General features: G+C 53.8%; 52 protein-coding genes and 7 tRNA genes (1 of these 59 running past the window's edge). 25 read left to right on the top strand and 34 right to left on the bottom strand.

Annotation, left to right across the window (positions count from 1 at the left end; translation table 11 throughout):
* The 4 genes from glcD to ACQKE4_RS10865 form a co-directional block, all read left to right on the top strand.
* On the top strand, window positions 1-1122 hold the 3' portion of the coding sequence (gene glcD / locus ACQKE4_RS10880) for a glycolate oxidase subunit GlcD (protein WP_427388349.1). It extends 378 nt beyond the left edge of the window; only the last 1122 of its 1500 coding nucleotides appear in the window; its start codon lies off the left edge, out of view; its stop codon occupies window positions 1120-1122.
* Between the two features lie 67 nt (window positions 1123-1189).
* A complete protein-coding gene (gene glcE, locus ACQKE4_RS10875; protein WP_427388348.1) occupies window positions 1190-2290 on the top strand; it encodes a glycolate oxidase subunit GlcE in 1101 nt (366 codons plus the stop codon).
* A 14-nt stretch (window positions 2291-2304) separates the two neighbouring features.
* Entirely contained in the window at window positions 2305-3537 is a 1233-nt protein-coding gene (gene glcF / locus ACQKE4_RS10870; protein ID WP_427388347.1) for a glycolate oxidase subunit GlcF, read from the top strand.
* A gap of 89 nt (window positions 3538-3626) precedes the next feature.
* A complete protein-coding gene (locus ACQKE4_RS10865) occupies window positions 3627-4028 on the top strand; it encodes a heme-binding protein (protein ID WP_290836625.1) in 402 nt (133 codons plus the stop codon).
* Between the two features lie 120 nt (window positions 4029-4148).
* Here ACQKE4_RS10865 and ACQKE4_RS10860 read toward each other — a convergent pair.
* The 6 genes from ACQKE4_RS10860 to ACQKE4_RS10835 all read right to left on the bottom strand — a co-directional run bounded on the left by ACQKE4_RS10860 (window position 4149) and on the right by ACQKE4_RS10835 (window position 5673).
* A tRNA-Asp gene (locus ACQKE4_RS10860) sits at window positions 4149-4225 on the bottom strand.
* A 77-nt stretch (window positions 4226-4302) separates the two neighbouring features.
* Window positions 4303-4378 (bottom strand) — tRNA-Val (locus tag ACQKE4_RS10855).
* 53 nt (window positions 4379-4431) lie between these two features.
* Window positions 4432-4508: transfer RNA gene (locus tag ACQKE4_RS10850), tRNA-Asp, on the bottom strand.
* Window positions 4509-4568: 60 nt separating this feature from the next.
* Window positions 4569-4645, bottom strand: a tRNA-Asp gene (locus ACQKE4_RS10845).
* A gap of 95 nt (window positions 4646-4740) precedes the next feature.
* Window positions 4741-4816, bottom strand: a tRNA-Val gene (locus ACQKE4_RS10840).
* Between the two features lie 71 nt (window positions 4817-4887).
* On the bottom strand, window positions 4888-5673 hold the full coding sequence (locus ACQKE4_RS10835; RefSeq protein WP_427388346.1) for an alpha/beta fold hydrolase: 786 nt from the start codon (window positions 5671-5673) through the stop codon (window positions 4888-4890).
* Window positions 5674-5837: 164 nt separating this feature from the next.
* Here ACQKE4_RS10835 and ccoN point away from each other — a divergent pair, with 164 nt between their 5' ends.
* From ccoN to fnr, 11 genes are all read left to right on the top strand, one after another.
* Window positions 5838-7262 carry a cytochrome-c oxidase, cbb3-type subunit I gene (gene ccoN / locus ACQKE4_RS10830; protein ID WP_427388345.1) on the top strand — a complete coding sequence of 475 codons (1425 nt, stop codon included), beginning with the start codon at window positions 5838-5840 and terminating at the stop codon, window positions 7260-7262.
* 18 nt (window positions 7263-7280) lie between these two features.
* Window positions 7281-7889 (top strand): cytochrome-c oxidase, cbb3-type subunit II, encoded by a 609-nt coding sequence (gene ccoO, locus ACQKE4_RS10825; RefSeq protein ID WP_427388344.1) that lies wholly within the window; start codon window positions 7281-7283, stop codon window positions 7887-7889.
* A gap of 3 nt (window positions 7890-7892) precedes the next feature.
* A complete protein-coding gene (locus ACQKE4_RS10820) occupies window positions 7893-8117 on the top strand; it encodes a cbb3-type cytochrome oxidase subunit 3 (protein WP_427388343.1) in 225 nt (74 codons plus the stop codon).
* Window positions 8114-9043 (top strand): cytochrome-c oxidase, cbb3-type subunit III, encoded by a 930-nt coding sequence (ccoP, locus tag ACQKE4_RS10815; protein ID WP_427388341.1) that lies wholly within the window; start codon window positions 8114-8116, stop codon window positions 9041-9043. Before ACQKE4_RS10820 ends, ccoP begins: the two co-directional genes overlap by 4 nt.
* A 209-nt stretch (window positions 9044-9252) precedes the next feature.
* Entirely contained in the window at window positions 9253-10692 is a 1440-nt protein-coding gene (ccoG, locus tag ACQKE4_RS10810) for a cytochrome c oxidase accessory protein CcoG (RefSeq protein WP_427388340.1), read from the top strand.
* A 5-nt stretch (window positions 10693-10697) separates the two neighbouring features.
* Window positions 10698-11237 carry a FixH family protein gene (locus ACQKE4_RS10805; RefSeq protein WP_427388338.1) on the top strand — a complete coding sequence of 180 codons (540 nt, stop codon included), beginning with the start codon at window positions 10698-10700 and terminating at the stop codon, window positions 11235-11237.
* A complete protein-coding gene (locus ACQKE4_RS10800) occupies window positions 11234-13690 on the top strand; it encodes a heavy metal translocating P-type ATPase (protein ID WP_427388337.1) in 2457 nt (818 codons plus the stop codon). Before ACQKE4_RS10805 ends, ACQKE4_RS10800 begins: the two co-directional genes overlap by 4 nt.
* Complete coding sequence (ccoS, locus tag ACQKE4_RS10795; RefSeq protein WP_290836616.1) at window positions 13687-13908, top strand: cbb3-type cytochrome oxidase assembly protein CcoS; 222 nt, start codon at window positions 13687-13689, stop codon at window positions 13906-13908. The genes ACQKE4_RS10800 and ccoS overlap by 4 nt, the downstream gene beginning before the upstream one ends.
* Complete coding sequence (locus tag ACQKE4_RS10790) at window positions 13905-14600, top strand: sulfite exporter TauE/SafE family protein (protein ID WP_427388335.1); 696 nt, start codon at window positions 13905-13907, stop codon at window positions 14598-14600. Before ccoS ends, ACQKE4_RS10790 begins: the two co-directional genes overlap by 4 nt.
* Before the next feature lie 75 nt (window positions 14601-14675).
* Window positions 14676-16109: an oxygen-independent coproporphyrinogen III oxidase gene (gene hemN / locus ACQKE4_RS10785; protein WP_427388334.1), complete on the top strand. Its 1434-nt coding sequence runs from the start codon at window positions 14676-14678 to the stop codon at window positions 16107-16109.
* Between the two features lie 82 nt (window positions 16110-16191).
* Window positions 16192-16938, top strand: a complete 747-nt coding sequence (gene fnr / locus ACQKE4_RS10780; RefSeq protein ID WP_290836613.1) for a fumarate/nitrate reduction transcriptional regulator Fnr — start codon at window positions 16192-16194, stop codon at window positions 16936-16938.
* Here the strand turns inward: fnr and ttcA are convergent.
* From ttcA to ACQKE4_RS10765, 3 genes are all read right to left on the bottom strand, one after another.
* Entirely contained in the window at window positions 16931-17866 is a 936-nt protein-coding gene (gene ttcA, locus ACQKE4_RS10775) for a tRNA 2-thiocytidine(32) synthetase TtcA (RefSeq protein WP_427388333.1), read from the bottom strand. The two genes, fnr and ttcA, sit on opposite strands and share 8 nt — an antisense overlap.
* Before the next feature lie 96 nt (window positions 17867-17962).
* Entirely contained in the window at window positions 17963-18616 is a 654-nt protein-coding gene (locus ACQKE4_RS10770) for a DNA polymerase III subunit epsilon (RefSeq protein ID WP_427388383.1), read from the bottom strand.
* Window positions 18617-18621: 5 nt separating this feature from the next.
* Window positions 18622-20478 carry a DUF294 nucleotidyltransferase-like domain-containing protein gene (locus tag ACQKE4_RS10765; RefSeq protein ID WP_427388332.1) on the bottom strand — a complete coding sequence of 619 codons (1857 nt, stop codon included), beginning with the start codon at window positions 20476-20478 and terminating at the stop codon, window positions 18622-18624.
* Between the two features lie 671 nt (window positions 20479-21149).
* Between ACQKE4_RS10765 and ACQKE4_RS10760 the strand changes: the two genes are divergently transcribed.
* From ACQKE4_RS10760 to ACQKE4_RS10745, 4 genes are all read left to right on the top strand, one after another.
* Window positions 21150-21410 carry a DUF4212 domain-containing protein gene (locus tag ACQKE4_RS10760; RefSeq protein ID WP_427388331.1) on the top strand — a complete coding sequence of 87 codons (261 nt, stop codon included), beginning with the start codon at window positions 21150-21152 and terminating at the stop codon, window positions 21408-21410.
* Window positions 21411-21416: 6 nt separating this feature from the next.
* Window positions 21417-23198: a sodium:solute symporter family protein gene (locus tag ACQKE4_RS10755; protein ID WP_427388330.1), complete on the top strand. Its 1782-nt coding sequence runs from the start codon at window positions 21417-21419 to the stop codon at window positions 23196-23198.
* Window positions 23199-23345: 147 nt separating this feature from the next.
* A complete protein-coding gene (locus ACQKE4_RS10750) occupies window positions 23346-23855 on the top strand; it encodes a hypothetical protein (RefSeq protein ID WP_427388329.1) in 510 nt (169 codons plus the stop codon).
* Between the two features lie 111 nt (window positions 23856-23966).
* On the top strand, window positions 23967-27908 hold the full coding sequence (locus ACQKE4_RS10745; protein WP_427388328.1) for a NahK/ErcS family hybrid sensor histidine kinase/response regulator: 3942 nt from the start codon (window positions 23967-23969) through the stop codon (window positions 27906-27908).
* 41 nt (window positions 27909-27949) lie between these two features.
* Here ACQKE4_RS10745 and ACQKE4_RS10740 read toward each other — a convergent pair whose 3' ends face one another.
* Complete coding sequence (locus ACQKE4_RS10740; RefSeq protein WP_007113812.1) at window positions 27950-28612, bottom strand: response regulator; 663 nt, start codon at window positions 28610-28612, stop codon at window positions 27950-27952.
* Here ACQKE4_RS10740 and ACQKE4_RS10735 point away from each other — a divergent pair.
* Complete coding sequence (locus tag ACQKE4_RS10735; RefSeq protein WP_427388327.1) at window positions 28611-28736, top strand: hypothetical protein; 126 nt, start codon at window positions 28611-28613, stop codon at window positions 28734-28736. The two genes, ACQKE4_RS10740 and ACQKE4_RS10735, sit on opposite strands and share 2 nt — an antisense overlap.
* A gap of 138 nt (window positions 28737-28874) precedes the next feature.
* Here ACQKE4_RS10735 and acs read toward each other — a convergent pair whose 3' ends face one another.
* Window positions 28875-30824, bottom strand: coding sequence for an acetate--CoA ligase (gene acs / locus ACQKE4_RS10730; RefSeq protein WP_427388326.1), 1950 nt, complete (start codon window positions 30822-30824; stop codon window positions 28875-28877).
* Between the two features lie 210 nt (window positions 30825-31034).
* Window positions 31035-31529, bottom strand: coding sequence for a SprT-like domain-containing protein (locus ACQKE4_RS10725; protein ID WP_427388325.1), 495 nt, complete (start codon window positions 31527-31529; stop codon window positions 31035-31037).
* 151 nt (window positions 31530-31680) lie between these two features.
* Here ACQKE4_RS10725 and ACQKE4_RS10720 point away from each other — a divergent pair, with 151 nt between their 5' ends.
* Complete coding sequence (locus ACQKE4_RS10720; protein ID WP_427388324.1) at window positions 31681-32340, top strand: YecA family protein; 660 nt, start codon at window positions 31681-31683, stop codon at window positions 32338-32340.
* A gap of 3 nt (window positions 32341-32343) precedes the next feature.
* On the opposite strand, the gene ACQKE4_RS10715 is transcribed toward ACQKE4_RS10720, so the two are convergent.
* The 7 genes from ACQKE4_RS10715 to ampD all read right to left on the bottom strand — a co-directional run bounded on the left by ACQKE4_RS10715 (window position 32344) and on the right by ampD (window position 41712).
* Window positions 32344-33465 carry a phospholipase D-like domain-containing protein gene (locus ACQKE4_RS10715; RefSeq protein WP_427388323.1) on the bottom strand — a complete coding sequence of 374 codons (1122 nt, stop codon included), beginning with the start codon at window positions 33463-33465 and terminating at the stop codon, window positions 32344-32346.
* A 30-nt stretch (window positions 33466-33495) separates the two neighbouring features.
* Window positions 33496-34203: a class I SAM-dependent methyltransferase gene (locus ACQKE4_RS10710; RefSeq protein WP_427388322.1), complete on the bottom strand. Its 708-nt coding sequence runs from the start codon at window positions 34201-34203 to the stop codon at window positions 33496-33498.
* Window positions 34200-34898: a tRNA (adenosine(37)-N6)-threonylcarbamoyltransferase complex dimerization subunit type 1 TsaB gene (gene tsaB, locus ACQKE4_RS10705; RefSeq protein ID WP_427388320.1), complete on the bottom strand. Its 699-nt coding sequence runs from the start codon at window positions 34896-34898 to the stop codon at window positions 34200-34202. The genes ACQKE4_RS10710 and tsaB overlap by 4 nt, the downstream gene beginning before the upstream one ends.
* A gap of 151 nt (window positions 34899-35049) precedes the next feature.
* Complete coding sequence (gene adk / locus ACQKE4_RS10700; RefSeq protein WP_427388319.1) at window positions 35050-35703, bottom strand: adenylate kinase; 654 nt, start codon at window positions 35701-35703, stop codon at window positions 35050-35052.
* Between the two features lie 256 nt (window positions 35704-35959).
* Window positions 35960-37987: a pyruvate dehydrogenase complex dihydrolipoyllysine-residue acetyltransferase gene (aceF, locus tag ACQKE4_RS10695; RefSeq protein ID WP_427388318.1), complete on the bottom strand. Its 2028-nt coding sequence runs from the start codon at window positions 37985-37987 to the stop codon at window positions 35960-35962.
* A gap of 58 nt (window positions 37988-38045) precedes the next feature.
* Complete coding sequence (gene aceE, locus ACQKE4_RS10690; protein WP_427388317.1) at window positions 38046-40718, bottom strand: pyruvate dehydrogenase (acetyl-transferring), homodimeric type; 2673 nt, start codon at window positions 40716-40718, stop codon at window positions 38046-38048.
* Window positions 40719-41130: 412 nt separating this feature from the next.
* Window positions 41131-41712, bottom strand: a complete 582-nt coding sequence (ampD, locus tag ACQKE4_RS10685) for a 1,6-anhydro-N-acetylmuramyl-L-alanine amidase AmpD (protein WP_427388316.1) — start codon at window positions 41710-41712, stop codon at window positions 41131-41133.
* An 80-nt stretch (window positions 41713-41792) separates the two neighbouring features.
* Here ampD and nadC point away from each other — a divergent pair, with 80 nt between their 5' ends.
* Window positions 41793-42647, top strand: coding sequence for a carboxylating nicotinate-nucleotide diphosphorylase (nadC, locus tag ACQKE4_RS10680; RefSeq protein ID WP_427388315.1), 855 nt, complete (start codon window positions 41793-41795; stop codon window positions 42645-42647).
* Window positions 42648-42689: 42 nt separating this feature from the next.
* Here nadC and ACQKE4_RS10675 read toward each other — a convergent pair whose 3' ends face one another.
* A complete protein-coding gene (locus tag ACQKE4_RS10675) occupies window positions 42690-43217 on the bottom strand; it encodes a GNAT family N-acetyltransferase (RefSeq protein ID WP_427388314.1) in 528 nt (175 codons plus the stop codon).
* Window positions 43218-43356: 139 nt separating this feature from the next.
* On the opposite strand from ACQKE4_RS10675, the gene tsaA reads away from it, so the two are divergent.
* Window positions 43357-44094, top strand: a complete 738-nt coding sequence (tsaA, locus tag ACQKE4_RS10670) for a tRNA (N6-threonylcarbamoyladenosine(37)-N6)-methyltransferase TrmO (RefSeq protein WP_427388313.1) — start codon at window positions 43357-43359, stop codon at window positions 44092-44094.
* A gap of 10 nt (window positions 44095-44104) precedes the next feature.
* Here tsaA and purC read toward each other — a convergent pair whose 3' ends face one another.
* From purC to dapA, 3 genes are all read right to left on the bottom strand, one after another.
* Entirely contained in the window at window positions 44105-44821 is a 717-nt protein-coding gene (gene purC, locus ACQKE4_RS10665; RefSeq protein WP_427388312.1) for a phosphoribosylaminoimidazolesuccinocarboxamide synthase, read from the bottom strand.
* Between the two features lie 32 nt (window positions 44822-44853).
* Window positions 44854-45837 (bottom strand): outer membrane protein assembly factor BamC, encoded by a 984-nt coding sequence (gene bamC, locus ACQKE4_RS10660; protein ID WP_427388311.1) that lies wholly within the window; start codon window positions 45835-45837, stop codon window positions 44854-44856.
* A gap of 78 nt (window positions 45838-45915) precedes the next feature.
* Entirely contained in the window at window positions 45916-46800 is an 885-nt protein-coding gene (gene dapA, locus ACQKE4_RS10655; protein ID WP_427388310.1) for a 4-hydroxy-tetrahydrodipicolinate synthase, read from the bottom strand.
* Window positions 46801-47102: 302 nt separating this feature from the next.
* On the opposite strand from dapA, the gene ACQKE4_RS10650 reads away from it, so the two are divergent.
* On the top strand, window positions 47103-47579 hold the full coding sequence (locus ACQKE4_RS10650) for a peroxiredoxin (RefSeq protein ID WP_427388309.1): 477 nt from the start codon (window positions 47103-47105) through the stop codon (window positions 47577-47579).
* Window positions 47580-47661: 82 nt separating this feature from the next.
* On the opposite strand, the gene ACQKE4_RS10645 is transcribed toward ACQKE4_RS10650, so the two are convergent.
* Window positions 47662-48768 (bottom strand): AI-2E family transporter, encoded by a 1107-nt coding sequence (locus ACQKE4_RS10645; RefSeq protein ID WP_427388308.1) that lies wholly within the window; start codon window positions 48766-48768, stop codon window positions 47662-47664.
* Window positions 48768-49028 (bottom strand): sulfurtransferase TusA family protein, encoded by a 261-nt coding sequence (locus ACQKE4_RS10640; protein WP_427388307.1) that lies wholly within the window; start codon window positions 49026-49028, stop codon window positions 48768-48770. Before ACQKE4_RS10640 ends, ACQKE4_RS10645 begins: the two co-directional genes overlap by 1 nt.
* A 194-nt stretch (window positions 49029-49222) precedes the next feature.
* On the opposite strand from ACQKE4_RS10640, the gene ACQKE4_RS10635 reads away from it, so the two are divergent.
* Window positions 49223-50683 carry a M48 family metalloprotease gene (locus ACQKE4_RS10635; protein ID WP_427388306.1) on the top strand — a complete coding sequence of 487 codons (1461 nt, stop codon included), beginning with the start codon at window positions 49223-49225 and terminating at the stop codon, window positions 50681-50683.
* A 160-nt stretch (window positions 50684-50843) separates the two neighbouring features.
* On the opposite strand, the gene nadA is transcribed toward ACQKE4_RS10635, so the two are convergent.
* From nadA to ACQKE4_RS10590, 9 genes are all read right to left on the bottom strand, one after another.
* Window positions 50844-51872, bottom strand: coding sequence for a quinolinate synthase NadA (gene nadA, locus ACQKE4_RS10630; RefSeq protein ID WP_427388305.1), 1029 nt, complete (start codon window positions 51870-51872; stop codon window positions 50844-50846).
* A 255-nt stretch (window positions 51873-52127) separates the two neighbouring features.
* A tRNA-Lys gene (locus ACQKE4_RS10625) sits at window positions 52128-52203 on the bottom strand.
* Window positions 52204-52296: 93 nt separating this feature from the next.
* Window positions 52297-52372, bottom strand: a tRNA-Lys gene (locus tag ACQKE4_RS10620).
* A 131-nt stretch (window positions 52373-52503) separates the two neighbouring features.
* Window positions 52504-53379: a 23S rRNA pseudouridine(2605) synthase RluB gene (rluB, locus tag ACQKE4_RS10615; RefSeq protein WP_427388304.1), complete on the bottom strand. Its 876-nt coding sequence runs from the start codon at window positions 53377-53379 to the stop codon at window positions 52504-52506.
* A complete protein-coding gene (scpB, locus tag ACQKE4_RS10610) occupies window positions 53372-54223 on the bottom strand; it encodes an SMC-Scp complex subunit ScpB (protein WP_427388303.1) in 852 nt (283 codons plus the stop codon). Before scpB ends, rluB begins: the two co-directional genes overlap by 8 nt.
* Entirely contained in the window at window positions 54220-55164 is a 945-nt protein-coding gene (locus ACQKE4_RS10605; protein ID WP_427388302.1) for a segregation and condensation protein A, read from the bottom strand. The genes scpB and ACQKE4_RS10605 overlap by 4 nt, the downstream gene beginning before the upstream one ends.
* Before the next feature lie 28 nt (window positions 55165-55192).
* Window positions 55193-55441, bottom strand: a complete 249-nt coding sequence (locus ACQKE4_RS10600) for a DUF2442 domain-containing protein (RefSeq protein WP_427388301.1) — start codon at window positions 55439-55441, stop codon at window positions 55193-55195.
* Window positions 55425-55667, bottom strand: coding sequence for a DUF4160 domain-containing protein (locus tag ACQKE4_RS10595; RefSeq protein ID WP_427388300.1), 243 nt, complete (start codon window positions 55665-55667; stop codon window positions 55425-55427). Before ACQKE4_RS10595 ends, ACQKE4_RS10600 begins: the two co-directional genes overlap by 17 nt.
* A gap of 66 nt (window positions 55668-55733) precedes the next feature.
* The gene (locus ACQKE4_RS10590) at window positions 55734-57560 is read right to left on the bottom strand and encodes a DEAD/DEAH box helicase (RefSeq protein ID WP_427388299.1); all 1827 of its coding nucleotides are present in this window, start codon (window positions 57558-57560) and stop codon (window positions 55734-55736) included.
* Between the last annotated feature and the right edge of the window lie 111 nt (window positions 57561-57671).

Below are 57671 nucleotides of genomic sequence, written 5' to 3'. Positions count from 1 at the left end.
GGCGTGCGTAACTTAGCGATTTCTGAAGCGGCAGCGCCTTATGGGCTCTATTACGCGCCGGACCCTTCGTCACAAATCGCCTGCTCTATTGGCGGTAACGTGGCTGAAAACGCTGGCGGCGTGCACTGCTTAAAATACGGTCTAACGGTTCACAATGTGATGCGCGTGGATGTGCTTACCATTGAAGGCGAGCCTATGACGCTCGGCGCTGAGTCCCTCGACGCCCCTGGCTTTGACCTGCTAGCACTAATGAACGGCTCAGAAGGCATGCTGGGCGTGGTCACCGAGATCACCGTTAAACTACTGCCCAAGCCAGAAACCGCCAAGGTACTGATGGCGAGCTTCGATGATATCGAAAAAGCTGGCCGCGCGGTGGGCGACATTATTGCGGCAGGAATTATCCCTGGCGGTCTGGAGATGATGGATAAGCTAGCCATCAAAGCTGCCGAAGACTTTATCAAAGCCGGCTACCCCGTTGAAGCGGAAGCGATTCTACTCTGTGAGTTGGATGGCGTTGAGGCTGATGTAGACGACGACTGTGACACCGTGCGCCGAGTATTAGAAAAAGCCGGCGCCACCAATATTCAACAGGCCCGCGATGAAGCCGAGCGCGCCAAGTTCTGGGCGGGTCGCAAGAACGCCTTCCCTGCAGTGGGCCGGATGTCACCGGATTACTACTGCATGGATGGCACGATTCCCCGCCGTGAACTACCGCGCGTACTTAAAGGTATTGCCGCGCTTTCAGAAGAGAGCGGCCTACTGGTCGCCAATGTGTTTCACGCCGGTGACGGCAATATGCACCCACTGATTCTGTTTGATGCTAACAAAGAGGGTGAGCTTGCGCTTGCTGAAGATGTGGGTGGGAAGATCCTTGAACTCTGCGTGGCAGCGGGCGGCTCCATTACCGGCGAGCACGGCGTTGGTCGGGAAAAAATCAATCAAATGTGCAGCCAGTTCCAGCCCGATGAAATCACTGTTTTCCACGCGTTGAAAGCGGCCTTTGATCCACAGGGACTGCTTAACCCAGGCAAGAATATTCCCACCCTGGCGCGCTGTGCGGAGTTTGGTGCCATGCATGTGCATAACAACGAACTACCGCATCCGGAACTGCCGCGCTTCTAGTGCGGCGCCTGGTTTTGGCCATTACTGCTTGCGCCATTACCAGGAACAATAAATATTAGGAAAGACCATGACCGAACTAGCGATTAACGCAACAGACCGGGATATCGCTGACGAGCTATGCGAGCAGGTGCGTAGCGCCTATGCCGCGCGTACGCCGCTGCGCATTGTAGGGGGCGATTCGCGCGCTTTTTATGGCCGCCCGGTAGAAGGTAAAACGCTCAACATAGCCGCCCATAGCGGAATAGTCTCTTACGACCCCATTGAACTTGTGGTCACTGCGCGCGCAGGTACGCGCTTAAGCGCACTCAACGCGGCCCTAGCTGAGCATCATCAGATGCTAGCGTTTGAACCGCCTATATTTAGCGATGCGAGTACCATCGGCGGCGCTGTGGCGACCGGACTCTCTGGCCCACGCCGCCCCTGGGCAGGCGCCGCTCGTGACTTTGTGCTGGGCACACGGATCATCACCCAAGAGGGCAAGCTGTTACGTTTTGGCGGTGAAGTGATGAAAAATGTCGCCGGATACGACCTCTCGCGTTTAATGGCGGGTGCTCAGGGCACTCTCGGCGTGCTGACCGATATCTCTTTTAAAGTGCTGCCTATTCCCACGGCCACGCACAGCTTACGCCTACCTCTCAGCCTTGGCGATGCGCTGAAAAAGCTTTCTGAACTGGGACGCAAGCCGCTGCCAATCACTGCAGCTGCATGGCATCACGGCGAACTATTTCTGCGTTTAGAGGGCGGCAAAAGTTCTGTCAGCGCCACTCAAGAAGTGTTGGGCGGTGAGCCGCTGGATGCCCATTTCTGGCGCGAGCTACGCGACCATACTCACGGTTTTTTCCAGCTCAACGAAGATCAGTCCCTGTGGCGGCTATCGTTGCCGCCCAATACGGTGCCACTGGCGTTGGATATACCCGAAAGCGATATCTTTTACGATTGGGCAGGCAGTCAACGCTGGGTAAAAACATCGCTGGATGCTGATACGCTGCGCGCCGCCTGCGCTGCGCTAGGGGGCCATGCCACCTGCTACACGCCGCACGCTCAAGGAGGAGCCGTAGAGCCCTTCACACCGCTCAATGCGGTGGTGGAAAAATATCATCGCAATCTAAAGGCGGAGCTAGATGCCCATGACATATTTAATCCCGGTCGTCTTTATGCGGCGTTTTAATCAGGAGAGCTGACATGCAGACGCACTTTACCGACGCCGATCGTCTGAAACCGCATATTCAGGAAGCAGAGCGTATTTTACGCACCTGCGTACACTGCGGTTTTTGCAACGCCACCTGCCCGACTTACCAACTACTTGGCGATGAGCGCGACGGCCCGCGTGGACGTATCTATCTAATGAAGGAGCTGCTTGAGAGTCGCGATGATGACGATCAGGTTACCGATGAGACTCGCCTGCATTTAGATCGCTGCCTAACGTGCCTCAATTGTGAAACCACCTGCCCGTCAGGTGTCGAGTACCACAAGCTGCTTAACATTGGCCGTGCCGAAATTGAGCGCCGCGTCCCCCGCCCTGCTGCAGAGCGTGCACAGCGCTATGCACTACGAAAAATGCTGGTCGATCCCAAGCGTTTTCAGGCACTGTTAAAGCTCGGACAAACCTTTAAACCGCTAGTACCCGGTAAGCTGCGCAGTAAAATGCCCGCCGCCCCGGTAGATGCCGGCGCTCGCCCGGATATACATCGCCATACCCGGAAAGTGTTAATTCTGGAAGGCTGTGTGCAGCCGGGGCTATCGCCCAATACCAATGCCGCCACTGCCCGTATTCTGGATCGGCTCGGCATTAGCGTGACGCCAGTAACAGAAGCTGGCTGCTGCGGCGCGATTGATTTTCACCTGAATGCTCAGGACGAAGGCCGGACCCGTATGCGCGCCAATATTGATGCTTGGTGGCCGCATATTGAACAAGGTGCTGAAGCTATCGTACAAACGGCTAGCGGATGCGGTGCGTTTATTAAAGATTATGGCTACATGCTCAAAGATGACCCCGACTATGCTGTCAAAGCGCAGAAGGTTAGTACCTTAGCCAGAGACATCGTCGAAATTTTGCGCGAGGAGCCCCTAGAGGCAATAAGCGTAAACGCTTCAAAACGATTGGCCTTCCATTGCCCATGTACACTGCAGCACGCTCAAAAACTTAACGGTGCCGTTGAAGGCGTACTAAGCAAACTCGGTTTTGCGCTAACGCCGGTAAAGGATGCGCATCTCTGCTGCGGCTCGGCGGGCACCTACTCTATCACTCAGCCAGAGCTTGCCACCCAACTGCGGGACAACAAGCTAAATGCGCTGGAGGCAGGTAATCCAGAAGTCATCGTAACGGCCAATATCGGCTGCCAGACGCACCTGGCAGGCGCCAATCGCACGCCGGTACGCCACTGGGTGGAAATCGTTGATGCAGCCCTCCCCTAGCCTCTAACGCTAACCCCTTTAACACAAACGCCGCGCTACCCGCTGGCAGTGCGGCAATTTTGCTCTCACCCTAAAAAGGAACCAAGCACATGCAAACAAAAAGTATCCTCGCTCAAGCTGATGTCATTAACGTATTAGATGCAGCGCAAAAAGAAGCCGATAGCAACAGCTGGCCAGTCACTATCGCCGTTACCGACGACGGTGGTCATCTGTTGGCGCTTCGCCGTTTAGATGGAGCAGCCCCTTTCAGTGCTGAAGTCGCCACTCAAAAAGCGCGCAGTGCCGCGCTGGGCCGTAAAGAGACCCAGGTGTTTGAAGAGATGATTAACGGTGGGCGTACGGCGTTTCTGTCTGCGCCGCTGCAAGGCCTGCTGTCAGGCGGTGTACCGATCATTGTCGACGGCCATGTCGTGGGTGCCGTCGGTATTTCCGGTGTAAAACCCGACCAGGACGTGCAGATAGCTAAAGCGGGCGTTAGCGCTATAGCTTAATGTTAGCGTGCAGCTTAGCAGCTGCACGCAATAAAAAAGCCCGGATCAATGATCCGGGCTTTTTTTGGAATTTTTTCGGCTCGCGCCGATGTCCTGCTTGTAACGCATGTGCAACTTAAATGGCGGACCGGACGAGACTCGAACTCGCGACCTCCGGCGTGACAGGCCGGCATTCTAACCGACTGAACTACCGGTCCGCATTAAGGCACTTCATATAACCATCATATGCTTAACATTTTTAAGCGGTTCAGAGGCGCTTATAACTGTTAGGCGATGGTGGGTGGTACTGGGTTCGAACCAGTGACCCCCAGCTTGTAAGGCTGGTGCTCTCCCAACTGAGCTAACCACCCAATCCAATTAGTAAATACTTTTTGTACTTACCAATCCAGCTTAGCAGTTATCGTGGCGGACCGGACGAGACTCGAACTCGCGACCTCCGGCGTGACAGGCCGGCATTCTAACCGACTGAACTACCGGTCCGAATAGCGATAACATACTGTAAAACAAGCACAGGGAACAAAGCTGATACTGATTTGATATTGGCGGACCGGACGAGACTCGAACTCGCGACCTCCGGCGTGACAGGCCGGCATTCTAACCGACTGAACTACCGGTCCGTTATGCACATCAAATGCTTATCCTACTTTTTACTGCCGTGCTTTTACTGCTACTTCTTCACGTTTCCATACCAACTAATTCATACCATCTAAGATGGTGGGTGGTACTGGGTTCGAACCAGTGACCCCCAGCTTGTAAGGCTGGTGCTCTCCCAACTGAGCTAACCACCCGCTGGTCACGTGGCGCTGCATTCTACAGAAGGCTTGTAGGATGTCAACCTAGTTGGTTTAAAAAGTGTGATCTAAACCAGCGTGTTGCCTTCATCCAAGACCTGAGTCTTTTCATCTGCGTCCTGCGTTTGAGCGCGGACGAAGGATGCCGCAATCTGGGTAGCTTCGTCAATCAAAACCGTTTGATTTAGTCCAGAAAGGCGTCGAGGCTTGAAGTCGTGATCGCCATCTTTTAGCCATGCAAGCTGTGCATTCGGGGGTAGTTCATAGCTTTCTACCTCGTCACGGGTACCGAAGGGGTCTCGCTCGCCTTGTAAAACCAGCAGCGGGCATTCAATGCCAGGCCAGTGATCAAGGCGTAGTTTATGAGGTACTTTAGTAGGATGAAACGGATAGCCTGCCACGATAACGCCGGGCACAGTAGCTACATATGACGACTGACTGGCCAACAGCGTTGCTACACGGCCACCCATCGACTTTCCACCCACCCATAACGGCTCAATAAAAAGATCATCAAGTAGCGCGTACCACTCAGTAAACTGCTCAACCGTTTTGGCGATAGGTGGCGGTGGTCGACGCTTGCCGGTTTCTTGTATCTGCTGCATGTAGGGAAAATCTATACACAGTACCTGAATTCCCAGCTCAGCCAGAGTAGTGACAAATTGACGCATAAAAGGCGAGTGATGCCCGGCCCCTGCCCCATGCGCAAATAGCAGTCGACCTAGCGTCGCCTCTCCATGTATCGCCAGCGGCCCCTTGCCCTGCACCAGAAAACACCTACTTACCCGACTGCTGAGGATATTTTTTAAAGCCTCTGGATGCACCTCAACGTAGCCAGATGAAGCGTAATAGGACACACATCACTCCTGTTAATTCAATGTTTAGCCAATTGGCATGTTCAGCTTAAGCCTCGGCTGCGCTAGAATCCTGGTCGGATCTTGACCTGCATCATCAAGCGGGTGGCCGCATCCGTGCAAAATGCCACGGGTTACCCCCTAACCGCGTTCGATGGGAACATGAAATGAGCACAGCACTGGAACACCCGACCTATAACTACAAGGTGGTTCGGCAGTTTGCGATTATGACCGTTGTGTGGGGCATCGTAGGTATGACCGTTGGTGTCATCCTTGCCGCACAGCTGGTTTGGCCGCAACTGAACCTCGGATTACCTTGGACGAGCTTCGGGCGTCTACGCCCGTTACACACTAACGCCGTAATTTTCGCCTTTGGTGGCTCGGCGCTATTTGCGACATCGTACTACGTTGTTCAGCGCACCTGTCAGACACGACTTTTCTCTGACAAGCTAGCGGCTTTTACGTTCTGGGGATGGCAAGCTGTCATTCTTTCAGCGGCAGTGTCACTACCCATGGGCTATACCACGACCAAGGAGTACTCTGAGCTGGAGTGGCCAATCAGTATACTGCTCGCGGTAGTATGGGTTACCTATGCGCTGGTATTCTTGATGACGATCAAGAAACGCACTACCTCACATATTTATGTGGCGAACTGGTTTTTTGCCGCCTTTATTCTGACGGTCGCCGTTCTGCACATCGTGAATAGCGCTGCGATTCCCGTGACGCCTATGTACTCCACCTCGATCTACGCCGGTGCTGTGGATGCGATGGTACAGTGGTGGTACGGTCACAACGCGGTTGGCTTTTTCCTGACAGCAGGCTTTTTGGGGATGATGTACTACTTTGTACCCAAGCAAGCTGAGCGCCCAATCTACTCTTACCGTTTATCGATTGTGCATTTCTGGGCACTCATCATGATTTACATGTGGGCTGGCCCACACCACCTGCACTACACTGCGCTGCCAAACTGGGCACAGTCGCTAGGGATGGTCATGTCCATCATTCTGCTGGCACCCTCCTGGGGCGGCATGATCAACGGCATGATGACCCTATCAGGCGCCTGGCATAAGCTGCGGACAGATCCCACGCTGCGCTTTTTGGTGGTCGCCCTTTCGTTCTACGGCATGTCCACTTTTGAAGGCCCGATGATGGCGATTAAGACCGTCAACGCGCTGTCGCACTACACCGACTGGACCATTGGTCACGTTCACTCCGGCGCCCTCGGCTGGGTAGCGATGATTACTATCGGCTCAATGTATCACCTGATCCCACGCGTATTCGGGCGCACTGAAATGCACTCGATCAACCTGATTGCCGTTCATTTCTGGCTAGCGACCATCGGTACCGTGCTCTACATCGCCTCCATGTGGGTTAACGGTATTTTGCAAGGCCTAATGTGGCGTGCCATCAACCCTGACGGCACGTTGATGTACACCTTTGTGGAATCCGTTGAAGCCAGTGCACCGGGCTACTTTGTACGCCTGATAGGTGGGCTTTTCTGGGTCACCGGCATGCTGATCATGGCGTACAACGTCTACATGACCGTCAAGCGTCGTGAGGCCATCAGCCATCTAGCGCCACAAGCTGCTTAAACGGGGAAGTTGAGACCAATGAAACACGAGATTGTCGAAAAGAACGTTGGCCTACTTGCCGTATTGATCCTGGTTGCGATCAGTTTCGGCGGCTTGGCTGAAGTCGTTCCGCTGTTCTTCCAAAAGGACACCACCGAGCCTGTTGAAGGCCTGCGTCCTCTGACTGCACTGGAATTAGAAGGCCGTGACATTTATCGCCGTGAAGGCTGCGTAGGCTGTCACTCGCAGATGATCCGCCCGTTCCGCGCTGAAACCGAGCGCTACGGTCACTACAATGTGGCTGGCGAGCAGGTCTATGAGCACAACTTCCTATGGGGCTCTAAGCGTACCGGGCCTGATTTGGCCCGCGTAGGCGGCCGCTACAGCGATGACTGGCACCGCGCTCACATGTACAACCCTCGTGATGTAGTGCCCGAGTCGATCATGCCAGCTTATCCGTGGCTGTTTGACAATACCCTCGATGGTAATGCCACACCCAGAAAAATGCGTGCGCTGCGCCAACTAGGCGTGCCATACACCGATGAAGATATCGCCAGCGCCACTGCAGATGTACGCGGCACCCAGGAAATCACCGCCTTGGTCGCCTATCTGCAGCAGCTCGGTACCGTCTTCGAGGGCACTCGTTAAGTTATGGATACGGGAACTTTTCGCGGTCTCATCACGCTGTTCTTGATTATCGCCATGATCGGTATTGCCCTATGGGCTTACTCTAAGCGACGCAAGGCAGACTTCGAAGAAGCGGCTAACCTGCCCTTTGCCGATGATGATGAGCAACCGACCAGTGACAAGCACGCTTCGCTTGAAAGCGACAGCGAAGCGGATTCCCGCAAAGACAGGGGAGATAAGAAGTTATGAATAATTTATGGGGTGACTCCCTATCAGGCTTCTGGAGCGCCTGGATCATCATCATCACGCTAGGTACAATCGCGCTGAGCGTTTGGATACTTCTTGCTAACCGCCGTACTGATAAAATACCTGACGCTGAAGGTAACGTAGAAACAACAGGCCATGCTGCAGACGGCATCGAAGAGTATGACAATCCGCTACCTCGGTGGTGGTTTCAGTTATTCATCTTGACGGTAGTGTTTGCCCTAGGCTATCTCGTCCTTTACCCAGGCCTAGGTAACTACGCGGGAGTGCTTGGCTGGACCCAAGAAGGCCAATGGGAAGAAGAAGTCGCCGATGCCCAAGAGCGTTTTACACCGATTTTTGCCCGCTACCAGGAAGTGCCTATTCCTGAGCTTGCAGAAGACCCAGAGGCGATGCTGGTAGCCGAGCGTATTTATCAAAACAACTGCGCGGTATGTCACGGCTCGAATGCCCAGGGCGGCTACGGTTTCCCCAACTTGACCGACAACGATTGGCTATATGGCGGTGAACCAGAAAACATTCTTACCTCTCTAAATAATGGCCGTAATGGCCTGATGCCTTCTTGGCAGCAGTTGGGTGCGAACAATATTGAAAATCTCACTCAGTACGTGTTGTCACTGTCTGAACTTGAACATGACGAAGCGCGTGCCGAACAGGGCGAAAGCACCTTTATGGCCGTGTGTGCTGCCTGTCACGGCCCAAGTGGGACGGGCAATACGGCTCTTGGCGCGCCTAACCTGACCAACGACATTTGGCTCTATCTGGCGCCAGGACAAGGTGTCGATGACTCAATTCGTCAGACCCTGCGTAACGGCCGCAATGGCCACATGCCTGCGCAAGCGGCGTATATCGGCGAAGAGCGTGTACACCTAGTGGCCGCCTATGTGTACAGCCTGCGGTTTGCAGACTGAGTGGCGTTGGCTAACGAGCAAACCTTGCTAGTTAGTGACTGACAACACCGTTAGTTAGCTGAAAGCACAGCAAGCTATAAGCGTTAAGTAAGGGTGCGGCCCCACACCGCACCCTTTCTTTATGCGCAACCCGATACAATATTGCCCATGCAGCCTGGGCTCATCCCTCAGATGCAGCCTCTCCTGCCTTTAGAGCCGGGAATATCGCCATGGAAAAGATACCAAGCCAAGACATCACGCCGAACCCGGTGGGGCACCACACGCCCTCCTCTGAAGCAGTGACTCAAGACATGTACGCCAAGCGGCGTCACATTTACGTGCGCGAAATTAAAGGTGCTTTTCAGAAACTACGGCGCAGCGCGAACTGGGCGCTAATGATGCTGTTTTTTCTCTTACCGTGGATCAACGTTGGGGATCGACCGCTCATTCTGTTTGATTTACCCAACCGTGAATTCCATATCTTTACCGCGACGTTTTATCCACAGGAGTTCATCCTGCTATCGTGGCTATTGATAATTTGCGCCTTTGGGCTGTTTTTTATTACCGTTTTTGCTGGCCGTGTTTGGTGTGGCTATACCTGCCCCCAAAGTGTTTGGACTTTTCTGTTTATTTGGCTTGAGCATCGTATTGAAGGCTCGCGCAACCGGCGAATTAAACTCGACGATCAGCCAATGACCGCCGATAAAGTCTGGCGCAAAGGCGCTAAACATGTCGCTTGGCTCATAATTGCCCTCGCCACTGGCATTACCTTTGTGGGCTATTTCACGCCGATTCGCGATTTGGTGGCGGAACTTCCTACCCTGGAAGCCCATGGCTGGTCCTATTTCTGGGTCGGCTTTTTCCTGGTGTTCACTTACCTGAACGCTGGCTGGCTGCGCGAACAGGTGTGCATCTACATGTGCCCCTATGCGCGCTTTCAGTCGGTTATGTTTGACCGCGATACGCTAATCGTTTCCTACGATGAGTCCCGCGGTGAGCCCCGCGGTCACCGCAGAAAAGATCTAAGTCACGCCGAAGCCCGCGAGGCAGGTTACGGGGACTGCGTCGACTGCGATCTATGCGTACAGGTCTGCCCTACCGGGATCGATATTCGCGATGGCCTGCAGCCTGAATGCATTAGCTGTGCCGCCTGCATCGACGCCTGCGACAGCGTGATGGATAAAATGGGCTACCCGCGCGGGTTAGTGCGTTACACCACCGAAAACGCATTAGAGGGCAAAAAGAGCCGCGTATTGCGCCCTCGCCTGCTAGGTTACTTCGCGGCCCTGTTAGTTATGGTGGGCACCTTTGCCTGGGCCATAAATGACCGTATGCCCCTTGGTTTTGAGGCTGAACGCGAACGCACGCAGCTCTATCAAATGACCCGCGATGGCCGTATTAGCAACGTCTATAGCTTAACGGTACGCAATCTGGATGATCAGGATCATACTTATCAGCTCAGCGTTGTCGGCCTAACAGGTTTAACCCTGGACCATGAAATCATTAACGTGCCAGCGGGCGAGTCACGCCTTCAAGTAGTGACCGTCACCGCTGACCCAGACGAACTTCAGCAGCCCAGTCACGCCATTGTGTTCTCATTACAGGCTGAGCAAGATGAGCGCATTCGCCTTGAGCGGGACACTCGCTTCTTAGGCGATATTAGGAGATAACAAGCATGTCACCCCCTTTATTACCCACTGAAAATAAGGTAACGCCTTGGTATAAGCAGTTTTGGCCATGGTTTTTAATCGGCCTGCTGTTTTCTTCGATTATCGTTAGCTCCACTTTTGCGGTGCTTTCAATTCGAACGGCCGATGGCATGGTTGTGCAGGAAGATTATTATGAGCACGGTAAGGCCATCAACATGGTGTTTGCCAAGCAGGAGCGCGCCCGTGAGTTAAACTTAAGCGCAGAGCTTCGGCTTGACCCGCTGACCAGCGACATTGTGATTGATTTAGCCGGTGATACGCACCCGGATACGCTCTATTTAGACTTTATCTTTCCCACTGAAGATGACCGCGACCAGTCCTTTGTGCTTGAACACGTCCGCGACGGCCGCTACATCACCCAGGGGCCAGATAATATGCGCTACCGTTGGTACATCCAGCTTCAGCCTGAGCGGCAAGAAGCCGACTGGCGCTTAGTGGGAGAAGCCACTTTCCCCGATGAAAATAGTGTTGCACTACTGCCAGGAGGGCGCCCAGACAGCGAATGAGCAACGCCGCTTCTGACTCCGCCTGCTATCACTGCGGTAATCCGGTACCCGCTGGGGCGCCCTGGACAATTACCCTGGATGAGCACACTCACCCGCTTTGCTGCCCAGGCTGCGAAGCGGTAGCCCATGCCATCGTCGACGGTGGTTTGGCGAGTTATTATCGCTACCGCACCGAGCTTCCAGAGCGTCCAGATGAACGCCAAGCCGCTAAAGCGGACACTTGGTCCGTGTTTGACGACCCAGGCTTACAGACACAGTTTGTTCATCCCGACGGCGATGCAGGCAACGTTAAAACCACCCTCGCCATTGAAGGCATTACCTGTGCTGCCTGTGCGTGGCTGATTGAACACCGTCTGAATGCCCTCCCAGGTATTACCTCAAGCGCGGTTAATTTAACCCATCACCGCTTGCGGATAAGCTGGAACCCACAGCAGCTAAAGCTCTCACAGCTGCTGGCTGAACTGGCGGCGATTGGTTACGACGCTCAGCCCTACGAGCCCGATCAAGCACAAACGCGCCTGCAGCATGAAGAGCGTATGAACGTGCGTCGGCTGATTATCGCCGCCGTCGGTATGATGCAAGTGATGATGTTCTCGATTCCTATCTATGTCGCCGGACCCGGCGAAATTAGCGAGGATTTCTATGCGCTGTTTCATTGGCTCTCGTTTGCGCTAGCCACCCCGGTGGTATTTTTCTCTGCCCAGCCGTTTTTCCGCAACGCCTTGCGTGACCTGCGTAATCGCGTACTGGGCATGGATGTGCCGGTGTCGCTGGCGATTGGCGGTGCCTACCTTGCCAGCAGCTATGCAGTGCTGTTTAACGTTGGCGAGGTCTATTTTGACTCGGTAGCAATGTTCACCTTCTTTTTGCTATTTGGCCGCTACGTAGAAGGCCGCGCCAGACGACGCAGCGGCCACAGCGGTAACGCTCTCAGCGGTGTATTGCCTATCTCTGCGACGCGCCTTGAAGACGACGGCAGCGAACGCATTCTGCCCGCCAGTGAACTCGCCCCAGGCGACCGCGTATTGATCAAGCCGGGCCACGGCGTACCCGCCGACGGCCTGATTGAAGAGGGCGAATCAAGTCTGGATGAGTCGATGCTCACCGGTGAATACCTGCCAGTGACGCGTCGCGTGGGCGACATGATTACCGGCGGCAGCCAAAATATGGAAAATCCGCTGGTGGTCCGGGTGACCCATGCTGGGCGAGATGCCCGGGTGGCAGGGATTGTCGATCTCACTGACCGTGCCTTTGCCACGCGACCGCGGCTTGCTCAAATGGCGGCCCGCATGGCGCACTTATTTGTACTTCGCTTACTCCTGGTGACTACCTGCGTGACCATTGCCTGGTGGTTTATCGACCCCTCGCGAATGCTCTGGGTGCTGCTTTCAGTGCTCGTGGTGACCTGCCCTTGCGCGTTAGCGTTGGCCACCCCTACCGCTTTAACCGCGGGTCACGGCCAACTGCGTAAACGCGGCGTGCTGATTACCCGCGCCGATGCCCTTGAGTCGCTTTCCAACGTCACCCGCATAATCTTTGATAAAACCGGCACCCTAACCCGTGGCGAAATGCACCTGACACAGACACAAACGCTGAGTGAGTTAACCACCGAACGTGCCCAAGCAATTGCTGCTGCTCTGGAAGCTCATTCAGAACACCCCATTGCCCGTGCCTTTCGCCCATTTAGGGATGCCACTTTGCAGGCGAAAGATATTCATAGCCACACTGGGCAAGGGTTAGAGGGCACGCTAAACGGCGCTCGTTGGAGGCTGGGTAAACCAGAATTTGCCAGTGAAGAAAACATTTCATCGCCTGCCAGGGGCCAGTGGCTACTGCTCAGTGAAGATGGCGCGCCCCGCGCATGGTTTGGATTACACGACGGTGTACGCGACGATGCCGCCGCGACGATTGCAGCGCTGCAAGCTAAAGGCTTAAACGTCGAGCTGCTGTCAGGCGACACTGCCGATGCGGTAGAGAGCCTGGCTGACCAGCTCAACATTACCACCTGGCATGCGGGCACCAGCCCGGAAGGCAAGTTGGCCCGGCTGCGCGAGCTTCAAGCCGCAGGTGAAACGGTGCTTATGATTGGCGACGGTATTAACGACGTGCCGGTGTTGGCCGGTGCCGACGTGGCAATTGCCATGAATGGCGCGACGGACCTGGCCCGTACTCGCGCCGATGCGGTACTGCTCAGCCCACGCTTAATGCGGATATTTGATGCCATTGAGATTTCCCGCGCCACCCGGCGTATCATGCGACAGAATATGATTTGGTCAGTGTGTTATAACTTTTCTGCACTGCCGCTGGCAGCGATGGGCTTGGTGCCGCCTTGGCTTGCCGCCATAGGCATGTCGCTCAGCTCATTGGTGGTGGTCGGCAATGCCCTACGCCTGTCACGCTGGCGTACCCAGGCACCTACATCGCTGAGCTCTCCACTCCCGGTGACCGCATGACGATTCTGTATCTGCTCATTCCGCTTTCACTTATTTTGCTGGGCCTCGCCGTCTGGGCATTTTTCTGGGCGGTTAAAAATGATCAGTTCGATGACCTCGAAGGCCCCGCACACCATATTCTGTTTGATGAAGATGAGAATGATCTGAGCGCTGAACAGCGCCGCCAGCGTCAGCAGGCTGCTAACAACAGTTCCGATGGCCAAGAGCCCCCACCATGAACCCAACCGGCCTTGACCTGCCGCCGCTACTGGCGGCATTTGTATTTGGCTTGATGGGGGGCGCGCACTGCATTGGTATGTGTGGTGGTATTATGAGCGCGCTCACCTTTGCAGTACCTCCCAGCATGCGTCATCCAGCGCGCATGGGCGGCCTGCTATTGAGCTATAACGCAGGGCGTATTATTAGCTATATGAGCGCAGGCGCGCTGGTTGCCCTGTTAGGCACACTAATTTCACTTTCCGCCAACGCAAGGTTGTTGCTTCAGGTATTTGCCGCGTTAATGCTGATCCTAATGGCGCTGTATATCGCCAACTGGTGGAAAGGGTTACTTAAAGTCGAAGCCGTGGGGCGGCGACTTTGGCGCTTTATTGAGCCCATGGGGCGGCGGTTAATGCCCGTTGTGCATCTTCCTCAAGCGTTTGCGTTAGGCGCACTATGGGGTTGGCTACCCTGTGGGCTGGTGTACTCCATGCTGGCCTGGAGCTTAGCAATTGCCGACCCTTTTCAGGGCGCTCTACTGATGGGCGCTTTCGGGCTTGGCACCCTGCCCGCCCTGTTAGCCACCGGCCTTGCCGCGCGCCAGCTAAGTCATTTAATTCGCCACCCGGCAACACGTAGCGTGGCAGCGTTAACGATTATTGCCTTTGCGCTTTGGCAGCTCTGGATGCTCACGGCACATACTTTTCATTAGTATGACATGGCTCAACATTTACCCTTTTGCTACGGGCTAGGCTAGCGGCAGTCCCTAACGCTGGAGCGCCTCTCAATGACCGTTCATGCCCTTGCTGCTTCACCTTGTGCACCCTCTAGTGTGGCAGAGCCCACGCAACCGGTGTGGGATGAAGCCTTGGTGCGCCGTTACGATACCAGCGGCCCACGCTATACCTCTTACCCCACGGCGCTATCATTCAATGAGCAGTTTACCCCTGGCGACCTAACTCAGGCCTTAGAGCGCAGCAACGCGGGCAAACGCGCGCTCTCGCTTTATGTCCATGTCCCATTCTGCCGTAAAATTTGCTTTTATTGCGCCTGCAACAAGATTGCCACCAAAAATACCGCCTTGGCGGAGCCCTACCTGAGCCGACTAGACCGCGAAATGGTGCTTACCGCTCGCCACCTTGATACCTCGCGGCCGGTCGAGCAGTTACACTGGGGCGGCGGTACGCCGACATTTCTAAGCTTGAATCAGATGGGCGATCTGATTGACCGTTTGCATGCCCGGTTTGGACTTTCTGAGTCTCCCGAGCGCGATTATGCGATTGAAATAGACCCTCGCGAAGCAGACGTTTTTACCCTGCGCCATCTTCAATCGCTGGGGTTTAATCGTATTAGCCTGGGGGTTCAGGATTTAAGCCCGCTGGTCCAGAAAGCCATTAACCGTATTCAGCCCCGAGTACTGACTGAAACGTTGATGGAGGAAGCCCACCGACTCGGGTTTCGCTCGCTTAACCTCGATTTGATTTACGGCTTACCCTTTCAAACCGAGAAGAGCTTTGCAGACACCTTACGCCAAGTCATTGAACTCAACCCGGCTCGCCTTTCGGTGTTTAACTACGCTCATATGCCCGAGCGCTTCCCCCCACAGCGGCGCATTAGTGAGGACGATTTACCGGGTGGCGAGGAGAAGCTGGCAATTCTGCGCACTACCATTGAGATGCTCACAGCAGCAGGCTACGTGCATATCGGTATGGATCATTTTGCCCGCCCGGATGACAGCCTGGCCGTTGCTCAGCACGAGGGCTCACTGCAACGCAATTTCCAGGGCTACTCAAGCCATGCCCAGTGCGACTTAATCGGCCTTGGCGTATCAGCTATCTCACGGGTTGGCGATGTCTATGCGCAGAACCCAAGCGACCTTGCCCGCTATGAGGCGGCACTGGATCAAGGCCAGTTAGCCACTGTAAAGGGGCTGCGCTTAACCGAAGACGACTTGATTCGTCGGGACGTTATTGAGCGACTGATGTGCGATATGCGCATCGACCTGGCCGCCGTCAGTGAACGCTGGAATATTGATGCACCGCGTTACTTTGCGGCTGCCCTTGAGCGTCTGCAGAGCGCCGAGAAAGATGGCCTGTTAACCCGAAGTGGCGACCAGCTTAGCGCAACGCCCATAGGGCGGCTGCTCATTCGCCATTTAGCCATGGCGTTCGATGCCCATCTACCTGGGCAAACAGGGCAGCGCTACTCTAAGATTGTTTAATCAACTTGTCGCTAGGGTGCGAAAGCTCCCATACTAGTTGCGGTCCGTATAATATCAGCGTAACTAACGCAAGGAGCAAAGCATGTTGGAACCTATGAGCCATCGCCGCTCGCTACCGCACGAAGCTCGCTGCCAAACCTGCAGTCTGAGTTCACTTTGCCTGCCGCTTGCCCTTGAGCTGGACGATATGGGCCAGTTCGATGCTATTATTCGACGACGCTCACCGCTGAAAAAAGGTGAGCCACTGTTTCGGCAAGGCGACACCTTCACCAGCGTTTACGCCGTTCGTTCGGGCAGCTTGAAACAGATGACCGCCGAAGGTAACGGCAGCGAGCAGCTAACCAACTTCTATCTACCCAGTGAACTGGTGGGGCTAGATGGTATCGATGAAGAGCAGTACCCCGGTAGCGTGATCGCCCTGGAGACAACCACCGTCTGCGAGATCCCGTTTGATCGCTTGGATTTACTCTCGGAAGAGCTCCCCGAACTGCGCGGACAGCTGTATCGCAGTATGAGCAAGGAGTTACGTGATGATCGCCGCATGATGCGCCTGCTATCGCGCAAAACCGCCGACCAGCGCCTGGCCACCTTTTTGATCACGCTGTCGGATCGCTTTCGCCACCGGGGCTACTCGCCTTATAGCTTTCGACTCTCCATGCCCAGAGCCGACATCGGTAATTACCTTGGCTTAGCTGTGGAAACGGTCAGCCGTATTTTAAGCCGCTTCCAGCAGCAGAGCGTGGTGGCGGTTTCAGGTAGAGAGGTCAATATTCTCGATATGCCGCGTTTAATCACCCTCGCCGAAGAAGAAGAGCAAACGGTTAGCTGATATTAAAGGCGTTAATGCGCCCAGCTAACAGCTCAGCCTGCTTCGTTTCCAAGCCTGCAAAATCAAACAGGCTGCGATCCGCCAACTGCGAAGGTGCAATATTAGTGACGGCTTTAAACATGCTTTCCAAACGGCCAGGGAATTTCTTGTCCCATTCGGCGAGCATCTCCTTCACTACCTGACGCTGCATATTAGGTTGTGAACCGCATAAGTTGCAGGGAATGATCGGAAACTGCATCAGCCGCGAAAACTCTGCAATATCTGACTCTTTACAGTACGCCAGTGGCCGAATGACGATGTTTTTACCATCATCGGATAAAAGCTTGGGGGGCATGGCTTTCAAGCTACCACCAAAGAACATATTCAAAAAAAGTGTTTCAAGAATATCTTCCCGGTGATGGCCCAAGGCTATCTTATTGGCGCCAATCTCTTCGGCAAAACCATATAGCGAGCCGCGCCGCAGGCGTGAACAAAGCGCGCAGGTGGTTTTGCCTTCTGGGGTTTTCTCCTTCACTACCGAGTAGGTATCACGCTCGACAATGTGATACTCCACGCCCTGCTTATCCAGATACGCTGGCAGCACATGCTCTGGGAATCCCGGCTGCTTTTGATCCAAGTTGACGGCTACCAGCGAAAAATTGACCGGCGCATTGCGCTGCAAATTGCGCAAAATCTCCAGCATGGTATAGCTGTCCTTGCCACCGGAAAGGCACACCATCACCCGATCACCTTCGTTAATCATCTGGTAATCAATAATCGCGTTGCCCACTTCTCGGCGCAGGCGCTTCTGTAGCTTATTAAACTCACGCTTCTGCTTGGCATCAGCCTGCTCTGATAGATCTTGGACAGTATCAACGGGGGCTGCCTCAACAGGATCCAAGCCAGTAGCATCAAAATGAGCGGGGTCGAAATGATCAAGAGATTGCATGATATAAGCACTGCCGATGAAATGGTGAAAAGCGCTAGAAAGGCATAATTGGGCACCATTCTAGCAATACTCTTCGCCTGACCCAAACTCTCCCCGCTAATCTGTTTCCGCCATAATGCGTTGTAGGCGCATATACAGCAGCGCGCTGGCCGTCGCTGCACCCAACACACTTTGCATGCCGACCCTAGGCACTTGCCAGCACGCCAACGCCTTTGCAAAGGTACTGGGGAGCTCAACCTGTGGGTGTGAACGACGTAGTTGGCGCTGATGCAGTTTAGCGACATCGACCTGAGCATTGGGCAATGCAAAGTCTAGTGTTGCTCTTAACACTACATTTAAGGTGCTAATCCGTTTATCTAATTGCCAGCCAATAATCGGACGATTCCCAATAAACTCGACGAGGGCGCTCAAGCTCTCACTGCTGGGCGGCACTATATCGCCTGCCTGGTACAGCAATTGATGACGGCGCAGCGTTGCGCTTTCGATATGCTCCGGCGTGCCCAGTGTCATCACAAAAGCATGACTGGTACGTACCTGCTGTTGGCTCAATACCACTGCAGCCAAGCTAATCAGCGGAGACGACGAGGTGGGCGTTACATAACAGGCAATGGCCACAAGCTCATCTCCCATGTATGGCTGAAATAGCCAAGCATAGGGCGAGTCAGCGCAGCGCCGACGGTCGCTTTCGCGGCGTAGCAACGTGCGCAGTGAACCGCTAAAGAGCGTCACGTGTCGATCTAACAGCCGCATTCCGCTCACGAATACTCCAAGTGGTAACGGTGAGAAAGCCGTTGTTTAAAGTCTTTTACTATATGTAGCGCTTCACGCAAAAGGTCACGCTCAAGCGAAGAGAGTGTTTGCACTACAACGCGGTTAGCACGGTTGCTCTTTTGAGAATTCGATTCTTGAGCATCGACTTGAGCACTGATAGGCATATCCAACGCACTTAGCTGTTGTTTAAGACGCAGCTCAGAAAACAGTGCTAACGCTTCACCCAGGTCATCGGCAAAGCGTCGATCCAAACGGCCATCGGCGGCCAGTGCGTCTAATCGGTCAAGCGTTGAGGTGGCCTTAATACGCCGCTCAAGCGCCATGGTGCGCACGCCATGAACGATGGGGAAAATACCGCCTTTTTTAATATCAATACCGTGCTGTGGTTTCTTCAACGACCCAAATAGCGTCAGCGGCGTTGAGAAGCGTAGCGCTGTACGAGCAAAGTATGAGAGCAGCAGTTCATCTCCAGAGCAGCGTTCAAATAGCTCGTTACGCACGCTTTCAAGTAAGCTGGGGTTGCCCGCCACAGCGTGGGCATCAAGCATAATCGCTAATTTCATTAAGCTGTCGCCGTCACGCTCATGCGCCCACTTGGCAATATTGGCTTTCCACTGGGATACCGTGGCTACCCACTCGGGGTTCGATACCATGATGTTGCCAGGGCATGGCGGGTAGCCTAGCTGAATCAGCGTTTCGGTCAGCGTTTGCATGTGATTAGCAAGGTCAGGCCACTGCGTCCCATCGGCCAGTATCAAGCCGTTGTCCTGGTCAGTTTTTAGAATCTGCTCGCCGCGCCCTTCGCTGCCCATCACCATCAGGCAGCTCTGCTCGCGATAGCCCTGCGCGATAGTAAATTCCCACGCTTTACTCATGATGCGGCCATTGAGCGCCGCGAGCAGATCCATGGCAAAGCGCAGCTTAACACCCTGGGCCATTAGCGCCTTCACCAGTTCCGGGGTGCGCTGACTGGCCGCCGAGAGCGCCTCCAAACTCTTCGCCTGTTCAACCTGTAAGCTCACCACATAGCTACGGCTGGAGAAGTAGCTGAGTACATCGGTAAGCTCTACAACACCCTTAAGAACATCTTTCTCTAACACGACGACCCGCGTCACTTTATGGCGCGTCATGCGTACCAATACTTCAAACAGGTACTGATCTGGCTCGACCGTCACCAGATTAAAGTGGGCAACCTTATCCACCGGTGAGGAAACCACACAGCCGCCCAACACCAGCCCATTGAGAAGATCGGTTTTAGTGACCATGCCAAGCTGGCCCTGGGTCTCTACCAGCAGGCTATCGGCGTGACTCTCGTTAAGCTGCTTCACAGCACTGGAAATATTGGTCGAAGCCGCCATCAGTAATGGTTCGCGCATGCACTCGCTCACCTTGGCCAGCATAAAGCCCGCCATGGTGATGCCACCCTCAGCACGCTTTTCCGTCAGCAGGCGTGCTTTGTGGGTCAGTGATTGGCGAAAAAAATTGCTGAAATCAGGGTAGTGGCGGCAAAGCTGCTGAAACAGCGCTTTAGGCATTAGGTAACAAAGGCACTCCTGCTCTGCTTTAAAGCGATAGCGGCTTTTACCATTAAGAATACTGATCGCCCCAAACACATCCCCCGCCGTATAGTGCCCGATGCGCGCACTGGAAGAGGGTAGCGTGGGGTCTATTTCAGCTACTTCGCCTTTATGAATCAGAAAAACAAACTCGCCCGCTTGCCCGGTCTCGAGAATAATTTCGTCACGATCAAAGTAAGCAAGGTCAATGCCACGACGTATATGGTCGCGCCCTTCATCGTCAAGAAGCGTAAACGGCAGCTGGGACAGATCCACATCGACCATGGTACATAACCTCATTCAACTAAAGGCGAGCTAGAAAAAATTAGAGAAAATAAATAAACACGGCGACCTGTATCATTCGCCCTACCCCAACGCTTCAAAAACTGTTATCACTTATTATGTGAAGGTGATGGTACGGGTATAAAGGATTCACTTCCCAAGTGGCAAGTAGAACCTTGTTATACCTTTAGCTATCACGCTAACGTCGAAGCGACGTTTGATACGCTACTAAAGTATTGAGTCTAGCTAACCCAGATTAACTTAAAAAATAAACGCTCTATTTAAAGTAGCAAATAATGCGCTTTATTTACCCACTAGACTATCGTCCCATACCTACACCAATATCGCCTAATGTCGCTTAAAAAGCACCCAAAAGTGCTTATTTTCAACCACATGCAACTCTACCTTTACTCACAATGTGTTTATTGATACCAAAGTCTGGGATTTATTTTTTGGTGTTTATTGCCCAGTATTAACAATGAGTCATGCGGGGTAATCGCAAGTCACTAACTAACTCGAGATTTTGTCTCTAATAACAAGGTGACAAACCGACACAAAGTTGATTCATCACCTCTCGGTTCGAGTGGTTTCTGACGTGCGATTACCCTAATGGATCACACGCTATTCCTAGTGAACTTTCCAAACCTTAAAAATCACAAGTGGAGAGAAACACAATGGCAGACGACAATCTTAATGCTGCTGAATACTGGAAAGCTAACGTCCGTTTAATTTTCGGATGCCTGGTTGTTTGGGCGTTCGTTTCTTATGGATGCGCTATCCTTTTCCGTCCGCTGCTAGCGGGCATTCCAATTGGTGGTACTGACCTGGGCTTCTGGTTTGCACAACAGGGTTCTATTCTGACTTTCATTGTTCTGATCTTCTTCTACGCCTGGAAGATGAACAAGCTCGATGAAAAATTTGGCCTTGGGGAGTAAGCCAGCATGAGCCAGTTTGCAATTAACTTACTGTTCGTCGGTGCCTCCTTTGCCTTATATATAGGCATAGCGATCTGGGCGCGCGCCGGCTCGACAAAAGACTTCTACGTCGCAGGCGGCGGTGTTCACCCGATCACCAACGGTATGGCTACTGCGGCGGATTGGATGTCAGCAGCATCGTTTATCTCGATGGCGGGGTTGCTAGCGTCAGGAGGATATGCCAACTCTACCTTCCTCATGGGCTGGACCGGCGGCTTCGTTATCCTCGCGATGCTGTTGGCACCTTACCTACGTAAGTTCGGCAAGTTCACCGTGCCAGACTTTATCGGTGACCGCTTCTACAGCAACACTGCTCGCTTCGTCGCGATCGTGTGCTTGATTATTGCATCCGTTACTTATGTTATCGGTCAGATGACCGGTGCAGGCGTTGCCTTCTCACGCTTTTTGGAAGTTAGCAACACCTGGGGTATCTGGCTGGCGGCATTGATCGTCTTCCTGTACGCGGTTTTCGGCGGTATGAAAGGCATTACCTACACGCAGGTGGCGCAGTACATCGTACTGATCGTGGCTTACACCATTCCTGCGGTATTTATTGCTTTCCAGTTGACGGGCAACCCCATCCCCATGTTCGGCATGTTCAGCACACATACTGAATCAGGTATACCGCTGCTTGAAAAACTGGATGAGGTGGTTAACGCGCTTGGTTTCCAGGACTATACCGCTGATGTGGACAACAAGCTGAACATGGTGCTGTTCACCCTGTCGCTGATGGTCGGTACTGCTGGCTTGCCCCACGTTATCATTCGCTTTTTCACCGTACCTAAGGTCGCTGATGCCCGCTGGTCTGCTGGCTGGGCGTTGGTGTTCATCGCACTACTGTACCTCACTGCGCCTGCAGTAGGCTCCATGGCACGCCTGAACTTGGCTACTACGGTGTATCCAGAAATGGCGGGGCAGGTAGAGAACTATGAAGAGGCAGCGCAAAACCCAATTCTTTACGAAGAGCGTCCTGGGTGGTTTCGCACCTGGGAAGACACAGGCTTAATTACCTTCAACGACCTGAACAACGATGGCCGTATTCAGATGTATAACGACGCTGTCGATTACTCTGAGCGTGGTTGGGAAGGCAACGAGCTGACGGTAAACAACGATATTCTAGTACTCGCTAACCCTGAAATTGCCAACCTCCCCGGCTGGGTCATCGGTTTGATTGCAGCAGGCGGTATCGCCGCGGCGCTATCTACTGCAGCAGGGTTGCTACTGGCAATCTCTTCGGCCATCAGTCATGACTTGATCAAAACGATGATCAATCCGAAGATTTCCGAGAAAGGCGAGATGCTGGCAGCTCGGATCTCCATGGGTGGCGCTATACTGCTGGCCACTTACCTGGGTCTTAATCCGCCAGGGTTTGCGGCACAAACGGTGGCGTTGGCCTTTGGTATCGCCGGTGCATCGCTCTTCCCTGCACTGATGATGGGTATTTTCTCCAAGCGGATGAACAGCGCGGGTGCGATTGCCGGTATGTTGGCAGGCTTGATTTGTACCTTGCTGTACATCTTCACCTACCTGGGCTGGTTCTTCGTGCCGGGCACCAATATGCTGGCGAACACGCCTGACAATTGGATCCTGGGCATCTCCCCGCTCTCCTTTGGTGCCGTAGGCGCGATGATTAACTTCGCCGTCGCCTTCGCGGTCTCCAGTGTAACGAAAGCGCCACCACAAGAGATCCAGGATCTAGTGGAAAGCGTTCGCTACCCCAAAGGTGCTGGTATGGCGATCAATCATTAAGTCATAATCAATTCCTGGCGTGTTAGCACTCTGCAGTGACCACGCTTTGGAACTGACCTCACCATCGGGCTTCCTTAGGGAGGCCCGATGCTTTTAAAAAAGCTTTTAGAAAAGGTTTTTAGAGATGGCTTCTAGTAAGGATATTTTATGATCTGGCATTTGATTGCCGCCATTTTTGCAGGCCTTGCGGCCGCAGGGATTGGCCTGATACTGCGCACCCTAAGCGCTAAACGACTTCCTTCGTGGATCGTACCGGTTTTTGGTGGGCTGGGTATGTTGGGCTATCAAGTTCATGTGGAGTACACCTGGTTTGAGCATAAGCAGGCACAGCTCCCCGAAACCACCACAGTAATTTCCAGTGATACGGAAACAGCGGTATGGCGCCCGTGGACCTTTGCCATTCCCATGACCACCAAATTCAGCGTGGTCGATAGTGAAAACATTCGGTTAATTGAGCAGGATGACGCTCTTCTGGCAGAGTTTATTCTTTATCAGTTTGAACGCCACTACACCGACATCATCATTACCCAACCCTATTTACTGAACTGTGATAGCCGAGAACTGGTGCCTCTGAATAAAGAGTCCCGCGAACCGATTCTGGAAGAGATACGTACATTGCGTGAAACCTCACCGCTGCTAAACAGTGTATGTCCATAACAATATAAGCGTATCAAGTGGTCGTACACAGCCATGTATATCGCCTAGAATGAAGCCTTTTTAAACAGCGAATGTTATAAGCGGGTCGCACACTCTGGCGGGGAGAGAGGCATGTTTCACGGCGGGCTACTGGTAGCGGTATCGCTACTCTATATTGCCGTTTTATTTGGCATCGCTTGGTACGGAGACCGCCGTGCGCGTACCCATGGTGCCTCTCGGCGGCGGCCGATTATCTATAGTTTGGCGCTGGCCATTTACTGCACCTCATGGACGTTTTACGGTGCGGTAGGCCAAGCGGCAACCGCAGGCTGGTCTTTTGCCAGTATCTTTGTTGGCCCTATCCTGACCTTTTTACTCTTCTGGCCTGTACTGGCCAAAATGATTCGCGTCGCCAAACACCAAAACGTTACCTCTATTGCCGACTTTATCGCCTCCCGCTACGGCAAAACTCAGTCGCTGGCCGCCTTTGCAAGCCTAGTGGCCCTCGTCGGCACCCTGCCCTATATCGCACTTCAGTTAAAAGCGGTTTCCACCTCGTTTAGCGTGCTCACCGACGCCGCTGATGTGACCCATACGCCGCTGTTTGGCGATACCGCGTTCTTTGTCGCCATCGTCATGGCAATCTTCGCCATTTTGTTTGGCACCCGACACACCGATGCCACCGAGCACCACGAAGGATTGATTCATGCGGTAGCCTTTGAATCGTTGGTTAAGCTGTTGGCTTTTTTGGTACTCGGCGCTTTTGTCACCTGGGGCATGTTTGGTGGCTTAGGCGAGTTAATGGGCCACGCTGAAAGCCAGCTTGAACTTCAGCGCCAGCTTGCCAATCAGGATTTTGGCCAAAGCTTCTGGGCACAAACCCTGCTGGCGATGCTGGCGATACTCTGTTTGCCGCGTCAGTTCCATGTCGCCGTCGTCGAAAATATTCACCCTGACGATGCCACCAAAGCCCGCTGGTTATTCCCACTCTATCTGCTGGCGATTGCCTTTTTTGTCGTACCGTTGGCAGCTGCGGGTCTGCTGCTATTTTCCGAAAGCGGTGTAGAGCCCGACACCTACGTATTGGCGCTATCGATGGCCTCAGGCCATCAGTGGCTAACGCTACTTACCTTTATTGGCGGCTTCTCGGCGGCCACCGGCATGGTGATTGTGGCGGCGGTGGCCGTCTCGATCATGATCTCCAATGAAATCGTTATCCCGGCACTCTTCCGACTGCGCTGGTTTGATACCAAAGCCCGGGATTACGGGCGTTTGGTACTGCGCGCCCGCCGGCTAACCATTGTCGCCGTTTTGGCCATGGCCTATGGCTTCTACCAACTAATTGCTGAATTCACCTCACTGGCATCTATCGGCATGCTGTCATTTGCAGCTGCGGCGCAGTTTGCTCCTGCAGTGATTGGTGGGCTCTATTGGAAGCGCGGCAATCGGCTCGGTGTAGTGGTGGGCATGAATGCTGGCTTCGCCATCTGGGCGTACAGCCTACTCATGCCTGCCATGATTAATGCCGGTGTGCTACCGACGCTGTGGCTTGAAGGAGGGCCGCTAGGTCTTAACTGGCTATCGCCAACGTCACTCTTTGGTCTTAACCTGGGCGATAGCTTTACCCACGGTGTGATGCTTTCCCTTGGGGTTAACCTGTTCTGCTACATTTTTGTTTCGCAGGTCACCTCCCAGCGGGTGGTTGAGCGTATTCAAGCCTCACTGTTCGTCGATAGCGTAGAAACACGCCAAACCTCGGTTAACCGCCCCTGGACGGGGGCGACTACCGTCGGCGACTTAAAAGTGCTGTGTGAGCGCTTTCTTGGTGCGGGACAAGTTGACCGGGCGTTTGAAGATTACGCACGCCGTTCCGGTAAACCGCTGGACGATGGCACTCGCGCCTCTATTGATATTATTCAATTTACCGAACGCTTTCTGGCCTCGGTGCTGGGCGCCTCATCAGCGCGAATCGTGGTTAACTCGGCGCTTCAAGGGCGCGGCATTGGCATCTCGGATGTTATTTCAATCGTCGATGAAGCCTCTCAGGTACTGGAGTTCAACCGGGCGCTGCTCCAAGCCACTATCGAAAACATTAATCAAGGCATCAGCGTTGTCGACCAGAACTTGCGGCTGGTGGTATGGAACCAACGTTACCTGGAACTATTCCGCTTCCCTGACCATTTGATTCGCGTGGGCGCTCCCATTGACCGTATCTTCCGTTACAACGCCCACAACGGCGAATATGGCCCAGGTGACCCGGAAGAGCACGTACAGCTACTGCTCGACAATATTCGCGAAGGCCAGCCCCACCGTTATGTGCGCTACCGCCAGGATGGCAGCGTGCTTGAAGTACAGGGCAACCCCATGCCGGGCGGCGGATTTGTGTATACCTATCAGGACATTACCCAGCAAAAACGGATCGAAGAGGCGCTGATTCGCTCGGAAAACAATATCCGTATCTATACCGACAACGTGCCTGCTCTGATTGCCTACTTTGATAAAGAGTGCCGCTATCTATTTACCAACCGCGCCTATGAACAGGCCTTCAGTATCGATCGTAATGCGGTAATTGGTCGTCGCTTTCAAGACGTACTGCAGATCCAACAGGCGGAAGAGCGAGCGCCCTGGGTGGCGCGAGCGCTAAACGGTGAGCGGGTCAGCTTTGAAGTCTCCCTGCGGGTCAGTGATGCAATGCGCTATATGCTGGTCACCTACACACCCCACTTTGGCGACAGCCAATCAATTCTGGGCTTTTTTGCGCTTTATCAGGATATTACCGAGCGCCGCCAGGCCGAAATTGCCCTTAAAGAGACTAATGAAACCCTTGAAGAGCGCGTACGCGAACGTACCCAGGCGCTCTCTGAAGCGAACGCGGCACTGCGCCAAGAGAACCGTGTGCGTGCTGAGGCTGAGCTAGCGCTTCGCCAGGCTAAGCAATTGGCAGAAGATGCTAACGCCTCTAAGACACGCTTTTTGGCCGCTGCCAGCCATGATTTACTGCAACCACTCAACGCGGCACGGCTTTTTACCTCAGCATTAATGCAAAACGTTACTACCACCGATACCCAGCGCATTGTCGGTCATATCGATAACTCGCTGCAGGCTGCCGAGGAACTGCTTAGCACCCTGCTGGATATTTCCAAACTGGATGCTGGCGCACTCACCCCCCGCCGTAGCCACTTCGCACTATCGGACATCTTCCGTCCGCTGCGCGCTGAGTTCGAAGTGATGGCGGATGATCGCGGACTCGACTTAGAGGTAGTGCCGACCCGCCTGTGGGTCGACTCAGACCCACAGATGCTGCGCCGTATCGTGCAGAACTTCTTATCCAATGCCATTCGTTACACCCAAGAAGGCCGCGTCTTATTAGGCTGTCGGCGCCAAGGCAACTGGCTTTCCATTGAAGTGTGGGACAGTGGCCCAGGCATTCCCGAGTCCAAGCTCACCGAGATTTTCCAGGAATTCCGTCGCTTAGATCAGGTTTCACGCCATAAAGAGAGTGAAAAAGGCCTTGGGCTGGGGCTATCGATTGCTGACCGTATGAGCCGGGTACTCGACCATCCGATTAAAGTCCGCTCAACGGTAGGCCGCGGAGCGGTTTTCTCGGTCAGCGTGCCGATAGTGGCCGCTCGCGAGGCCAGCGATAGCGATCTCGAACCCCAGGCACGGCGCGGCAGTCATAAACTTAGCAGCACTCGGATTGTGTGTATTGATAACGAAACGCTGATCCTAGAAGGCATGACCGCCATGCTAAGCGGCTGGGGCTGCGAAGTGTTCACTGCCACCAGCATTGGTGGGGCCAAATCAATTCTACGCAATATGGATGGCGACCCCGATGCTATCCTGGCGGACTACCACCTTGATAACGAAGTCACAGGATTAATGGCACTGGAAGCATTGAGCGAGCGTTTTGAGGGGGCAGTACCGGGGATTGTGATTACCGCTGATCGTACTGAAGCCGTTGCTGAAGAGATTAAACGGGCGGGATATCAACTGCTGCTGAAGCCCGTTAAACCCGCCGCACTGCGTGCCTTACTTACCCGCACCTTACAAGCCAATCGCGCGGCGCGTTAAGCGCCGCGCCTGCGGGATTTACTCAAAGGCTTATTCAGTTCTTAAGAAACGACTTTAGGCGGTTCGACTTCCAACTTCTGTGCAGCGATAACCGCTTGGGTACGGGAATGTACGCCTAGTTTGCGTAGAATCGCTGTCACGTGGGCCTTGATAGTTGCTTCAGAGACACTTAGCTCGTAGGCGATCTGTTTGTTCAGCAGGCCTTCCGTCAGCATGTTCAAGACACGGAACTGCTGGGGGGTTAGCGATGCAATCGCCTCAGCAAAGCGCGACTCCTCTTCACTGGTCTCTTCCAGCACGTTAGCCAGCGCCTCTGGCAACCACACTTCACCCTGCAGGATTTCGCCTACGGCCTCAGCAATTAGTTGTAGTGACGATGATTTAGGGATAAAACCCGACGCGCCGTAGTCAATAGCACGACGAACCACATACGGCTCATCACTGCCTGACACCACCGCTACCGGAATATCAGGCATCTGACCCCGCAGTTGAATTAGGCCAGAGAAGCCGTGGGCTCCTGGCATGTGCAGGTCGAGAAGAATCAAATCAGCATCTGGGTGGCGATTCACCACATCAGTCGTGGCTTCCATGGTATCCGCTTCGACAATTTCCGCCTGGGGGGCTAATTGGCGTAACGCTTGTGTCAGCGCTGCACGAAACAGCGGGTGATCGTCTGCGACGATAAACTTATGAGCTACTGCCATGGATATTCCTCCGGTTCCTCGGGCAGCGGGGTTGTCTGCCGCCGCGACGCTAGGCTCTTACGGTTGTGAAGCATGGTACCCCATGGGCTTCAACATGCCCAAGCATCACATGCACAATTTATAATAGATCGTTCATACAACTGAAAACTGGTGCCATTGAAAACTTATCTACAAATAAACTCATACCTACAAAACAACAGTGCCGACCTACGTGGGCCGGCACTGTTCACCTTAGGCTAAACAGCCTGTAGCGGTGTCGCCATTACTGATTCGCACGATGCTCAATCAGCTCATCCACCACGGAGGGGTCGGCCAACGTGCTGGTATCGCCCAAGCCATCACACTCATTAGCAGCAATCTTGCGTAAAATGCGTCGCATGATTTTACCCGAGCGCGTTTTCGGCAATCCTGGTGCCCACTGAATCACATCGGGCGAAGCAATCGGTCCAATATCTTTACGTACCCACAACGTCAGCTCTTTTTTGAGTTCATCTGTCGCCTCAATACCGTCATTCAGGGTGACATAGATATAGATGCCTTGTCCCTTAATATCGTGAGGGAAACCCACCACAGCCGCTTCAGCGACGGCGCTGTGCGCAACAAGCGACGATTCAATCTCGGCGGTACCCATGCGGTGGCCCGAAACGTTGAGGACGTCATCTACGCGGCCGGTAATCCAGAAGTAGCCATCCTCATCGCGGCGGCAGCCATCACCCGTGAAGTACATGCCATCGTAGGTCGAAAAGTAGGTCTGGATATAGCGCTCATGGTCGCCCCAGATAGAGCGCGCCTGCCCTGGCCAGGAGTCGAGAATGACCAAATTGCCTTCGGTCGCGCCTTCAAGGATCTTACCTTCATTGTCGACTAGCGCTGGTTTAACACCAAAGAAAGGCATCGTCGCAGAACCAGGTTTAAGCGGCGTTGATCCTGGTAGCGGGGCAATCATGATGCCACCGGTTTCTGTCTGCCACCAAGTATCTACAATCGGGCATTTCTCATTGCCGATAACACGATAGAACCACTCCCACGCTTCTGGGTTGATCGGCTCGCCCACTGAACCCAACAAGCGCAGGCTATCGCGCTTACTGGAATCCATCACATTATCTCCATGGGCCATCAGTGCGCGTACGGCAGTTGGCGCAGTATAAAGAATATTAACGTTGTGCTTATCAACGATCTCGCCCAGGCGACCATGAGTGGGATAACTCGGTACGCCTTCAAACATTAACGTGGTAGCGCCGTTCGCCAGCGGGCCATAAACGATGTAGCTATGGCCGGTTACCCAACCAACGTCAGCAGTACACCAGTAGATTTCGCCTTCCTGATAATCAAACACATACTGGTGAGTCATCGCAGCATAGGTCAGGTAGCCACCCGTTGTATGCTTCAAACCTTTCGGTGCGCCAGTAGAGCCAGAGGTATACAGAATAAACAGTGGATCTTCAGCGCCCATCGCTTCGGCTTCGCACTCGCTGGACTGCTGATCAACGAGTTCATCAAACCAAATATCGCGGCCTTCTTTCCACTCAATCTCACCACCGGTACGCTTTACAACCAGTACGTTTTTGCATACATCGGTGCCTTCACGGGTCAGCGCGGCATCCACGTTCTCTTTCAGCGGTACATGCTTACCACCGCGCACTGATTCATCGGCAGTGATGACCAGCCTGGAGTCCGAGCCAATCACCCGTTGGGCGACCGCATCTGGAGAGAAGCCGCCAAACACAACCGAATGCACCGCGCCGATACGCGCACAGGCAAGCATCGCCATGGCCGCCTCAGGAATCATCGGCATGTAAAGCGTAACAGTGTCACCCTTACCAATGCCTAACTCTTTTAGCGCGTTAGCAAGCTGGTTCGTACGCGCATAGAGCTCACGATAGGTAATGTGCTTGGATTCGTTGGGGTTGTCACCCTCCCAAATAATCGCCGTTTGATCACCGCGCTTATCTAGATGGCGATCCAGGCAGTTAGCGCTGACGTTAAGCAGACCATCTTCAAACCAACGAATATCGACGTTGTCACGTGCAAAGGAGGTATTTTTGATTTTGGTAGGCGCTTTAATCCAGTCAAGGCGCTTGGCCTGCTCGGCCCAGAAGCCTTCCGGATCGTCCATCGACTGCTGATACATGGCCGAATATTTGGCTTTATCGGCCCACGCATTGGCGGCGAAGTCGTCGCGCACCGGATAGACGTTCTGTTGATTGCTCATGAAATTGCCTCTGTCCGTGAAAATGCACTCTCTTGGAAAATGGTGTCGATACGATCATTTTATGTTTTTCATTGGCTTTGTCAGCCGTGTCTGGGCGTATCGACAGCTATTAATCTAGCCCTAGCATAAACCTCCTCGCACGGGCTTCCCTTTAGACATTGGTATTAACATTTTTTTCTTAAAAAACATATATTTAAAAACAAATCAGCATTAATCTTCGGGAGTGTATACCAAGGTCTTAGCGCAGTGCCGGCAACGGTAACGGCGTCCGTTTACCACTAAAGCATGACGTCGCGTAGTAAAGCGGTGGATTTGGCAACCACACTGATAACGATAAGGTGCCGCCTGTGACCGCTGAACATCAAACCGGTGGGTCACACTGGGGACCAAGCCAAACAGGTCGCGCATCACCGTTTTCCATTCACGACCATGGGGTTTTAAACGCGCCCCGTTTTCCAAGTGAAACACTAGCCAGTGGGCCATTTCGTGAGGGATCACCTCATCAAAAAAAGCCCGCCTGTTCTCATCCATCAGGATAGGGTTTAGGCGCAAACCGCCACGTCCTAAATGCGCCTGACCTGCTGAGGCGCCTCGCAAGTCAAACCATACCCTAGGGCGGGGTAACGACGCATTGACCTCCAGGCAGCGCTGCCACGCCTGCTCTACGCGTACCTCGGCAGCCTTATGCAAATCAGCTTTTGTCATAGCGGATAGTTCAGCGGTAGGCCAAGGGGGCAGTGGTGTCGTCTTCATTAGTGATAAACTAGCCGTCATAGATAGATATTAATTTAGGCGCATGTTGATTTCGATACATGCTAACCGTTGATTACCGATTCGCATTGACGAGGCTTTACTCATGGCAGAGCGCAGTGACACGCCTGAAACCAACACGCCACCACAGCCACTGCTCGACGACGAGCAACTGGATAGACTGGATGACTTCCTTGCCTCGGAACAAGTGGACGAGGATGCCCTGGATCTCATTTCTGCCCATGGTTTTCTCGTCGCTCTGGCCGTCGCGCCCAGCGAAGTACCGCCCACCCAATGGTTAGCAGAACTGTTCCAGGGCGAACCGCGCTACGCAGATAATGCCGAGCGCGATGAGATTATCACCCTGCTGACCTTACTGCGTGAAAATGCTGTAGCGTTACTTGAGCAAGGCGGATTACCGGAGCTGCCTTTCGAGTTAACGCTGGGAGGAGAGCCCGCTGAAGATACACCTATTGGAGACTGGTGTGCAGGCTTTATGGAAGGTGTCTTCAGCGATGAAAGTGCTTGGTTCCAGGATGATGAAGAAGCCGCTGCAACGCTGCTGCTGCCGTTTATGCTGCTCTCTGGGCTATTCGAAGAAGAGCCCGATATGGCCGAGCTGGCAAAGGATCAGGCGCGCCAGGAGTCACTGGTGGCCCAGTTACCGGAACTGGTGCTTGATCTTTATCTGCACTACCGCGTGCCGCCGGAAACGGCCAAGCCCAAACCACGCAAGAAGACACCCTCTAAAGGCAAAAAACGCTAACGCTTATTTAAGTCGCGTTACCATGGCATCCAACACCCCATAGATCCACTCGCGAGCGCGCTGCCCCCAGGGGCGCGCGGCCCAAGCGACGGCGTCTACTTCCTGGCTGGCCGCAAAATTACGCTCAAATAGCTGGCGTACTTCGGCTGCCAGTTGAGGATCAATCACCTCTTGATTGGCCTCCAGGTTCCAGTGCAAATTCCAGTGGTCGAAGTTACATGACCCAATACTTATCCAATCATCAATTAGCACAAACTTGGCGTGAATAAAGGTCGGCTGAAACTCATAAATACGCACCCCTGCTTTTAATAGTGCCTGGTAAAAACGCTGACCCGCAAATCGAACGCCGGGATGATCATGCTTATCCCCTGGCAGCAGCAGCCGCACATCAATGCCGCGGCGCGCCGCCCTAATCAAGCGGCGGCGTAAGGCAAAGGTAGGTACAAAATAGGGCGTACACAGCCACACTCTTTCGCCCGCGTGGTTAACGCGATCATGCAGTGAATGGCGAATCGCTTGGTAACGATAGCCACGCGCTGACATCGCACGGCCTGAAACCCCACTAGTATGCACCTGTGGCTCACGCTGCTCAGGCAGCACCCCACGGCTACTATCGCCCTTTTCATTACGGGTTAGCCGCGAGCTCCACAGCCGTCGAAACAGCTGCTCCCAGTCAGCGACCACTGGCCCTTCAATACGTAGCGCAATTTCGTACCAAGCATTGAGGAACTCATCTACCGCACCAAAGCCACCGGTAAACGCCAGCACACCATCAATAACCACTATTTTGCGATGGTCACGGCTAAGATTAAGCGCTAAAGAGTGAAATCCTATAGGGTTAAAAAAGCGCAGTTGAACGCCGCCCTGTCGCAGGCGTTGGCGATCATCGTTGGATAGCCCCATCGAGCCGTAGCCATCCAGCAGTAAACAGACGCTAACTCCCCGCTGAACGGCGTTAATCAACACCTCGCTGACTTGATCGGCCAGCTCGCCTGACTCCATCAAATAGAGCTCTACCAGCACATAGTGCTGGGCGGCATTGATCGCTTCAAACATGGCTGGCAGAAACCGCGAGGCCTCCGGCAGCAGGGTGAATTGATTACCTTCTCGCCACACGTTGTGCATTCATACTCCTGACTAATAAGCGGATAGCCTTTAACGCGCTAGCGAGCGATGGACATATAAATCATAGCGGCTGGTTTTACCCTCCAGCGTATGCTGCGGAGCAGGTCCGGCAATGGGTGGCGCTTTGCGGGGCCGCTTTACCACCACCCGGTGGGTGGCCACATCTAGGGCGGCCTCAAGCAGCCGAGGGGCATCGTTATCATCCCCTGCCAACTCGCGAAATAGACGCATCTCCTTTTTTACCAGTGCTGACTTTTCGCGGTGAGGAAACATCGGATCCAGATGGATCACCTGGGGTGCGAAGTCGGCACTAGCGACAAGCGCCGCTAGAGCTTCGGCTGCATCACCATGACGCAGGGTCATACGGGCAGCAATCTCCGCGGTATCGGTATGGCGCAGCGCACGTGCCAAGCCATCTTCCAATAGTGCCGCAATCGCCGCAACCCGCTCAATTAACAACACCTGAGCACCTAAACCAGCCAGCACAAACGCATCGCGTCCCAGCCCAGCAGTCGCATCCACAATACTCGGTGTAATACCTTTACTTAGCCCACACGCCTTTGCAACTAGCTGGCCACGACCGCCACCAAACTGGCGCCGATGCGCAGCTTTGCCAGAGACGAAATCAACGCTGAGCGGCTTCCCATAATTTGCTTCATCGCCTACCAGTACCAATCGCCCATCTCGCTGCGCTAATGCTAGCTGAGACGGCAGCGCTATTGCATCGACCAGCATCATGCAGGTTTTTTCCAGGCAACGTCGTTGCGTAGATAAACGGGCTGAACCAAGTGAGCAGCCTGGCCTAATCCAGCGGCAAAATCCCGCGCGCCTAACCAGGCCATTTCCTCTGCTCGCGGCTCAAGGTCTTCCAAATGCTGAGGCATGCTCACATGTACACTGGTTGAAAACCGCTCCCACAGCGTAAAACCGCTGCCAACGCCTACCCAGTCAGTTTCCCCACTTGGTAAACGTAGCGCCTCGGGTGCTAGCACGGCTTCGGCACTCATCGGCGTGATGGTATCTTTTAGGCAGTGCCATGTGGCGGCGTATACCTCACCCATGCGCGCATCTAAAGCAGTCACCACGTGGCGAAGGTGGTAGCGGCGATGGGCTTGGAGAGCGAGAGCCTCGAGCGTTGAGACGCCTAACAGGGGACAGTCCAAACCGAATGCCAGCCCCTGTGCAACGCCCGCCGCAATGCGCAGGCCGGTAAACGAACCGGGACCGCGCCCAAAGGCGACCGCATCAAGGTGGGAAGGAGAGAGCTGCGCTTCGGCAAGCACCTCATCGACCATTGGCATTAAGCGCCGCGTATGGGCGCGGGGCGTCATTTCAAATCGCGCCAGGCATTCTGTCCCCGCATCATCTTCGCGCAGCAGCGCCGCTGAACAGGCGCTTGATGAAGCGTCAAGGGCAAGCAGGTGTAACGGCATAGCAAGTAGCCACTCGAAAGAAAAGTTACGGCATTATACCTTTGTCATGCCACCACGACGATGGCCCGCCTAAGCGGGCCATCGTCAACGTTGTAAAGCGGTTAACTAATTCTTTTACCAGCTAAGAGCTTTTATCAGCTCAGGGTTTGTATCAGCTAAGGGCTTCTTTCACTTGGCGGGTAATATCCGTCACGCTGCCAACCCCTTCGATGCGGTGATACTGGGGGGCGCCCTGTGGATCCTGCGCCGCCCACTGCTGGTAGTAATTAACCAGCGGTGCGGTTTGGTCGTGATAAACCGACAGGCGATTACGCACCGTAGATTCTTGATCATCTTCACGCTGGATAAGCGTCTCACCGGTCACATCGTCTTTACCGGGCTCTTTGGGTGGGTTGTGCTCAACGTGATAAACCCGGCCAGAGGCCTGGTGAACACGACGCCCCGCTAAACGGCTAACGATCTCCTCATCGGGAACGGCGATTTCTACCACATGATCCAATTTGACGCCGCCCTCTTTCATAGCGTCGGCCTGCGGAATCGTGCGTGGAAAGCCATCGAACAGAAAACCATTTTCGCAGTCTGGCTGGCTGATCCGCTCTTTTACCAGGTCGATGATAATGTCGTCTGACACTAAACCGCCACTGTTCATGATCGCTTTGACTTTCAGACCCAGTTCAGTGCCGTCTTTAATGGCGGTGCGCAGCATATCCCCGGTGGAAATCTGAGGAATCTTAAATTGCTCGCAAATAAACTGAGCTTGAGTCCCCTTCCCGGCGCCGGGGGCACCCAACAGGATCAAACGCATGGCACTGCTCCTTGAAGTTCTTGGTATGAAAAAAGAGTATTAAAAATGAGTATGAAAAATTCTATTACCTGACAATAACCGCGCCTTCAAGGCGACACAACTCCCCAAAAGCCTGAGAGACCCGCTTTTATTTCACTTTTTTTAAATTAAAACAGCTAGGTGCCGAAAAACTAACACTTTGGTCGCCCTTCTATCAGCCGGGCAAACACAAGCGGCGCCCAAAAGGGCGCCGCTTGTTAGACATCCATTCGATCGATTACAGCAGTAAACGACGAATATCCGTCAATACATCCGCCAGGAAAGCGGTGAAGCGTGCGGCATCTGCCCCATTAATCGCTCGGTGATCGTAGGAGAGCGAAAGCGGCATCATCAGACGCGGCTGGAAGGCACTGCCATCCCAGACCGGCTTCATTTGGGCTTTAGACACACCCAAAATAGCCACTTCAGGCGCATTAACGATCGGCGTAAAGGCGGTACCTCCAATCGAACCGAGGCTCGAAATAGTGAAACAGCCACCGGTCATCTCGTCACGCTTGAGCTTTTTGGTTTGGGCTTTCTTACCAAGCTCGGACATCTCCTTGGCAATCTCAATCAAGGATTTTTTATCGGCATTGCGCAATACCGGCACCATCAGGCCATCAGGCGTATCGACAGCGATACCGATATGGACATAGTTCTTCCATACCAGCGTTTCACCATCACCCTTCAAGCTAACATTGAACTGCGGGAATTTACGCAGTGCAAAGGCACAGGCTTTGACCATAAAGGGCAGTGGCGTAAGCTTGGCACCCTGTGCTTCAGCTTCTGCTTTCATTGCCTTACGGAAATCTTCAAGCTCGGTGATATCGGCTTCATCAAACTGGGTGACGTGAGGCACATTAAGCCAGCTGCGATGCAGGTTGGTCGCACCCATTTTAAGCAGGCGCCCCATTGGCTTCTCTTCCACTTCACCAAACTGGCTGAAGTCGACTTCAGGAATCGCCGGGATTCCTGCGCCACCGGTAGCGGCGGCCGCGCCAGGCTGAGCTTTACCCTGATTGGCAATGGCCTGCTTCACATAGGCCTGCACGTCCTCTTTGACCACGCGATCTTTCGGGCCGCTAGGTTTAACCAGCCCCAAATCAACGCCTAGCTCGCGGGCCAGCATGCGTACCGCTGGACCAGCATGAACCAACTTACCATCACGTGGCTTGTGAGAAGCCATCTGCGCTTCCGGGCTGGGCGTTCCAGCAGGAGACTCAGCGGCCTTGCTAGGCTTATCGCTTTTTGGCTTATCTTCTTGCTGATCAGCGTTTGCAGGTGCAGCTTTCTTCGGTGCCGCTTTTTTGGCACCCGCCACTTCCATATAGCCAATCACATCGCCTTCAGAGACGGTGTCGCCCTCTTTAACGGTCAGCTCAATCAGCTTACCTTTGTAGGGGCTAGGCACATCCATCGAGGCTTTATCAGACTCTAAGGTGATCAACGCGTCTTCTTCGTTGACCTCGTCGCCAGCGGCGACGCCGATTTCGATAATCGGTACATCAGAAGCGCCTGACAGATCCGGCACGCGAATCTCTTTGCGTTCAGGTTCGCCGCTGGCCTCTTCCTGCTCATCTTCTTCAGCCGTCTCTTCCGGTTCACTGCTGGACGGGCTAGCGGCTTGCTCTTCAGGTGCCTCTTCGCTCTCGTCACCGCCTTCACCGGCGATTTCCATCTTGCCGATGACATCGCCTTCGGAAACGCTGTCACCCTCTTTTACGGTAAAACTAACGATTTTACCGCTGTAAGGGCTTGGCACATCCATGGAGGCTTTGTCAGACTCAAGAGTGATCAGCGTATCTTCAGCCGCCACTTCATCGCCTTCGCTTACCGCGACTTCGATAATTTCAACGCTATCAGCGCCGCCAAGATCCGGCACTATGATATCAACCGTCTGCTTACCCCCGGCTGATTTCTTAGCGGCTGGCTGCTGCTCTTGAGACGGCGCTTTAGGTTGCTCTTGTTGGGCTGGAGCGGCTTCTTCCTCGGCTTCAGCGCTACTGCTTTCTTCGCTGCTGTCGCCACCTTCAACTTCCAGCTCTACGATATCGTCACCTTCGGAAACGCTATCGCCTTCTTTGACCAGCACTTTGATGACCTTGCCACCTTTCGGGGCCGGTACATCCATGCTGGCTTTATCAGATTCCAGCGTGATCAGGGTGTCTTCTGCTTCAATGACGTCGCCTACTGACACCGCAATCTCGATGATTTCGACATCGGTATCGCCACCGATATCGGGAACTTTGATGATTTCGCTACTCAAGGTCGCGCTCCTTCCAAATCGGATCGAGCCGACGGGCAATCGCCCGCCGGGCAGCGGTTTAGCTAGTCAGCGGGTTAGGCTTATTGGCATCAATGCCGTACTTCTTCAGCGCTTCACCCACAAGCTTGCGATCAATCTCGCCCCGGTCAGCCAGTGCACGCAGCGCTGCTACCGTCACGAAGTAGCGATCTACTTCGAAGAAGTAACGTAGCTTCTCGCGTGTGTCTGAACGGCCAAAGCCATCGGTACCCAATACAGTGTAGTCACCCGGTACCCAAGCGCGCACTTGGTCGGCGTAGAGTTTCATGTAGTCGGTAGACGCGATAATCGGGCCATCGCGACCTTCCAAGCACTTTGTGACATGAGGCTTAAATGCCTCAGCATCAGGATTCAGGAAGGCTTCACGGTCCAACAGCAAAGCTTCACGACGCAGCTCGTTAAAGCTGGTCACGCTCCAGATGTCGGCGCCAATACCCCAGTCGTTAGCCAGCAGTTCAGCGGCAGCTTCTACTTCGCGCAGAATAGTGCCTGAACCGAGCAGTTGAACGCGGCCTTTATCACCCTGGGTTTCGCGCAGCAGGTACATACCTTTGACGATATCGTCGGTGGGTACGTTTTCTAGTGCTGGGTGCTCGTAGTTCTCGTTCATCACCGTGAGGTAGTAGAAGCAGTTCTCCTTATCGGTGAACATGCGCTTCAAACCATCCTGAACGATCACGGCTACTTCATGAGCATAGGTCGGGTCATAGCTGCGGCAGTTAGGAATGGTGGAGGCCTGGATCAGGCTGTGACCATCCTGGTGCTGTAAGCCTTCGCCGTTAAGCGTTGTACGCCCTGCGGTGCCGCCAACCATAAAGCCGCGCGCCTGCAGGTCACCCGCCGCCCACGCCAAGTCACCAATACGCTGGAAACCAAACATGGAGTAGTAGATATAGAATGGCAGTAGCGTGACGTGGTTGTTGCTGTAGGACGTTGCCGCAGCAATCCAGGCAGACATCGCGCCCGCTTCGGTAATACCTTCTTCGAGAACCTGACCTTTCTGGTCCTCGCGGTAGTACATGATCTGGCCTTTATCCACCGGCTCATACTTCTGGCCTTCGGCGGTATAAATACCTAACTGACGGAACATACCTTCCATACCGAAAGTACGTGCTTCATCAGGGATAATCGGCACCACCAGCTTGCCAAGCTGCTTGTCCTTGACCAAACCATTCAGTATCCGCACAAACGACATGGTGGTGGAAACTTCACGGCCTTTAGAGCCAACCATTTGCGAGGCAAAGGTTTTATCTTCGAGCGAAGGAATTTCCAACGCATCGAAGTCGCTGCGCCGACTTGGCAGGTAGCCGTTTAAGCGTTCACGCTGAAGATGCATGTACTTGAGCTCGGGAGAATTCTCTTCCGGCTTGTAGTAGGGAACATCTTTAAGCTGCTCATCGGTGATCGGAATCCCGAAACGATCACGGAAAGTCTTGAGCGCTTCGTACTCCATGCTCTTAACCTGGTGCGCTTCGTTGGCTGCTTCGCCATCGCCGCTACCCATGCCATAGCCTTTAACGGTGTGCGCCAGGATGACAGTAGGCTTGCCGTTAGTGGTGTTAACCGCTTCGTGGTACGCCGCATAAACCTTAAACGGATCGTGGCCGCCGCGATTAAGCTTCCAGATATCTTCATCAGAGAGGTCTTTGACCATCGCTTCGGTTTCTGGATACTTACCAAAGAAGTGCTCGCGGGTATAAGCACCGCCGTTGGCTTTGTAGTTCTGGTACTCGCCGTCGACCGCTTCGTCCATACGCTTCTGAAGAATGCCTTTCTTATCCTTCTCGAACAGCGGATCCCAGTGACGACCCCATACAACCTTGATCACGTTCCAGCCAGCACCACGGAAGACGCCTTCAAACTCGTCCATAACGCGGGAGTTGCCGCGCACAGGGCCGTCCAGACGCTGGAGGTTACAGTTGATAACGAAGATCAGGTTGTCCAGGTTTTCACGACCCGCCAGCGAAATAGCGCCCAGAGATTCCGGCTCATCACACTCACCGTCACCCATAAAGCACCAGATCTTGCGATCGTGCATATCTTTCAGCTCACGGTGATGCAGGTACTTCATCACGTGGGCTTGATAGATTGCCTGGATGGGACCTAGGCCCATGGAGACGGTGGGGAACTGCCAGTAGTCCGGCATTAGCCACGGGTGCGGATATGAAGAGAGACCATCGCCGTCGACTTCACGACGGAACTTGTCCATCTGCTCTTCCGACAGGCGCCCTTCCAGGTAGGAGCGAGCATAGATGCCCGGCGCCACATGACCCTGGATGTAAATCAGGTCGCCAGCAAAGTCATCCTTAGCGGCACGGAAGAAGTGGTTAAAGCCTACGTCATAGAGTGTTGCAGATGACATAAAGCTAGCAATGTGACCGCCCAAGCCCGGGTTAGCGCGGTTATTGCGAATAACCTGCGCAATCGCGTTATAGCGAATCAAGGAGCGGATACGACGCTCCATGAACAGATCGCCAGGCATCGGCGCTTCACGATGAACCGGGATCGTATTACGGTGCGGGGTTGTCACCGAGAAGGGCACCTTCATCCCGTCCCGGCGCAGGCGATCCGCCAGGCGGGTCATCAGGTAGCGGGCACGATCTTCGCCCTCACGATCCAATACCGATTCTAGGGAATCAATCCATTCCGTAGTTTCGATCGGATCGAGATCTTCTCTTGTCTCCAGACTCATAGAGGTCTCTCCGAATGACGATAAATGACAATAAGTCCCGCTAACCCGTGGGGCCTGGAACGGTGGCGGTATTGCGATACCACCACGCGCCAACATTCCGCCAGCGAATGAACGCCGGGTAGGGGTTTTCGCTCTACATTCAACAAGCTACGTGCGCCTTGATGTAGTAAAGCTACACAAATGTCGTAAAAGTTAGCCTTTTGTATATAGGAAGATACCGCAAAGTCGCCACGCTGCCAATTCTGGCGCAGTGAAAAAGCCTATCGAAAACAAACTATTGCACTGCAACATAAGCAATACCTAGAACATTAGTCGCAACGACTAACTACTATTCAAGTGTAATTAAACTACTGTTTTATTTATCCGCTAATGAAGCACTTACTCAGTACTCAATTAGCGATAACTGCGTTTCTCAATATTTACCGCTCGCCGATAGCCGCTGATCGAAATAGGCCCAATCAAATGCCGGACCTGGATCCGTTTTACGCAGAGGTGCTACCCGTGCATGGCTGGTAATTCGCGAACGATCAAGCTGAGGATAGCGGGCCATCAGCCATCTTGCGGCTTCAACCAGAGCGTTATACTGGGCTTTCGTGAAAGGCGTTACATCGTCGCCCTCCACCTCGATCCCCACTGAAAAATCATTTAACGCCCCTCGCCACTCCCTACTAAGTGCATCCCACCAACAAGAGCGCCCTGCATGCCAAGCACGCTGGTCGGTGTCGACAAACTGAATGCACTCACCGTTGCGACGTATGAGCAAATGGGCAGAGACCCTTAGGTGGGCAATCTCAGCAAAAAAGGGGTGTTCGTCTACCACTAGATTATTGGTAAACAGCGCCTCAATGGCATCACCACTAAATTTTCCTGGCGGAAGGCTTATTGCGTGGACCACTAGCAACGAGACTTCACCCATAGGTCGCGCGTCGCAATTGGGCGAGACGACTTTACGTGCACTCTCCCACCAGCCGTCTGGGGCTTGCTTTTCTTTCATGCACAACGTCTCCTCTACCTTAACGCTCTTTTTCACTACAATGCCGAACACACTCGACGATGCTCAGAGAACTCACCGCCATGCATGATCAAACTGCTCTTGCTGAAGAAGTCCGCACCAGCGCTGCTCGCCTGTTGGCCGAAGACGTTGGCTCGGGTGATATTACCGCGCAACTGATTCCTGAAAACCAGTGGGCCACGGCAGACATTATTACCCGTGAAGCCGCCGTCCTATGCGGCACGGCCTGGGTAGATGAGATATTTCGCTGTTTAGACAGCCGGGTCAACCTGAGCTGGCAAGCCGCTGACGGCGATCAGCTTGAACCCGACCAGTGCTTTTTGGTGCTAGAGGGACCCGCACGCGCGCTATTAACCGGTGAACGTACGGCGCTCAATGTGTTGCAAACCCTTTCAGCTACCGCCACCGCCACGCGTGCATACGTTGACCTGGTCGAAGGCACCGGCGTGCGTCTGCTCGATACGCGTAAAACACTGCCCGGCATGCGTCTGGCACAAAAATATGCGGTTACCTGCGGCGGCGGACACAATCACCGAATCGGCTTATGGGATGCCTTTTTGATCAAAGAGAACCACATCACTGCCTGCGGCGGAATAAAGGCAGCGGTTGCTCAGGCACGTAAATTGGCTAGTGACCTGCCCGTTGAAGTGGAAGTAGAAACCTTCGAAGAACTGGATCAGGCATTGGCAGCAGGTGCCGACATTGTGATGCTCGACAACTTTGCTGTTGAAGATTTACATGTAGCCGTTGAGATCAATGGCGGCCGCGCTACATTAGAAGCGTCTGGCAACATCGATGCCACCACCCTACGGGCGATTGCCGACACCGGTGTTGACTGTATTTCCAGTGGCGCACTGACCAAAGATATCGCTTCAATCGATCTATCAATGCGCATTACCCGCAGCTATAGCGTGTAATCAACTAGGTTTTGGCTAAACGACTAGGTTTTGACCAAACAATTAGGTTTCGACAGCGTTTAGTGGTTTGGAGAGTCGATAGCGCTTGAGCGACTCTCCACTGCGCTCAACCCACTGCTCGCCAAGGCTCTCCCAGCCGCGGCGTAGTAGGCGCTCATAAAGCACCAGACTCACTTCCATCTCGACCCGCCCGACGCCCTGCTCCAATAGCATGCGCTCAGCATGCACCAACAGCGTAGTGCCAATACCACGCCCTGCTAGAGATGGCCAAACATATAGCGTTTCAATTCGGCCATCGGTGACATCCATCTCCAGGAAGCCGACACAACGGCCATCACAGGTCGCCACCAAGGTGGTATAAAGCGCTTGGCGCACTGCCCAGGCGCTCGCTTCACGGGGTAGTGCCTGGACCCAGGCACACCGTTCATCGAGCGTGTAGTGGGTGGCTGCCCCTTGCATCACAGCGTGGTAAAACACTTCCGCCTGATCGGCCGCGTCTCGCGCCAACGCAGCGCGATACATTACGCGTGCTTTTGTAGCCGGCGCCTTATGCTCTTCGCTATTGGTCATGACTCACCTCTGAGCTGTTCAACCATCATTCGTTGATGCGCATTCAATCACGCCTCCTTCGGTCACGCCTTATTTGATCACGCTATGCCTATCGGGCTGCTTTATACTACGCCCATCAATCCCAGTAAAAGGCAGTGTGATGGAGCCTAGCCCTGACAGCGAACGCTTTTCGCTGACGCCCATTGGTCACGTAATTAGCGACTACCCTGATAAATTTGGTATCCCGCGTCAGCCAGGGCTTGCCCCCGCCGCGAACGCCCGCTTGGTGCTCGCTAAACCCTATAACGACCCGCTTGCAGTGCGTGGTCTGGAAGCGTTTAGCCATCTGTGGCTGACGTTTATTTTTCACCACAGCCCTGAACGCTGGTCACCGCTGGTAAGGCCACCACGTTTAGGGGGCAATCGTAAGGTAGGCGTTTTTGCCAGCCGTAGCACCCATCGGCCTAATCGACTGGGGCTATCACTGGTGACCTTAGCGGGCATTGACACCCAGCACGGCGTGACTTTACAGCTACAGGGCTGCGATCTGGTTAGCGGCACGCCGGTCGTCGATATAAAGCCCTACCTTCCCTGGGCCGAATCCCGGCCCGATGCCCAAGCAGGCTTTGCGCCACAGGCGCCCGCCCTGATAAACGTCATCTTTCACCCCACCGCGCTGGCGTTTGTTGCCAAGCGGCAGGACGGCGCCACTCTATATGCGCTAATCGAGCAGGTGCTTAGCCAAGATCCAAGGCCCGCTTATAAGCAAAAGGGGACTGACGCCGACAGGCTTTATGGCGTGCGGCTGCGGGATGTGGATGTTAAATTTCGTGCGCACCAAAAAGACGAAGCCACCACCTTAGAGGTGATGGCTATCGACATTTACCCTAGCCAATAATAGCGAACGCTTAGGCTGGAAAGGTAATACCCAGGCGGCGGCCAACTTCTTCGTAAGCCTCAATCACGCCGCCCAACCCCTGACGGAAGCGATCTTTATCCAGCTTTTCACGCGTGTTGGCGTCCCACAGGCGGCAGCCATCAGGCGAGAACTCATCACCGAGCACTACCTCACCTTTGAATACGCCAAACTCCAGTTTGTAATCCACCAGCAACATATCACCCTCAGCGAACAGTGCTTTGAGGATGTGGTTAACTTTAAACGTTAACACTTTCATTTTGGACAGTTGCTCTGGCGTAGCCCAACCAAAGGTTTCCGCCAGTGACTCGTTAATCATCGGGTCGCCCTTCTCGTCGTTCTTCAGAAACAATTCGAAGGTCGGCGGGTTGAGCGCAATTCCCTCTTCCACGCCCAGACGTTTTACCAAGCCACCGGCAGCGATATTGCGCACCACGCACTCTACGGGGATCATCTGCATCTTTTTGACCAGACTTTCCGTTTCAGAGAGCTGCTTTTCAAAGTGGGTCGGAATACCCGCTTCCTGCAATCGCTCCATAATGAACGCATTGAAGATGTTATTAACCATTCCCTTACGGGCGAGCGACTCTTTTTTCTTACCATCAAAGGCGCTGGTGTCATCGCGAAAATGCAGTACCAACAAATCAGGATCGTCAGTGGTATATACAGATTTCGCCTTACCGGCGTAGAGTTCTTGGCGCTTTTCCATGGGAGCTCCGAAAGGGGTCAAGGATTAATAAATTAACGTAAATAGCCGGAGACACGCTCAAGCAACTCGCGCTGATCAGCAGCGCTAAAGCGCCTTTCGCTGGCATTGATCGCACGCAGAATCGTTTGGTCGCCGTTACTCTCTAAGGCAAGGCGAATTTCTTGCGACATCTTGCGCACATCCGAACTAAAGACGATTTGTAGCGGATTGCGATTGCGTTCTTCCAGGGTCATGTACTCAACCAGGAATTCGTGCCCACTGGGGTCGGCTGCCAGCAAATCACGCTGGCCTTCCTGGGTGAAATCCAGCTCAAGATAGTGGTTCAGCTCGGCCCAGACGCGATCAATAGGCTGAGGGATAACCACTTCCCACTCATCACCCTGCTGGCGAACCTGTATTGTCTGCTCACTGGTCAGGCGCTGAGCGGTCCACGAAGAGGAAACGCTGGCAGACGCACTACGCGAACTCAAGTGGCTTTCCAATGCATCCAAACAGCTGGTCATGACTTGCCCGCCGCGCTCACAGCGCACTTCACTACTACCTGCGCGCAAGGCACTTTGTAGACGCAAGTCAGCTTGGGAGGTGACGATAATACCCTGAGAAGCGCTACTTTCCTGAACCGCTAACTGACGGCTACGCACAAACTCTTCCAACTGGGGCCAAACCGTTCCAGTATCGGCGGCGACCACCAGCCATGCTTGATCACCCACCTGGCGACGCTCCACATACTCAGGCTCTAATCCGCTACCGATCGTCAATGACTGCGGCGGACGAATCTCAGCCGCCTCCTGAAGACGAGCCCCTTGAGCAGCGGCTTGGGGAACGGGCAATGCATCCCGGTAACGCTGGGTATTGCGGGTCTCAGGCAGTACCAAAGGAGGCGCCGGAGCGGCTTCGGTATAATCCAGGTTACGGTCGTGGTAATAACCATCGCGCGCGCAGCCTGTCAGCGTGACAGCCGTTGCGAGTGCCAGCGGTATCCATTTAAGCGCACGTTTTTTAAGCACAGAGCTCATCAAGCCACCTTAAGTCAACAATTCAGTTACCCAGCCCTCTAAATTCGAGAGCCGGGTAGCAAAGGGGTTCGCGCCGGGTTACTCCTCTACGACGCCCGCCAGCTGCAACGCTTCGCTGACCGTAGCGTGGTATTTTTCCGACAACCAAGTCAGCGGTAAGCGAATACCCGCGTCTGCGTAACCCATACGATGCAACGCCCACTTCACCGGAATAGGATTTGACTCTATCCCCAGGTTGGTATGCAGCGGCATCAAACGTGTATTAATTTGGTGTGCCTTATCAGCATCGCCCGCGACAGCTGCCGCACACAGATCATGCATGGCCTGTGGTGCAACATTAGCCGTAACGGAGATATCACCATGCCCACCCATCAACATAAAGTCGCAGGCAGTGGCGTCGTCACCAGAGTAGAGCATGAAACCACTACCCTTAAGACGAGTGATTAGATCTTCAGCACGCTCTAGGTTCCCCGTGGCATCTTTCAGGCCGATAATATTATCCACTTCAGCCAACCGAAGGACGGTCTCATTGTAGAGATCAGAACAGGTGCGGCTCGGCACGTTATACAGAATAACCGGTAGCTTGCTGCCCTCGGCGACTGCTTTAAAGTGCTGGTATAGCCCTTCTTGGGTCGGCTTGTTGTAGTAAGGGCATACTGACAAGCAGTAATCCGCCCCGACTTCACCCGCATAACGTGCCAGTTCAACCGCTTCAGAGGTTGCGTTAGCCCCCGTACCGGCAATCACGGGGATGCGGCCGTTGACTTCTTCGACCACGCTGCGGATCACATCAAAGTGCTCTGCAAAGGACATGGTCGTCGGCTCGCCCGTTGTGCCCGCCGCAACGATAGCATCGGTGCCATTTTCGAGATGGAAGTTCACCAGACGGCGAAGCGCCTCCCAGTCGATGTCGCCATTGACTTTCATAGGCGTCGCCAGGGCGACTATGCTGCCTGTGATCATCCGTATATTCCTCACCAGCCAAATTGTGATATCAAGTATCTGTGTTTTAAGTGCTATGTCTTTTAAGTGCTGTGTATTTTACGTGCTATGTGTTTAACAAAACCAGCCACCATCGCGATACTTTGTATCAAGCGTTAGCGTTACACAGAGAGCAAATGGTACTCAGGCGATTCGAACCTGTACAGCGTAAAGCGGTGTGAGTTTGCAGCCATGCGGTTTTAGAACTTTGACATAGGCGACCGGCATAGGTGTAATCGCACTTAACATACACCCTTAATACCTATCATTAATAAGGACTTATTATGCCTGTTGAAATCGGCCAAACCGTTCCAGATTTCTCCGCCACGGCCACCGGCGACACCACCATTACACTGTCAGAGCTGCGTGGCCAGCAGGTAGTCGTTTACTTCTACCCAAAAGCCAGCACCCCTGGATGTACTACGCAAGGTGGGGACTTTAGAGATCGCATGGCGGCTTTTGAAGCGGCCAACACGGTTATCCTCGGCGTTTCCCGAGATGGATTGCGCGCTCAGGAAAACTTCAAAACCAAACAGGCATTCAATTTTGACCTGATTTCCGACAAAGACGAAAGCCTGTGTACGCTCTTCGACGTTATTAAACTGAAAAAAATGTACGGCAAAGAGCACTTGGGCATCGAACGCAGCACATTTTTGATCGACACAGACGGCAAGTTAGCTAAAGAGTGGCGCGGCGTTAAGGTTCCTGGTCACGTCGATGAGGTACTCGCAGCATCTGAAGAGCTTAACGCATCTCACTAATTTTTTTGTTAACAGGCCGGTCAAGGCCTTAGCCGGCCCTACCGCCCACTCTGAAACAGGCCAGAGTGGGCGGAGGCATACACTACTCGTACTCTTTTTCTGTTGCTTGCAAGATCAACCCGTCGTTACGCCCTTGAAGACTGCGGGGCCAGGCGTAGACCAGCGCTTTAAGCAGGGTTGCCAGCGGGATCGCAAAGAAGATCCCCCAAAACCCCCAAATACCGCCGAAGAACAGCACCGCGACGATAATCGAAACGGGATGAATATTATTAGTTTCAGAGAACAAAATCGGCGCTAGCACGTTGCCATCCAGTGCCTGTATCACGCCATAGGCGACCAGCACGTAGGCAAACTCCTCGCTGATGCCAAAATGGAATCCAGCCACGGCGGCGACCGGAAGCGTAGCCACGGCAGCACCGATATAAGGCACTAATACCGAGAACCCCACTAGAACAGCTAATAGCGCTGTGTAAGGCAAGCCAAAGAACGAGAAGGTAATGAAGGTCACCGTTGCGACAATAATAATTTCGATGAACTTGCCACGAATATAATTGGCAATCTGGGTATCCATCTCGTACCAGATACGCGACAGCAGCGTGCGCTTTTGCGGCAGCAGCGAGAGCATAAAGCCCACCAGCACTTCGCGATCCTTTAGCATGAAAAAGACCAGAATAGGCACCAGCACCAGATAGATAATCAGTGCCATGATGTTACCCAGCGAGGCCAATGATAGCGTCAATGCACGCTGACCTAGCTGACTGATTTCACGGCTCGCCACGCCGATCCAGCTCTGCATTTGATCGGGGGTAATTATGTTTGGATAGCGTGCTTGTAGCTCATCTAACCAGCCCTGACCACTAGCGAACATACGCGGCGTTTCCTGCACCAACCCCACCAACTGATTCCAAATCAGCGGCATTAAAATAAAGGCCAAGGTCAGTAAGACGCTGATAAAAGCTAAAAATATCAGGATCACGGAAAGTAAGTGCGGCACACCGCGACGCGTCAGCGCCCCCACAACACCTTGCAGCAAAAAGGCAATTACCAGGGCGGTAAAAAAGGGTGCCAGCATGCGGCCAAACAAGATAATGGCCGCAAAACCAGCCACTAACACAACTAATAGAATGACCGCCTCTTCATCTGAGAAGTAACGTTCAACCCAGCTTTTAAAAATGGTGCGAAGGGTCATCAGTGTGCGTCCTTGGCTTTGCGAATCCAGTAAACATATCGATCACCACGCTGTTCACGGCCCTCTAACGTATGGTGACTCTGGTCGGTAAACGATGCCATATCACGCCACGAACCAGCATCCGTAGAGTGTACTTCCAACAATTGGCCTGCTGATAAGCTCGCCAACGCCTGCTTCGCTTTTAGCAATGGCAGCGGGCAATGCAACCCACAGGCGTCAAGAACCGTGTCGGGTTGAAAGCCCCCAGTTTGCTCAGACATACATACTCCCTCAAAATGCCCTGCATCATCACGGCATTGTCACATAAACTATTTCTTTATGAATGATTTTACGAAACACTCGATTTAACGGCACTTCACCGTCTTAATCAATGTCACACTCTGATATCAATGCCACACTCGCTATCAAGCCTGCACCATGACCGATGCGCCTTAACACCGCCAATGAGGATGCTATGCCGACACTTCGTACCGCTTGCCCAGGTTGGATATGTGCGTTCGCTTGTGCATTTGGCAGCTTACTATTTAGCCCCCAAAGCGCAGCCATCAACGATTATAGCCTCCCCAGCCTGGGCGCTGCTTCTACATCGGCAAGTAATGAGGAGTATCGTTTAGGTCGTGCATGGCTGCGCCAATTTCGCGCTCAAGCTCCCCAGTGGCAAGACCCTATTGTTAATGACTATTTGGAAAGCCTGATCGCAAGGCTGGCGCCCTATAGCCAAATCAGTGACATGAGAACGATTACCGTGATGGTGGATAGTCGGTCACTCAACGCCTTTGCGGTTCCTGGTGGCGTGGTGGGCGTAAACTCAGGGCTTTTTGCTTTTGCAGGGGATGAAGGTGCCTTCGTTTCAGTACTCGCTCACGAGCTTGGGCATCTTTCTCAGCGGCATTACGCCCGCGGCAGTGCCCGTGCAGCGCAAACCCAACTACCTGCCATGGCAGCAATGCTAGCTGGCATGCTGATTGCCGCAAGCGGCGGTGGCGATGCTGGCATGGCAGCGGCCATGGGCTCACAGGCGGCATTAATTCAAGACCAGCTCACCTACTCGCGACTGTTTGAGCAAGAGGCTGACAATATAGGCCTGCAAGCAATGGCTGAAGCAGGCTATGACCCCCAGGCGATGGTGCGTATGTTTGCCGCAATGCAGCGTATGGCGCGCCTCCAGGGCAACGCGCCACCTGAGTTTTTACTTACCCACCCGGTCACCGACAATCGTTTAAGCGCGGCTCAATCCCGCGCGGCACAGCTCAATGTTGCTGACAGCTATACCAGCGATATCCTTTACGACATGATGCGCGCGCGTGCCCTGCTGAGCATTCACTCCAACACTCCCCAGCAGGCAGCCACTCGCCTTGCCCAGGAAGGCGCTGAAGACGTCGCCCAGCGCTATTTAGAGGCATTAATTGAGGCACGGAACGGCCAGGTCGATAGCGCCCTACAACACCTGGATCAGCTGGCCAGTGAACAGCCCGACTATGCGATGCTGCCCGCTTCGGCGGCGATGGTCGCGTTCGAAGCAGGCCGCTATGATGATGCTATCCAGCGCAGCCAACGACTACTGCGCTTAATGCCGAATTACTTACCTGCGCAATTGTCCTTGGCTGAAGCACAGCTCCAGCGTGACCCTCAGGCGGCTTACACTCTGCTGCGCGACATCACGTCACGTAACCCCGAAAACCCACAGGGCTTCAATCTGCTTGCCGAAGCTGCGGGACGCAGTGGATTTAATGGCTGGGGCCATTTAGCGCGTGCCGAATACCTGCAACTGACCGGACGGGTAGATAGCGGCATTCGCCAGCTCACCATCGCGCGGGATGCTGCCCAACGGGAAGATGATACGCTGGCATTAGCGCGCATTGAACAGCGCCGCGAGGCGTTTCTTGAGTATCGCGAAGCGCTAGAAAAATTCTAACCAAATCCATGCCATTGCGAGAAGCGCAGCGACGCGGCAACCTTAACCAGTGGCGGCAGTAAACCCCGGGATTGCTTCACTTCGTTCGCAATGACATTTTACGTTTGCCATGACACTTCAACGTTCCCAATGACATACGCAGCGCTCGTTGCTCTTCTCGCTATGCGTTGAAATTCAGCATTCGCTCTAAGGGCTTTAAAGCCTTCAGACGCAGTGCTTCATCCACGTTAATTTCACCACTGCCTTCACGCAATGCGCCTGCCAGGTTATCTAGAACGTTCATGGCCATCCAAGGGCAGTGCGCACAGCTGCGGCAGGTAGCGCCATTGCCAGCCGTTGGTGCTTCAAACAGCGTTTTATGGGGTACTGCCTGCTGCATCTTGAAAAAGATGCCTCGATCCGTCGCCACAATCAGCTTGTCGTTCGGAAGGTCTTTCGCCGCTTTAATCAACTGCGAGGTTGAACCCGCCACATCCGCAAGCGTCACTACCGGCTCAGGTGACTCTGGGTGCACTAATACTGCAGCATCGGGGTAGAGGCGCTTGAGGTCTTCCACGCCCTTGGCTTTAAACTCTTCGTGGACAATACAAGCGCCGTCCCACATCAACATATCAGCACCGGTCTTATTTTGAATGTAGCCACCCAGGTGCTTATCGGGTGCCCAGAGGATTTTTTCGCCTTTTGCCTGCAGGTGTTCAATAACCTCCACCGCAATCGATGATGTCACGACCCAGTCGGCACGCGCTTTAACAGCAGCGGAAGTGTTCGCATATACCACCACCGTGCGATCAGGATGCGCATCGCAGAACGCACTGAATGCATCTGCCGGGCAGCCAATATCAAGTGAACAGGTCGCCTCTAGCGTGGGCATCAGCACACGCTTCTCAGGCGAAAGTATTTTGGCGGTCTCACCCATAAAGCGGACACCGGCTACCACCAGCGTGGTGGCTGCGTGGCGGGCGCCAAAGCGCGCCATCTCAAGAGAATCGGCAACACAACCACCGGACTCTTCTGCTAGCTGCTGGATGGCATCATCGGTGTAGTAGTGGGCTACTAATACGGCGTTATGGGCCTTCAACAGCCGCTTGATTTCTTCAACCCGCGCATGGTCTTGCTCTGGAATACGAGTAGGACAATACGCAATGGGCAGCGGAGCATCGAGCTCTGCTTGAGTAGTCATAATAGTCATCGTGTCTACCACTGTGACGAACAGGGAATCCCCCTGTTAAACACTGGGTCACGGCTATGTACGCATGTTAATGCACATATACCGCTCGCGTGCGCGATTGGCCGCTGCGTCTTTCGCGGTGGCCAACCGCTCAGATCTATTCTAGTCTATTGTGGTGGGTAATGGCGGCCTGCTGCAAACAGAATGTCGCCCTAGGCTGTTTTCTAAGCGCATAGCAAAACGCCCCTGACAGTAAACTGTCAAGGGCGTTGAATTTGGTGGGTCGTGTAGGATTCGAACCTACGACCAATTGATTAAAAGTCAACTGCTCTACCAACTGAGCTAACGACCCAAATTTGCCTTACCTTACGTACTCTAGCACTGAAATAAATACTTAAACCGTTCAATGGAATTCAAACTAGACTTTTAAAAATGCCTGTTTAAATGGTGGGTCGTGTAGGATTCGAACCTACGACCAATTGATTAAAAGTCAACTGCTCTACCAACTGAGCTAACGACCCGCCTGAACGGATGCATATCCTACGCTTACACACCTTTGATAGCAAGTGCTTTTTAGCTTCAAAGGGTATAAATGCTCCATTTTGTGCCTAGCGCATCATATTGGAAGGCTAGGCACGTTGAAGCGCTTTACTTAACGCGGTTTAGTTTTGGGTTTACGCATCGCTTGCACTGGCTTGCGTTTATGCTTGTCGCGGCTCCAACGATTCTTTTCATCCGGCGTCAAAGCAGGTACTTTACGGGTCTCCAAACTCGCCAGGGTAGCGAGATCATCTACCTCATCCTGGGTAAGTTCGACCCATTCGCCGGCTTTGGCTCGCTTATCGAGGAAGATGTTGCCATAGCGCACACGCTTAAGACGACTCACCGTCAAGGCTTGGGATTCCCACAGGCGGCGCACTTCACGGTTACGCCCTTCCAGAATCACCACGTGGAACCAGGTATTAATGCCTTCGCCACCAAACTCCTGAACGTCGGTGAAGCGTGCCGGACCATCTTCCAGCATCACGCCATCCACCATCGCCACGATGTGTTCGCGCTTAACCTCGCCCATCACCCGAACCGCGTATTCACGCTCTACCTGAGTTGAGGGATGCATCAATCGGTTGGCCAACTCACCATCGGTGGTGAACAACAGTAAACCGCTGGTGTTGATATCCAAGCGGCCAATGGCAATCCAACGCTCGCCTTTGAGGCGCGGCAATCGTTCAAATACGGTGCGCCGACCTTCCGGGTCTTTACGGGTGCACAGCTCGCCTTCCGGCTTGTTGTACATAATGACTCGCCGCGGCACTTCTTCTTCTGGACGAAGTGCCACCGGGCGATCATCAAAGCTGACTTTATCACGCGCTTCAACACGGTCGCCTAGCTTGGCCACCTTGCTATTCACTTTTACGCGGCCATCGGAAATCGCAGTTTCCATTTCACGACGCGAGCCAAGGCCTGCACGGGCCAGGACTTTTTGCAGCTTTTCGCTAATGGGGGGCGTGGCGTTTTTACTTTCACTCATGGTCGTCTGACCTCACATCGTTAGTCTGCGTGCGGGCGCCATCATCTTCGTTAGCGCGCCGCGCACGTGCCGCAAGCCGTGCTTCTAAATCGGCAAAGCTCAGCGGCTGGGTTAACGCCGTCTCGGCGTGGGTGTCGGCTATCTCAGCCGAGCTTATCTCATCTATCTGGGGAGGCGCATCCTGCACCGTTTCAAGCCTTTCGTCTAGTGCTTCATGCTGTGTAGCAGGGTCATTTTGCGCATTGATGTCCTCGTCATTCGACACCAAGCCCTCTTCTTCAGGTATTTCGTTTTCGTCCCAACTGGCCAGCGTGTGCATGGGTGGCAGCGCATCAAGTGTTTTTAACCCAAAATCGTCCAAAAAGCTGCGCGTAGTCGCGTATACCGCCGGGCGACCAGGCACATCACGATGCCCTACCACCCGAATCCAGCCTCGCTCTGCCAGGGTACGCATGATCGAGCTACTAACGCTGACCCCACGCACTTCTTCAATATCCCCCCGGGTGACCGGCTGACGATAGGCGATCAGTGCCAGCGTTTCCAGCAGGGCTCGCGAGTAACGCTGCGGACGCTCATCCCACAGCCGTGACACCCAATGAGAGAGGCGCGGACGAATGCGTAATTGGTAACCTGAAACAGTTTCTAATAGCTCCAACGCACCGCCTGAATGGCGCTGCTGTAAACGCTCTAACACCTGGCGAAAGTCGCGCCGAGACGGGCATTCACCATCCAAAAAAAGCGTTTCCAAGCGCTCAAGCGGCAACGGTTCACCGGCGGCTAAAAGCGCCGCCTCCACAATATCATCCAACACCATGTCGTTTAGCACAGTCGCGGTGCTACTCATGGCATCTCCTCATCAGACTCAAACGCGCTTTCCCCAAAGGAAGTGTCATCAAACGCATCTTCTTCAATTTCCTCGTCCAGCTCTCCAATTTGGGGTGCCCGCGCACGCACATGAATAGGAGACAGCGGTGCATTCTGGACAATTTCAATCATGGCTTCTTTTGCTAACTCCAAAATCGCCATAAAGGTGACTACCACCCCCGCCCGGCCTTCCTCCAGCGTAAACAGCGCTTCAAAAGGGGTATAGCGCTGCTGCGCGCTATCGTGATTCAGCCGCTCCATAATCTTTAGCATGCGCTCGCGAGTTGAGAGTACCTCACGACTAATTTGGTGGGCTTGCACCAGCTCGGCGCGCTTTAGCACATCCGATAAAGCGCTCAATAGCTCATCCAAATCGACATCAGGGTGGATCACTCGCGCTTCAAGTGGCGGCAATCCCGCCTGCACGCTAAACCAGTCACGCCCCATGCGCGGCAGCGTATCCAGCGACTCGGCCGCCTCTTTAAGCCGTTCATACTCCTGTAAACGGCGGATCAGCTCAGCACGTGGGTCTTCTTCCTCGTCGCCCTCCACTTTGGGTGGGCGCGGCAGCAGTGTGCGTGATTTGATTTCCGCCAGCATGGCAGCCATCAGCAGGTACTCACCCGCCAACTCTATCTCCATAGCCTTCATCAGCTCCACATATTCAATATATTGGTGGGTGATGGTGGCCACATTGATCGTCAGAATATCCAGATTCTGACGCCGAATCAGATAGAGCAGTAAATCCAGCGGACCTTCAAAGGTCTCTAAAAAGACCCGCAGCGCTTCCGGAGGAATGTATAAATCCTCCGGCATTTGCGTGATAGGCTCGTTAAACAGACGCCCAAACGAAGCTACCACTGGGTCAGTGGGTGAGGATTCGAGGTTTTCTGGTTCAACAGCGCTTGGCGTCTCGCTCACGCGGGTCGGTTCTCTAGGTAAATAAAAATCAGGCGACAGCCTGACGATGTCTTGTCATATCGCCTTGTCCAGCCAATATCCCATCGATAGATACATCTTCATCAAGTGCATCCCAATGAATACCTCGAGCGCTTAATTCATAGTGTGCCAACTGCTGTGGTGTTGCTTTGATAAGACGTGGGTACCAAGCAAGTGGCACACCTATCGTGCGGCCATCACTTAGCTCAACCCAGAAACTATCCTCATCAAAAGTGACTCGTTTAGGAGAAGTAGTCATGCCAGGCACCCTCTAATGTGTCGCGATATTGAATAATTATAGCCGTAATAATACGCAGTGCTTTTGCATCAAAGCCATCATTTCGCGCTAGCTGTACATCAGGTGAGAGCCAAAACTTAGCTTCAGCGCCAGCTTTAAAAACGTGGATATGGGCAAGTTCTAATGGGTCACCCTCATTTGAATAGAAGAAAAACCTAAAACCCTGTAAGCGTAGCACCGTGGGCATGGATAGCTCCCGTAATCTACGGCATTGTCACTGAATAATAGATGTTTTATTACCGTAAGGCACATGCTAACCCGCCTCGACCGCTTTGCGATAGCGGCCAGCATAGTCGAAAAGCTTGTCACGTATTTGAAAATGGCGACCCACTTTTCGCCCAACCACAAAATCAGGGTGGCGCAGACGGCGCTGTTCTGTGACTACTTCGTCGGCGCTTAGTGGCTGCCATTTACCCCCTGGGGCGCGCAGGTGATAACGCAGAAAGACCGCATAGAAGGCGCGCCGCTGGGCGGGGGTTTCGAGTGCAAACCACTCGGCAAGATGGGTACCGTCTTCGTCATGGTAAGTGACTTTTAAGCGCGGCAGGCCACGGCCGTTAGTCGTCGCTTCCAACTGCATGCCGCTTACTCTTAACACTTTGGCATCTTTGAGCTTCAGAGCGTCTTTGAGCTTATCGTCGGCATCCACCAACAGTTTTTGGCATCCGTGGCAGCGCCGAGCGGCGATGTCATTTTCAGCGCCACACTCCTCGCAGACTTTAAAGCGAAAGCGAAACTCACACTGTTTTTTATAGGCACCCGAGACCGCGCCGCGTTGGCCGTTTGACTTTGTTGCTGGCCGATCTGGGTCATCGACGAGCCCCTGACAACGGCGTCCAAAGTGCTCAATCACCAGCTCGCCATCGCGCTTGCCCCAATAGAGGTTGGCATGACCACAGGCAGGGCACTCCACCTGGACCGGCTCGCTGTCGCTATCCGGCTTCGGCTCGCCCACTTCTGGCGCAAAGATATCCCAGGGGTTACCGGCGTAATCCAAAATCAAGCAGTCGCTCTTACCCGGCGACAGGCGCAGCCCTCGGCCCACCATCTGCTGGTAGAGGCTCACCGATTCGGTAGGCCGCAAAATGGCGATCAAATCCACGTGGGGCGCATCGAAACCGGTGGTCAGCACCGCTACGTTAACCAGGTACTTCAGCTCGCGTGCTTTAAAGGCATCAATCAGCGCCATGCGCTCGTGGGAAGCTGTTGCACCGGTAATCAGCGCGGCGTCTGCCTGAGGTAGATAGCCTATGATCTCTTCCGCGTGAGCCACGGTGGCAGCAAAAATCATCACCCCCTGACGCGCATCCGCGCGAGTTATTATCTGCTGAATAATGCCGGGCGTTGCACGATTTCCCGTTACTACGCGGTTCAGTTCCTGCTCCTGAAACAAGCCGCTTGCAGCAGGCCGTAACGCTGAGAAATCGTAGCCCTCAATCGCCATATCCAAGCGCTTTGGCTCGGCAAGATAGCCCTGCTTCACCATCAGGCGCAGTGGCTGCTCAAACACGCAGTCACGGAAGAAGCTATCTTCACTGCCTCGCACCATACCGTGATGGTGGCGATAGTAGATAAAGCCTTGCCCCAAGCGGTAAGGGGTCGCCGTCAGCCCGAGTATTTTCAGCTGCGGATTGTGCTGGCGGAGATGATCTATTACCTGGCGGTAGCTGGCGTCTTCATTTAACGACACACGGTGGCTCTCATCGATGACCAACAGCGTGAAATTAGCGTCGTTAAAACGCTGCAAATTGCGCACCACCGACTGTACCGAACCAAATACCACTTGGCGGTTGGCCTCTTTGCGTTTTAAGCCAGCGCTAAAGATATCCGCCTCAAGCCCATAAGCCTGGTACTTGGCATGGTTCTGCTCTACCAGCTCCCGTACATGGGCAAGCACCAACACACGCCCGCGCGCTAAACGCGCCAATTCAGCAATCACCAGGGATTTACCGCTCCCAGTGGGCAGTACCACAACGGCAGGCTCGCTGGATGCACGAAAATGCACCACTACGCGTTTTACCGCTTCCCGCTGATACGGGCGCAATTGCGGTGTTAAAGAGGTGGAACTGAGTGTTGGCAAATTTATTAGCCTGCTAGAGTTATAGTCAAATCTGGTGGATGGCAGTCAGGCGGCAGTCCTGTCTGATTGATCGGTTACCTGCTCCCCATCCTGAAACCGGACGTTGTTCAC

Origin of the sequence: Halomonas sp. NPDC076908 (genome assembly GCF_050269715.1) — a bacterium.
Lineage (GTDB): Bacteria > Pseudomonadota > Gammaproteobacteria > Pseudomonadales > Halomonadaceae > Vreelandella.
The sequence above is the reverse complement of the archived record's forward strand: the minus strand, read 5'-3'. Positions and strand labels throughout refer to the sequence as shown.

Bases quoted from the DNA above. Each gene is read 5' to 3' on its own strand.
- ACQKE4_RS10635 (WP_427388306.1), top strand. From the start codon at position 49,223: ATGCCGACACTTCGTACCGCTTGCCCAGGTTGGATATGTGCGTTCGCT.
- acs (WP_427388326.1), bottom strand. From the start codon at position 30,824: ATGAGCAATCAACAGAACGTCTATCCGGTGCGCGACGACTTCGCCGCC.
- aceE (WP_427388317.1), bottom strand. From the start codon at position 40,718: ATGAGTCTGGAGACAAGAGAAGATCTCGATCCGATCGAAACTACGGAA.
- ACQKE4_RS10765 (WP_427388332.1), bottom strand. From the start codon at position 20,478: ATGGTCGATGTGGATCTGTCCCAGCTGCCGTTTACGCTTCTTGACGAT.
- fnr (WP_290836613.1), top strand. From the start codon at position 16,192: ATGTTGGAACCTATGAGCCATCGCCGCTCGCTACCGCACGAAGCTCGC.
- ACQKE4_RS10755 (WP_427388330.1), top strand. From the start codon at position 21,417: ATGAGCCAGTTTGCAATTAACTTACTGTTCGTCGGTGCCTCCTTTGCC.
- ACQKE4_RS10595 (WP_427388300.1), bottom strand. From the start codon at position 55,667: ATGCCCACGGTGCTACGCTTACAGGGTTTTAGGTTTTTCTTCTATTCA.
- nadA (WP_427388305.1), bottom strand. From the start codon at position 51,872: ATGACTATTATGACTACTCAAGCAGAGCTCGATGCTCCGCTGCCCATT.
- ACQKE4_RS10865 (WP_290836625.1), top strand. From the start codon at position 3,627: ATGCAAACAAAAAGTATCCTCGCTCAAGCTGATGTCATTAACGTATTA.
- ACQKE4_RS10650 (WP_427388309.1), top strand. From the start codon at position 47,103: ATGCCTGTTGAAATCGGCCAAACCGTTCCAGATTTCTCCGCCACGGCC.
- ACQKE4_RS10600 (WP_427388301.1), bottom strand. From the start codon at position 55,441: ATGACTACTTCTCCTAAACGAGTCACTTTTGATGAGGATAGTTTCTGG.
- dapA (WP_427388310.1), bottom strand. From the start codon at position 46,800: ATGATCACAGGCAGCATAGTCGCCCTGGCGACGCCTATGAAAGTCAAT.
- scpB (WP_427388303.1), bottom strand. From the start codon at position 54,223: ATGAGTAGCACCGCGACTGTGCTAAACGACATGGTGTTGGATGATATT.
- nadC (WP_427388315.1), top strand. From the start codon at position 41,793: ATGCATGATCAAACTGCTCTTGCTGAAGAAGTCCGCACCAGCGCTGCT.
- ccoO (WP_427388344.1), top strand. From the start codon at position 7,281: ATGAAACACGAGATTGTCGAAAAGAACGTTGGCCTACTTGCCGTATTG.
- ACQKE4_RS10790 (WP_427388335.1), top strand. From the start codon at position 13,905: ATGAACCCAACCGGCCTTGACCTGCCGCCGCTACTGGCGGCATTTGTA.
- ACQKE4_RS10750 (WP_427388329.1), top strand. From the start codon at position 23,346: ATGATCTGGCATTTGATTGCCGCCATTTTTGCAGGCCTTGCGGCCGCA.
- rluB (WP_427388304.1), bottom strand. From the start codon at position 53,379: ATGAGTGAAAGTAAAAACGCCACGCCCCCCATTAGCGAAAAGCTGCAA.
- ACQKE4_RS10770 (WP_427388383.1), bottom strand. From the start codon at position 18,616: ATGCGGCTGTTAGATCGACACGTGACGCTCTTTAGCGGTTCACTGCGC.
- ACQKE4_RS10745 (WP_427388328.1), top strand. From the start codon at position 23,967: ATGTTTCACGGCGGGCTACTGGTAGCGGTATCGCTACTCTATATTGCC.
- tsaA (WP_427388313.1), top strand. From the start codon at position 43,357: ATGGAGCCTAGCCCTGACAGCGAACGCTTTTCGCTGACGCCCATTGGT.
- ACQKE4_RS10710 (WP_427388322.1), bottom strand. From the start codon at position 34,203: ATGATGCTGGTCGATGCAATAGCGCTGCCGTCTCAGCTAGCATTAGCG.
- ccoS (WP_290836616.1), top strand. From the start codon at position 13,687: ATGACGATTCTGTATCTGCTCATTCCGCTTTCACTTATTTTGCTGGGC.
- glcE (WP_427388348.1), top strand. From the start codon at position 1,190: ATGACCGAACTAGCGATTAACGCAACAGACCGGGATATCGCTGACGAG.
- ACQKE4_RS10725 (WP_427388325.1), bottom strand. From the start codon at position 31,529: ATGACAAAAGCTGATTTGCATAAGGCTGCCGAGGTACGCGTAGAGCAG.
- ACQKE4_RS10820 (WP_427388343.1), top strand. From the start codon at position 7,893: ATGGATACGGGAACTTTTCGCGGTCTCATCACGCTGTTCTTGATTATC.
- ACQKE4_RS10675 (WP_427388314.1), bottom strand. From the start codon at position 43,217: ATGACCAATAGCGAAGAGCATAAGGCGCCGGCTACAAAAGCACGCGTA.
- ACQKE4_RS10640 (WP_427388307.1), bottom strand. From the start codon at position 49,028: ATGTCTGAGCAAACTGGGGGCTTTCAACCCGACACGGTTCTTGACGCC.
- ttcA (WP_427388333.1), bottom strand. From the start codon at position 17,866: ATGCAATCTCTTGATCATTTCGACCCCGCTCATTTTGATGCTACTGGC.
- adk (WP_427388319.1), bottom strand. From the start codon at position 35,703: ATGCGTTTGATCCTGTTGGGTGCCCCCGGCGCCGGGAAGGGGACTCAA.
- bamC (WP_427388311.1), bottom strand. From the start codon at position 45,837: ATGAGCTCTGTGCTTAAAAAACGTGCGCTTAAATGGATACCGCTGGCA.
- ccoG (WP_427388340.1), top strand. From the start codon at position 9,253: ATGGAAAAGATACCAAGCCAAGACATCACGCCGAACCCGGTGGGGCAC.
- ACQKE4_RS10800 (WP_427388337.1), top strand. From the start codon at position 11,234: ATGAGCAACGCCGCTTCTGACTCCGCCTGCTATCACTGCGGTAATCCG.
- ACQKE4_RS10760 (WP_427388331.1), top strand. From the start codon at position 21,150: ATGGCAGACGACAATCTTAATGCTGCTGAATACTGGAAAGCTAACGTC.
- ACQKE4_RS10715 (WP_427388323.1), bottom strand. From the start codon at position 33,465: ATGCACAACGTGTGGCGAGAAGGTAATCAATTCACCCTGCTGCCGGAG.
- ampD (WP_427388316.1), bottom strand. From the start codon at position 41,712: ATGAAAGAAAAGCAAGCCCCAGACGGCTGGTGGGAGAGTGCACGTAAA.
- ACQKE4_RS10735 (WP_427388327.1), top strand. From the start codon at position 28,611: ATGGATATTCCTCCGGTTCCTCGGGCAGCGGGGTTGTCTGCCGCCGCG.
- purC (WP_427388312.1), bottom strand. From the start codon at position 44,821: ATGGAAAAGCGCCAAGAACTCTACGCCGGTAAGGCGAAATCTGTATAT.
- glcF (WP_427388347.1), top strand. From the start codon at position 2,305: ATGCAGACGCACTTTACCGACGCCGATCGTCTGAAACCGCATATTCAG.
- tsaB (WP_427388320.1), bottom strand. From the start codon at position 34,898: ATGCCGTTACACCTGCTTGCCCTTGACGCTTCATCAAGCGCCTGTTCA.
- ccoN (WP_427388345.1), top strand. From the start codon at position 5,838: ATGAGCACAGCACTGGAACACCCGACCTATAACTACAAGGTGGTTCGG.
- ACQKE4_RS10720 (WP_427388324.1), top strand. From the start codon at position 31,681: ATGGCAGAGCGCAGTGACACGCCTGAAACCAACACGCCACCACAGCCA.
- ccoP (WP_427388341.1), top strand. From the start codon at position 8,114: ATGAATAATTTATGGGGTGACTCCCTATCAGGCTTCTGGAGCGCCTGG.
- ACQKE4_RS10740 (WP_007113812.1), bottom strand. From the start codon at position 28,612: ATGGCAGTAGCTCATAAGTTTATCGTCGCAGACGATCACCCGCTGTTT.
- ACQKE4_RS10805 (WP_427388338.1), top strand. From the start codon at position 10,698: ATGTCACCCCCTTTATTACCCACTGAAAATAAGGTAACGCCTTGGTAT.
- hemN (WP_427388334.1), top strand. From the start codon at position 14,676: ATGACCGTTCATGCCCTTGCTGCTTCACCTTGTGCACCCTCTAGTGTG.
- ACQKE4_RS10645 (WP_427388308.1), bottom strand. From the start codon at position 48,768: ATGACCCTTCGCACCATTTTTAAAAGCTGGGTTGAACGTTACTTCTCA.